Consider the following 52,305-nt stretch of genomic DNA (forward strand, 5'->3'; position numbering starts at 1 on the left):
CCGACCGCGTCGCGCAGTTGATGCGCGTCGTCGGCCTGCGGCCCGAGCATGCGCAGCGCTATCCGCACATGTTCTCGGGCGGCCAGCGCCAGCGCGTCGCGATCGCGCGCGCGATGATCCTCGACCCGCAGATCGTCGTGGCCGACGAGCCCGTGTCGGCGCTCGACGTCTCGATCCAGGCGCAGATCCTGAACCTCTTCATGGATCTGCAGGCGCAGTTCCGCACGAGCTACGTGTTCGTCTCGCACAACCTCGCGGTGGTCCGGCACGTCGCCGACGACGTGATGGTGATGTACCTCGGCGGCGTCGCCGAACTCGGCAGGAAGGAAGCCGTCTGCGAGCGGCCGCTGCATCCGTACACGCGCTCGCTGCTCTCGGCGACGCCGGCGCTCTTCGAGGCCGACCGGCACGTGAAGATCCGGCTCGAGGGCGAACTGCCGTCGCCGCTCGATCCGCCTTCGGGCTGTACGTTCCACCAGCGCTGTCCGTACGCCGTCGAACGCTGCCGCAACGAGGCGCCGATACTTCGCGAAGTTCACGGGCGTCAGGTATCCTGCCATCGTGCAGAGGAGGTGGGGGAATCGGATGCCTGAAGCGACGGCGGCGCGTCGTTTTACGCGCCGCCAGCTTAACGGCGGCCGCCATGCCGCCGCATCCGCGTGGCGCGCGTGGATGCGCGCCGGCATCGGCGCCGCGCTCGCGCTCGCCGTCGCGCTCGGCGGGTTGACGATGCCGGTTGCCGAGGCGGCCGGCGCGGCGGCCAACACCGAGAACGCCGCCTTCCCGCCGGGCAGTCTTGCGTCGTCGGACGGCGGCGGGCTGCCCGGCTTCCACTCGCCGCCGCCCACGTCGAGCTACGCGTCGGGCACCACCGCGGGCGGCCCGGTCCGCACGCGTCCGGCCCAGATGCCGTTCTACGTCGCCACGCGCGGCACCACGACCATCTACGTGCTCGGCACGCTGCACGTCGGCGATCCGGCCGACTATCCGCCGGGCCAGCCGTTCCGGCGGCCCATTCTCGCCGCGCTCGACGCCTCGCCGATTCTCGCGCTGGAACTCTCGCCCGACGATCTGCTCGTTTCGCAGGACGACGTGTCGAAGTACGGCGTATGCCGCCGCCCGTGCCTGCAGCAGGCGCTGCCCGGCCCGCTCTGGCAGCGCCTCGTCGCGCGGATGCGCGGCAACCCCGAGGCGCTGGCCGAAATCCGCCAGATGCGGCCGTGGCTCGCTTCGCTGATGGTGGAAACCTACGATTCGCTGAGCGCCGGCTTGCAGACGGAATACGGCACCGAGGCGCAGCTTCAAAACGTTTTCCTGAAGCTCAAGGGGCGGCGCATCGTCGGGCTCGAAACGCTCGCGGAGCAGATGCGCGCGTTCACGAACCTCACGCTCGCGCAGCAGCGCGAGATGCTGGCTCAGGACCTCGCGCAGACGCCCGCGCAGAACGTGGCCGACGTCGAGGCGCTGCTGCGGCTCTGGCGGCTCGGCGACGCCGACGCGATCGCGGCGTGGGAGGCCGCGCGCTCCGAGCGGCTTGCGCAGAACCTGCGGGTCTCCGAATCGATCGACGACCGGATTCTCTACCGCCGCAACCGCCGCTTCGTCTCTCGCATGGTGGCGATCGCCGCGCCGAACCGGCCCGTCTTCGTCGCGATCGGCGCGCTGCACCTGGGTGGCCGGCGGGGTGTGCTGGCGCTGCTCGGCGAGCGCGGCTTCGTCGTCGTGCCGGGGTGAGGGCGGGGAAAACGACCGTCGGGTTGGGGTGAGGGCGAGGGAAAGCCGTCGGAACGGGACGGTCTGGTTGGGGCAAATCGGTCGGGGCGGTTCAGATGGCTCAGACGGCTCGGGTCCCGGCGGCCCGCACCTCGATGCCGGCCTCGTCGAGCGCCGCGCGGATGCGGCGCGCGAACGCGAGCGCGTGCGGTCCGTCGCCGTGCAGGCAGACCGTCTGCGCGTTGATCGACACCCACCGGCCGTCGATGGCCTCGACGCGCCGCTCGCGGATCATCGCGAGCGTGCGCGCGAGCACGAGATCCTCGTCGTCGACGAGCGCGCCGGACTCGCTGCGCGGCACGAGCGAGCCGTCCGCGCGATAGCCGCGATCCGCGAACACCTCCTCGACGGCGGCGAGCCCGGCTTCGCGCGCCGCCTCGACGAGCAGGCTGCCCGCGAGCGCGAACACGGCCACCGAAGGATCGAAGTCGTGCACGGCCGCGACGATCGCGCGGGCGATCGTCGCGTCGCGCGCCGCCTGGTTGTAGAGCGCCCCGTGCGGCTTCACGTGTGCGATGCGCCCGCCTTCGGCCAGCGCGATCGCCGAGAGCGCGCCGAGCTGGTAGAGCACGCCCGCGTAGATCTCGTCCGCCGGCAGGTGCATTTCCCTGCGGCCGAAGTGTTCCGGATCGTTGAAGCTCGGGTGCGCGCCGATCGAGACGCCTTTTTCCACGGCCCAGCGCACGCATTCGCGCATCGCGTTCGCGCCGCCGGCGTGCCAGCCGCAGGCGACGTTCGCGGAGCTGACGAGGTCGAGCAGGGCCTCGTCGGCGCCGCAGCCTTCGCCGAGATCGGCGTTCAGGTCGATGGTCATGATGTTCGTCCTCTCCTTCGCGCGGACCGCGCGATCACGCTCACGCAGGGTCGCGCGCGGTTACACGCCATCACGAACCGGCCGACGCCGCGCGGCGGCGCGCCTCGTGTTCGTCGCGCATCGCGATGGCGACGTCGATCTGCCGAAGATACGCCCGTTCTTCCTCGCGCGCGTGGCGCGCCTCGGCCGGCGTGGTCCGCACGAAACGCAGGCCGCCGTTCAGGCGCGCCTGGGCCAGCTTCCAGAGGTCGGCCTCGACGACCACGCCGATTTTCGGGTAGCCGCCCGTCGTCTGCGCATCGCGCATCAGCACGATGGGCTGGCCCTCGGGCGGCACCTGGATCGTGCCGGGCAGCACCGCGTGCGAGAGGAGTTCGACCGGGCGCGCGCGTTCGAGCGCCGTGCCGGAGAGGCGGTAGCCCATGCGATTGCTGTTCGGGGTGACGAGCCATTCGTCGGACCAGAGCGCCCGTTGCGCCTCCGGCGTGAAGCTCGCGTATTCCGGGCCGGGCAGCACGCGCACCGGCATCGCCCACGGCATGCCGCCCGGATGCCGGCCGCGCCGGTGATGCGGTTCGTCGATCTGCGCGAACGCGCACCAGGCCGGCGCCTTCACGCCGAAGGCCGGCGCGTCGGGCGCGAGGCACGCGCGCGCGCGTGCCGGCACGCCGGTCGGCAGGTGATCGCCGTCTTTCAGCGCGCGGCCGTCGAGGCCGCCGAAGCCCGCCGAAAGATCGGTGCTGCGCGAGCCGAGCACGGCCGGCACGTCGATGCCGCCCGCCACGCAGACGTAGCCGCGCATGCCGTATCTGGCCGGCTGCAACGTCAGTTCGTCGCCGGCCCGCACCGGCAGGCTCCACCACGACCAGACCGGCTCGGCGTAGCCCGGTGCGCCGAGCATGGCGCCGAAGTCGGTGCCCGCGATCGCGATGCGCGTCGGCTTCGAAAAGCGCAGCGCGAGCGGGCCGAGCGTCACTTCTAGCGCCGCCGCGCCGGGCGCGTTGCCGACGAGCCGGTTGCCGGCTTCGAGCGCGAGCGCGTCGAGCGCGCCGCCCAGCGCGACGCCGAGATGCCGGTAGCCCGGCCGGCCGGCGTCCTGCACCGTCGTCAGAAGACCCGCGCGGACGATCTCGATCATGCGTGGACACCCGCAATCGTGAAGCGCACGCGGTCGCCCGGCTGCAGCAGCGTGGGCGGATTATCCGACGGATCGAACAGCGCGCGCTGCGCGCGGCCGATCAATTGCCAGCCGCCGGGCGAAGCGGCCGGATAGATGCCGGTCTGCGCGCCGCCGATGCCGACCGAACCGGCCGGCACCGCAAGCCGCGGCTCGGCCCGGCGCGGCGTGTGCAGCGCTGCGTCGAGTCCGCCCAGATAGGCGAAGCCCGGCTGGAAGCCGAGGAAGAACACGACGTAGGCACCGGCCGCGTGACGCGCGATCACCTCGTTGGGACGCAGGCCAGTGTGCTTCGCGACCGTCTCGAGGTCCGGGCCGAACGCGCCGCCGTAGTCGACGGGAATCTCGACGTCGCGGCCGGCCGGCGGCGCGTCGGCCGCGTCCTGCCACGCGCCGGCGAGTTGGACCGCGAGCGCGTCGGCGTCGGTCGCGAGCGGGTCGAACGTGATCGTCAGGTTGTTCATGCCGGGCACGACTTCGTCGATGCGCGGCCAGGTCCGCGCCGCCGCGGCGACGGCCCAGACGCGGCGCTGGACGTCGAGCGTCGCGGGCGGCGGCACTTCGCAGACGAGGGCGCTTTCGCCCAGCGGGTAGATGCGCGGTGAGTTCATGGACGGACCGGAGGAGGGAGACGGGCGCCTTCGATGGAATCGGTTTGCGGGGTGGACCGATGCAACGACGATGGCAGCGATGGCGGTGGTTGCAGCGGGTGCGCGCGGGCGCACGATCCTGATGCCCGGACGACGGCCGTCATGCCTTCGGCGCGAGCATGGCCGACAGCCTCGCGCCGGACCGGCAGGCCGCTTCGGTCACGATGGCATCGAGCGGCAGGTCGTGGGCCTCGCGCGGCAGCGCGTCGAGCCGGCAGGCCTCGCAGGCGATGCCCACGGTCACGGGCGGCGCGTCGACTTCCGGCCAGGCCGCGAGCGTGCGGTCGTAATAGCCGCCGCCGTAGCCGAGCCGGTAGCACGCGTCGTCGAAGCCGACGCAGGGCACGAGCAGCAACCCGGGCGTGAGTGGTTGCGCGTCGGCCGGTTCGGGAATCCGGTGATGGCCTTCGCGCATCGCGGCGCCCGGCGTCCACGCATGAAATTCGAGCGGCGCATGGCGCGCCCGGATGACGGGCAGGGCGGCGCGCCGGGCCGCGTCGCCGGCGAGCCACGCGGCCACCCAGGCACGCGCGTCGAACTCGCCCGAAAGCGGCCAGTAAAAGCCGATGGAGCGCGGCGCAAGGCGCGCGATCAGCGCGTCGAGATGCGCCTCGATCGCCGCGCCGGTCGTGGCTTTCGCCATGGCCGCGAGACGCGTTTCGAGGAGCGTCGAACGCCCTGCTTTTTTGGATTCCGCAAGAGGGTTGCATGCTATGCTTGGGTCCACCTCGTGCTCCAGAAACAACGATGTTCACACGCCTTGTTCGAGTATATCGCGCGGCCGGTCTTGCGCTGGCTGCCGCGGCACTCGTCGCCTGCAGCACGGCGGACGCCGTGCGTCCCACGGACTACTCTCAAGCCGCCACCCTCACGCCCGACGACCAGACTTTCATCCAGCTTCGCGAGGCGGCGCGCGACAACGACGCGGCCCGCGCCGCGCAGCTCGCCGCGACGATCCCGGACTATCCGGCGCGCGCCTACGTCGAGTACTTCCAGATCAAGCCGCAGCTCTTCGATTCGCAGGGTCACGCGCGCGTCGACGCGCCCGACGCGCCCGTACTCGCGTTCCTGCGCGAGCACGACGGCGAGGCGATCGCGGACCGTCTGCGCAACGATTATCTGCTCGTGCTCGGCGCGCGCCACGACTGGGCCGACTTCGACCAGCAGTACGCGCGCTTCGTGCTGAACGACGATACCCAGGTGAAGTGCTACGCGCTCGAATCGCGCGCCTCGCACGGCGAGAACGTGGCCGACGCGGCACGCGCGCTGCTCGTCAATCCGCGCTATTACGGCGACGGCTGCGTCGACCTCGTCACGTCGCTCGGCCTGTCGGGCCAGTTCAGCGCCGACGACGTCTGGCAGCAGATCCGTCTCGCCTACGAGCAGGGCCAGGGCTCGACGGGCGGCAAGCTGCTCGACGCGCTCGGCCAGCAGCAGCCCGACCCCGGGCTCGTCAGCCTCGCCGTCGACACGCCGGCGCTCATGCTCGCGCACGGCGTCGGCGCCGACGCGCAGTCGCATCAGCTCGCGCTGCTCGCCATCACGAACATGGCGCGCAACGACCCGGCCATGGCGGCCGCGACGTTCGCGGCCGTGGCGCCGTCGCTGAGTTCGCCCGAGCGCGCCATCGGCTGGGGCACCATCGGCTACGAGGGCGCGCAGAAGCAGGTGCCGGGCGCGATCGACTGGTATCGGCTTTCGGCCGGCGCGCCGCTCTCGTACCCGGCCTACGAATGGCGCACGCGCGCGGCGCTGCTGGCCGGCGACTGGACGATGGTGCGCTGGTCGATCGAGCAGATGCCTTCCGGGCTGCGCGCGAAGCCGGCCTGGGTCTACTGGCACGCGCGCGCGCTCAAGGAGGCCGGCGACACGGCCGGGGCGAACCAGGAATTCGAACAGATCGCGCAGAACTTCGACTTCTACGGCCAGCTCGCCACCGAGGAGCTGGGCCGCAAGATCACCGTGCCGCCGACGACCGAGGTGAGCGACGCCGAGGTCGCCGCGGTCAGCGACACGCCCGGCTTCGCGCTGGCGCGCAAGTTCTACGCGATGAACCTGCGGCTCGAAGGCAACCGCGAATGGAACTGGCCGCTGCGCAACATGACCGACCGGCAACTGCTCGCGGTCGCCGAATACGCGCGGCGCATCCAGCTTTACGACCGCGTGGTCAACACGGCCGACCGCACGCAGACCGAGCACGACTTCTCGCTGCGCTACTTCGCGCCGTTCCGCGACATCGTGGAGCGCGACGCGCAGTCGACGGGGCTCGACGTCGAATGGGCCTACGGGCTGATGCGCCAGGAGTCGCGCTTCATCCTCAACGCGCGTTCGGGCGTCGGCGCGAGCGGCCTGATGCAGTTGATGCCGGGCACCGCACAGATGGTCGCGAGAAAGATCGGCCTCGGCCGGCTTTCGATCGATCAGATGAACAACATCGACACGAACATCCTGCTCGGCACCAACTATCTGTCGATGATCTACAATCAATTCGACGGTTCGGCCGTGCTCGCCACGGCGGGCTACAACGCCGGCCCGGGGCGTCCCCGCCAATGGCGCGCGGCGCTGCCGCGTCCGGTCGAAGGCGCGATATTCGCCGAGACCATTCCGTTCCAGGAAACCCGCGACTACGTGAAGAACGTGCTGTCGAACACGGTCTACTACGCGGCGCTGTTCGAGGGCCGTCCGCAGTCGCTGAAGGAACGGCTCGGCTACATCGAGCCGTAGGCGTCGCCGGCGGCTCCTGACCGGCGACGTTCGCGCCCGGCCCCGGGTTGCGGGCCGCGGCGCCCGGGTGCGCCTGCCTGTGCGCGCCGCCTGCACGAGGGAGTTGGAACATGCGCCATCAAACCATCGCGGTCGTCGGCGGCTCGGGATTCGTCGGCGGCCATCTCGTCAACGCGCTCGTCGAGGCCGGCAAGACCGTGCGCCTCGCCACCCGCCGCCGCAACCACGCGAGCCATCTCACGCTCCTGCCCATCGACGTGATCGAGGCCGACGTGTTCGACCCGGTCGCGCTCGCGGGCCTCGTCGAGGGCGCCGACGCCGTGATCAATCTCGTCGGCACGCTCGACGGCGGCCGCGGCACGCCCTACGGTCCGGGTTTCGCGAAGCTGCACGTCGAGCTGCCGACGAAGATCGTCGCCGCCTGCGAGGGCAAGGGCGTGCACCGGCTGATCCACGTGAGCGCGCTCGGCGCCGATTCGGGCGGCCCCAGCATGTACCTGCGCTCGAAGGGCGACGGCGAGAAGGCCGTGCATGCGTCGCCGTCGCTCGCGACGACGATCTTCCGCCCGTCGGTCGTGTTCGGTCCCGAGGACACGTTCCTCAACCGCTTCGCGCTGCTGCAGAAGGTCTTTCCGGTGATTCCGCTCGCCATGCCCGGCGCGAAGTTCCAGCCCGTCTACGTCGGCGACGTGGCGCGGGCGATCGTCAACGTGCTCGATCTCGACGCCGCGAGCGGCCGCACCTACGAGCTCGGCGGGCCGGGCGTCTACACGCTCGAGCAGCTCGTCGCCTGGTGCGGCGTCGCGATCGGCCGGCATGCCCGCATCGTGCACCTGCCCGACGCGCTCGCGCGGCTCCAGGCGCTCTCGTTCGAGCTGGCGCCCGGCGTGCCCGTGCTCACGCGCGACAATCTCGATTCGATGAAAGCCGACAGCGTGCTGAGCGGCCCGCTCGCGCCCGAACTGGACATCGAGCCCGCCAGCATCGAGACTATCGCGCCGGTGTATCTGGGCAACGTGTCGCTGCGCTCGCGGCTGAACGCCTTTCGCGCGAGCGCGGGCCGGTAGCGTTCGTCGCTCGGCCGGCGCGGCGCCGTCCTTTGTTTTCCATTCTCGCGGCCCGGCCGCGCCAGGCACAGATGAAACTCGTTATCGGAGACAAGAATTATTCGTCGTGGTCGATGCGCCCCTGGGTGCTGCTCGCGCATTTCGGCATCGCGTTCGAGGAAGCGGGGGTGGAGCTCGGTGAACCCGGCACGCGCGAGGCGATCCTCGCGCATTCGCCCTCGGGCACCGTGCCCTGCCTCGTGACCGACGAGGGGCAGGCCGTTTGGGATTCGCTCGCGATCGCCGAGACGCTGGCCGAGCGCTATCCGCAGCATGCGCTGTGGCCGCGCGAGGCGTCGGCCCGCGCCCACGCGCGCAGCGTGAGCGCCGAGATGCACGCGGGCTTTGCCGAGCTGCGCCGCCAGATGCCGATGAACCTGCGTACGTCCCAGCCGGGCCGGAGCGTGACGCCCGCCGCGCTGGCCGACCTCGCGCGCATCGACGCGATCTGGCGGGATTGTCTCGAGGCGAGCGGCGGGCCGTTCCTGTTCGGCGCGTTCGGCATTGCCGACGCGATGTACGCGCCCGTCGTGATGCGCGTGAACAGCTACCGGCCGGCGCTGTCGGCGGCGGCGCTTGCCTACGGCGCGCGCATCACCGCGCTGCCGGCCGTGGCCGCCTGGATCGACGGCGCGCGGCGCGAAACCCACCGCGCGCAACGTTACGAGGACGCATGAGAATCTATGTCGTAGGCGGCGCGATCCGCGACGAACTGCTCGGCCTGCCCGTGCGCGATCGCGACTACGTGGTGGTCGGCGCGACGCCGGAGCAGATGGTCGCGCAGGGCTATCGTCCCGTGGGCAAGGATTTCCCCGTGTTTCTGCATCCGCAGACGCACGAGGAGTACGCGCTCGCGCGCACCGAGCGCAAGGTGGCTGCCGGCTACCACGGCTTCCAGTTTTTCTACGCGCCCGACGTGACGCTCGAGGAGGACCTGGCGCGCCGCGACCTGACCGTCAACGCGATGGCGCGCGAGGCGTTGCCGGGCGGCGAGCCGGCCGGTCCCGTGATCGATCCGTTCGGCGGCGAGGCGGACCTGCGCGCGCGCGTGTTCCGCCACGTGGGCGACGCGTTCCTCGAAGACCCGGTGCGGATTCTGCGGCTCGCGCGCTTCGCCGCGCGCTTCGCCGATTTCACGGTCGCGCCCGAAACGCTCGCGCTGATGACGACGATGGTCGCCTCGGGCGAGGTCGACGCGCTCGTGCCCGAGCGCGTCTGGCAGGAGGTGTCGCGCGGCCTGATGGAGGCGAAGCCCTCGCGCATGGTCGAGGTGCTGCGCTCGTGCGGCGCGCTCGCGCGCGTGCTGCCCGAAGTCGACGAGCTCTTCGGCGTGCCGCAGCGCGCGGACTATCACCCGGAAATCGACACGGGCCGGCACGTGATGATGGCCGTCGATTACGCGGCGGCCCAGGGCTATGCGCTGCCGGTGCGCTTCGCGGCGCTCACCCACGACCTCGGCAAGGCGGATACGCCGCCCGACGTGCTGCCGCGCCACATCGGCCACGAGGGGCGCGGCGTGACGCGCCTCGGTCCGCTCTGCGAGCGGCTGCGCGTGCCGAACGACTGCCGCGATCTCGCGCTGCTCGTCGCGCGCGAGCACGGCAACGTGCATCACGTGATGGAGATGGGCGCGGCGGCGCTCGTGCGCATGCTCGAGCGTTGCGACGCGCTGCGCAAGCCCGCGCGCTTCGCCGAGGCCCTGCAGGCTTGCGAGGCCGATCTGCGCGGACGGCTCGGCTGGTCGCGCGAGCCGTATCCGCAGGCCGAACGGCTGCGCGTGGCGCTCGCGGCCGCGCGCGGTGTCGATGCCGGCGCGGTGGCGCGTGCGTGCGGCGGCGGGGCGGAGCGGATTCACGACGCGGTGCACGGCGCGCGCGTGGCGGCCGTCGAAGAGGCGCTGCGGGCGCAGGGTTAGGGCCTCTCTGCTCACGCTAAGGACGGGCTGGCTTGCGAACGGGCCCTTGCGGCCGGACGCGCGATGCCCCCCGACGGGCATCGGCGCGAACGAACCGCTAGAGCCAGCGCACGAGCAGCGACAGCAGCATCGAGAGCACGATCGTGGACATGAACGGCAGCGGATACGCGCGGCCGAACAGCCGCAGCGTGACGTCGCCGGGCAGCCGGCCGATGCCGACCTTGCGCAGCCACGGGGATGACCCCGAGAGGATCGCCACGGCGATGAAGGTGGCCAGGACCCAGCGGATCATGAGCGCTCGCGCCGGCTCATAGCGTGTGGGAGCGGTCGCCGCGCGCGAACGCGTCGAGCGTCGCGTCGATGCCGCGCGAGAACGCGATCACCTTGAAGAGCTCGCCCATCTCGGCCTCGGAGACGAGCTTCTGCACCGCGTTCGCGGCAGGCAGGAAGCGCAGCGGGTCGCTCGGGTCGAGGCCGGCGAGCGTCTCGGCGATGCCGGCGTTCATCAGGAAGCGGGCCTGCGACGTGTAGCCGAGCAGGTCCGCGCCCGTTTCGACGGCGGCCTCGGCGAGGCCGCTGAACTCGACGTGCGAGGTGATGTCCTGCAAGCCGGGGTAGAGGAACGGGTCGCCGTGCGCGCGGTGGCGGTAGTGGCACATCAGCGTGCCCTCGCTGCGCTGCGCGTGGTAGTACTCGCGGCGCGGAAAGCCGTAGTCGACGAAGAACGCCGCGCCGCGCCCGAGCATCGTGCAGACGGTGCGCACGAACGCGAGCGCCGCGTCGTGGGTTTCGGTCGCGTAGTCGTGGGGGCCCTCGATGCCGGCGAGCAGGCGGGCCGCGACGCCGCCGTCGCGCCCGGCGTCGAGCGGCTTGTCCGAGAACGCGAAGGGCGCATGCCCGTTCTCCGCCGCCGCGACGCCGCGCTCGTGCCAGAGCCCGTCGAGACGCGCGAACAGGCGCACGGGCATGGCGTCGAGCACTTCGTTGCCGAGCACCACGCCGTCGAACTTTTCGGGCAGCGCGTCGAGCCACTGCACGCGAGCGGCGAGGGCCGGCGCCTGCGCTTCGAGCGTCGCGCGCTGGCGCTCGCGCAACTCGCCCGACAGCTCGACGATCGCGTAGGACTCGGGCGCCGCGCCGGCCGCGTCGAGCGCCGCGAGCAGCCCCGCCGCGAGCTTGCCGGTCCCCGCCCCGAATTCCATGAGCCGGCGCGTGCCGCTTGCCGCGAGCGCCTGCGCCACGGGCCGCGCGAGCGTGGCGGCGAAGAACGGCGAGAGCTCCGGCGCGGTCACGAAGTCGCTGCCGTCGCCTTCGTGCCAGCCGAACTTGCGCGCGCCGCCGCTGTAATAGCCGAGTCCCGGCGCATAGAGCGCGCGCTCCATGTAGCGGTCGAACGGCAGCCAGCCGCCCGCCGCCGCGATTTCGGCGCGCAGCGTGGCGACGAGCGCCGCGGACTGCGCGAGCGCGGCCGGGCCCGGAACGGGTAAACTAGCGGGCTCGTGAGCTTTCGGATTCATCCCGGCATTGTAAATGAGCGCTCTCTCCGGCATCCAGCCTGTTCCCGGAGCCGATCCGGCCGGATCGGCGGGGGCCGCCGCGCGCGTGGCGCTGGTGACGGGCGGCGCGCGCCGGATCGGCCGCGCGCTCGCGCTGGGCTTTGCCGCGCGCGGCTGGGACGTGGCCGTGCATTTCGGCACGTCGCGCGACGAGGCGCACGAGGTGGTCGCGCGGATCACCGCGCTGGGCCGCCGCGCCTGCGCGCTGCACGCGGACCTAGCCGACGAGCGCGAGGCGGCGCGGCTCGTGCCGGACTGCATCGCCGCGCTCGGCCGGCCGGCGTGCGTGGTGAACAACGCCTCGCGCTTCGACGCGGACACGGCGCTCGACGTCGGCTACGAGCAACTGCTCGCGCTCATGGCCGTCAACGTGGGCGCACCGCTCGTGCTGGCGCGCGCGCTTTACGAGGCGACGCCCGAGGCCGCGCGCGAGAACGAGTCGCTGCGCGCCGTCGTCATCAACGTGCTGGACCAGAAGCTGTACAACATGAATCCGGACTATCTGTCGTACACGCTGACGAAGGCCGCGCTGCAGAACGCCACGGTCGCGCTCGCCCAGGCGCTCGCGCCGAAGGTGCGCGTGGTGGGGCTCGCGCCCGGCCTCACGCTGCAGTCGGGCGAGCAGACGCCCGAGGGCTTCGTCGCCGCGCATCGCGTTACGCCGCTGGGCCGCGCCTCGCGGCCCGGCGACATCGTGGACGCCGCGCTGTACCTGGCCGACGCGGCCGGCGTGACCGGCACGACGCTCGTCGTCGACGGCGGCCAGCACCTCGTGCCGCTCTCGCGCGACGTGATGTTTTTGACCGGCGCCTGAGCGTTGGCGCGCCGGACCGGGTCCGGACGACGCCCGCTTCCGGTCTGCTTGCGGATTGCGTCCGGGCTGCCTGCGGGCGGCTTCCGGACGCGCCGCACTTGAGACGAAACCTGATGAACCCCCGCGGCGTGCCCCCATGTGAGCGCACCCGCACGCCCGACACGCTTTTTTCGACTGGAACGAACATGCTCGCCGCCTTATCGCACCCCCGGCTCGCCGACTGCCGCCGGCTCTTCCTGCGCAACTACGAAGTGCGCATCAACATCGGCGTACACGACTTCGAGAAGCGCGGCGAGCAGCGGGTCGTCATCAACATCGACCTGTTCGTGCCGCTTTCGCTGTCGACGCCGCACGAGGACAAGCTGCGCGAGGTCGTCGACTACGACTTCATGCGCACGACCGTGGCCGAGCGCGTCGGGCAGGGCCACATTCACCTGCAGGAAACGCTCTGCGACGACCTCGTACGCGCGCTGCTCGCGCACGACCAGGTGCGCGCCGTGCGCGTTTCCACGGAGAAGCCCGACGTCTATCCGGACTGCGACGCCGTGGGCGTCGAGGTCTTTCGCATCAAGGAGGACTGAGTCATGAACGCCCCCGAACCGTTGCCGGCTCCGGCCGACGAAACCGGCCGCCACGCGCTCACGCGCCGCGAGCAGAAAGAAGCCTACGAGAACAACAAGCTCTTCAAGCGGCTCGCGCGCCAGGTCGGTCAGGCGATTGCCGACTACAACATGATCGAGGACGGCGACAAGGTGATGGTCTGCCTTTCGGGCGGCAAGGACAGCTACGCGATGCTCGACGTCCTGCTGCGCCTGCGCGAGCGCGCGCCGATCGACTTCGACATCGTCGCCGTCAATCTGGACCAGAAGCAGCCGGGCTTTCCGGAGCACGTGCTGCCCGAGTACCTGACGCAGCGCGGCGTGCCGTTCCACATCGAGAACCAGGACACCTACAGCATCGTCAAGCGCCTCGTGCCCGAGGGCAAGACCACCTGCTCGCTGTGCTCGCGGCTGCGGCGCGGCATCCTGTACCGCGTCGCCGGCGAACTCGGCGCGACGAAGATCGCGCTCGGCCACCATCGCGACGACATCCTGCAGACGCTGCTGCTGAACCTGTTCTACGGCGGCAAGCTGAAGGGCATGCCGCCGAAGCTGCAGTCCGACGACGGCCGCAACGTCGTGATCCGGCCGCTCGCCTACGTGAAGGAAACCGACCTCGAGAAATACGCCGAGCTGCGCGCGTTTCCGATCATTCCGTGCAACCTCTGCGGCAGCCAGCCGAACCTGAAGCGCGCCGAGATGAAGGCGCTGATCCGCGAGTGGGACAAGCGCTTTCCGGGACGCGTCGACAACATGTTCAACGCGCTGTCGAACGTCGTGCCGTCGCACCTGATGGACCCGGCGTTCTTTCCGTTCGCGGGGCTGCGCGCGAGCGGCGTCGCCGACCCGCAGGGCGACATCGCGTTCGACGAGGAGCCGTGCTCGAGCCCGGACCCGCTGGGCGATGCGGGCCGGCCGATCGCGTTCGTGCCGCTCGACGAGCGCGACTAGGCGAGCGGCGGGCGCCGCCCCTAGCCGATATCCCAGGCCGACCCCAGGCCGACCCCAGGCCGATCGGCATTCCGACTGCCGGCCGATCCCCGGCGCCGGCCGCCGATTTCGGAGTCCCCGGGGCGCGGTTTCCGTCGAACCGGGGACCGCGATGGGCGTACCCGAAAGCCGGGCGCAGCGCGCCGCGCCGCCGCCGCCCGAAAACCCCTCCGGACGCGGCCCGCAGCGGAATGCGGACGGGGCCGCATGCTAGAATTTGCGCTCTTTTCCACCGTTTTTCGCCGATGCCATGAACATCGTGATTTTGGCGGCGGGCGCCGGTACGCGGATGCACTCCGCATTGCCGAAGGTGCTCCATCCTCTGGCCGGCCGACCGCTCCTCTCGCATGTCATCGACACGGCCCGCAGCCTCGGGCCGACGCGGCTCGTCGTCGTGATCGGTCACGGCGGCGAGGCCGTGCGCGCTGCCCTCGCCGCGCCCGACGTGCAGTTCGCGGAGCAGCGCGAGCGGCTCGGCACCGGGCACGCGCTGCAGCAGGCGCTGCCGTTCATCGACCCGGGCGCGCCGACGCTCGTGCTTTACGGCGACGTGCCGCTCACGCGGGCCGGCACGCTGCGGCGGCTCGCCGACGCGGTGGCGGGCGGCGCGAAAGACGGCAAGGGCCGCTACGGCCTCCTGACCGTCACGCTCGACGACCCTACCGGTTACGGCCGCATCGTGCGCGACGCCGCGGGCAAGGTCGCGCGCATCGTCGAGCAGAAGGATGCGAGCGCCGCCGAGCGCGAAATCGCCGAGGTCAACACCGGCATCGTCATGGTGCCGGGCGCGCCGCTCGCGGGTTGGCTCGCGGCGCTCAAGAACGAGAACGCGCAGGGCGAGTTCTATCTGACCGACGTCGTCGCGCAGGCGAAGGCCGACGGGTTCGAGATCGTCACGGCGCAGCCCGACGCGGTCTGGGAGACGCTCGGCGTGAACAGCAAGCCCCAGCTCGCCGAACTCGAGCGCATTTATCAGCGCAACACGGCCGATGCGCTGCTCGCGGCCGGCGTCACGCTCGCGGACCCGGCGCGCCTCGACGTGCGCGGCACGCTCACGTGCGCGCGCGACGTGTCGATCGACGTGAACTGCGTGTTCGAGGGCGAGGTGACGCTCGGCGAGAACGTGTCGATCGGGCCGAACTGCGTGATCCGCCACGCGACGATCGGCGCCGGCACGCGCGTGGACGCCTATACGCACATCGAAGGCGCGACGGTCGGCGCGCACGCGGTGCTCGGCCCCTACGCGCGGCTGCGTCCCGGCGCGGCGCTGGCCGACGAGGTGCACGTGGGCAATTTCGTCGAGGTGAAGAATTCGGTCATCGGCCAGGGCTCGAAGGCGAACCATCTGACTTACGTCGGCGACGCCGACGTGGGCGCGCGCGTGAACCTCGGCGCGGGCACGATCACCTGCAATTACGACGGCGTCAACAAGCATCGCACCGTGATCGGCGACGACGTGTTCGTCGGCTCCGACACGCAGCTCGTCGCGCCGGTGCGCGTGGGGCGGGGCGCGACGATCGCGGCCGGCACGACGATCTGGAAGGACGTGAACGACGGCGTGCTCGTGCTCAACGACCGGAAGCAGACCGAGAAGCCCGGCTACGTCCGCCCGACGAAGAAAAAGCGCTGAAAAAAGGAACCGGGCGGGCGCGTTTCGCGTGGCGGCCCGCGCCCCCTCATTTGCAAAGGATCGATTTCCATGTGCGGCATTGTCGGCGCGGTTGCGCAACGTAACATCGTCCCCGTCCTGATCGAAGGGCTGCGGCGCCTCGAATATCGCGGCTACGACTCGTGCGGCGTGGCCGTGCTCGGCGCCGACGGGCCGCAGCGCGTGCGCAGCGTCGCGCGCGTCGCCGACCTCGACGGGCAGGTGCGCGAAGCCCATTTCGAAGGCGTGAGCGGCATCGCGCACACGCGCTGGGCGACGCACGGCGCGCCGACCGTCAACAACGCGCATCCGATCGCCTCGCGCGATGCGCTCGTGATCGTGCACAACGGCATCATCGAGAACTACGAGGTACTGCGCGAAGCGCTGCGCGCGAAGGGCTACGAATTCGTCTCGCAGACCGACACCGAGGTCGTCGCGCACCTGATCCACAGCCATTACGCGGGCGACCTGTTCGCGGCCGTCATCGCGGCCGTGCGGCAACTGCACGGCGCCTACGCGATCGCCGTCATGCACCGGGACCAGCCGCACACGGTGGTCGGCGCGCGCGCGGGCTCGCCGCTCGTCGTCGGCCTCGGCAACGGCGAGAACTTCCTCGCCTCCGACGCGCTGGCGCTCGCCGGCAGCACCGACCGCTTCATCTTTCTCGACGAAGGCGACGTCTGCGAACTCACGCTCGACGCGGTGCGCGTGGCGGACCGCCACGGCAACGCGGCGCGGCGCGAGGTGCGCGAGGTGCAGGCCTACGGCAGCGCCGTCGACCTCGGCCCGTATCGCCACTACATGCAGAAGGAAATCTTCGAGCAGCCGCGCGCGATCGGCGACACGATCCTCGCCACCGACGCGTTCGTGCCGGGCCTTTTCGGCGAGCGCGCCGAGGCGGTGTTCCGCGACATCGACAGCGTGCTGATTCTCGCGTGCGGCACGAGCTACTACTCGGGCCTGACGGCGAAATACTGGCTGGAGTCGGTCGCGAAGATCCGTACCGAGGTGGAGATCGCGAGCGAATACCGCTACCGCGAATCGGTGCCGAACCCGCGCACGCTCGTGATCGCCATTTCGCAGTCGGGCGAGACGGCCGATACGATCGCGGCGCTCAGGCACGCGCAGTCGCTCGGCCATACGCACACGCTCGCCGTGTGCAACGTCGCGACGAGCGCGATGGTGCGGCTCACCGAGCTTCGCTTCCTGACGCACGCGGGCACCGAGATCGGCGTCGCCTCGACGAAGGCCTTCACGACGCAGCTCGTGGCGCTGTTCACGCTGGCCGTGACGCTCGGCCGGCTGCGCGGGCACGTGAGCGCGGCCGACGAGGCCAGCTACCTGAAGCAGTTGCGGCACCTGCCGGCGGCGCTCAACGGCGTGCTGGCGCTGGAGCCGCAGATCATCGCGTGGTCGGCCGAGTTCGCGCGCCGCGAGCATGCGCTGTTCCTCGGCCGCGGCCTGCACTATCCGATCGCGCTCGAAGGGGCGCTCAAGCTCAAGGAAATCTCCTACATTCACGCGGAGGCCTACCCGGCCGGCGAACTCAAGCACGGGCCGCTCGCGCTCGTCACCGAGGCGATGCCGGTCGTGACGGTCGCGCCGAACGACGCGCTGCTCGAAAAGCTCAAGTCGAACATGCAGGAAGTGCGCGCGCGCGGCGGCAAGCTCTACGTGTTCGCCGACGCGGGCACGCACATCGTGAGCGAGGACGGCATTCAGGTGATCCGCATGCCGGAGCACTACGGCCTGCTCTCGCCGATCCTGCACGTCGTGCCGCTGCAACTGCTCGCTTACCATACGGCCTGCGAGCTCGGCACCGACGTCGACAAGCCGCGCAATCTCGCGAAGTCCGTGACGGTGGAGTGAGGGGATCCGCCCCGGATTTCAAAAAAGAAATCTTCCCGTCATGTCGCGCTAAGGCTCCCGATCCAACAATGGTCGCGTAGGGAGCCGGATCGACCGACTCCCGCTTTCCGTGACGCGAGCGCGCGCCCGCATCGTCGGGCGCCTCTTGCGGCGAGATTCGAGAGTCGTCGTGAACACATCAGACTGTAGTGCTTCCCGTTCTCCGGCCGACGAGGCGTGCGCCGCGAAGCGGCGGCGGTCCGCGAAACGGCTGATCGTCGTCGCGCTCTTCGGCGCGGCGCTTGCCGGGTGCAGCACTCTGAGCCCGGCGCAATCGGCGCAATCGGCGCAATCGGTGCGACCGGCACCCTCGGCCCAGGCGGCCGGGGGCGAGCGGACGACGGCGGCCGTGCGGCAGACGGATCAGCGGGTCGATTACGCGGGACAGCCGTGCGGAGACCCGAACCTGCACGTGCACATGCCGACCTGTCTTTTTCCGCGCTGACGCCGGCGTCCGTCTTCCCTTCTCCCTCTCTTCTGCCGCCCGCCGATCCGGCCCGCGGCGGTGCCGTTGCAGCCCGGCCTGCCAATCAAACCGTCATCTTCGGCCGGGAGAATGCTTGAGTAAGACCATCGACGTTCCATGCTCCGCTGTCCCGCCGCGCCGGCGCTTCAGCGCGGCGGCCGGAACGCGCGATCGGATTGCTTAAGGGTTTCTTCAGGTTCTGTCTGTACCATCGCCGCGATTTTCCGCCCCGCCGCTGGAAGGAAAGTGAAAGAAGCCGCGGATCTTCTGTCTTTCACCCGGTGTTGAACAGACTTATGAAAGCGTCCATGATAGACATGCTGCGCGCTTATCTTCTGGCAGCTTCGTTGACGGCGGCGTTCATCGATGCGCTCATGTCGTTGGCGCTCGCGATGGGCGTGTCCGACGGCATCTTCCAGTCCCTTACATTTCGCTTTGGAGTGTTGATCGCGGTAGCCTGCGCCGTGCTGATCGTCAGGCTGGCGGCGCGCAGCGCGTTTCGTTCGGCGCTGGCCGGCCGCCAGGTGACGATCGGCGGCTCGTCCGTCGAAACGGTCCTGATTCGGCCGGCCTGCCCGCGGCGGGAGCTGGTCATTCTTCACCTGCGCTTCAATCGTCGGCTCTTCGCGATGGCGAGCCGTTGACCGACGATCCTTGCCGCGCATGCCGCCCGGGCACGGGCGATGCGCGGGTCAGAACGTTGCATGCAGTTGCGTTGCGGATCGGCCGGCCGGGGGCGGCAGCCGGTCCGCCTTGACTTAACCGAAGGTTGTCGGAGCGATTCATGAAAGCAGGGTCCTGGCGGTTTTCCCGTGGCGGGTGGAACGCCGCATGAGCAGTGTCCATTCCACCGGCGCGGAGCCGGAAAAGCGCGCGGGTTATGCCGGCATCGCCCGGTTCGGCTGGCTGGTCCTGCTGGTCGTGCTGGTTTCGGCCGCGGCGCTCGTCGTTCGCGACGGCGCGTGGCCGGCGGTGCGCCTCCTGGCGCAGGGGCTCGCCATGCTCTGCGGGACGGCCGCGCTGCTGGGGTGCATCTATACCCTGCTGGCCGGCGTGCTGGTCCGCCGATTCTTCGCGCGCGAGCCCGTCGAGCCCGCGAACTGTCCGTCCGTCACGGTCGTGAGGCCGCTGCACGGCGACGAGTGGTCGTTGCAGCGCAATCTCGAGAGTTTCTTTCAGCAGGATTACGCAGGGCCCGTGCAGTTCCTGTTCGGGGTCCACGACTCGTCGGACCCCGCGTTGCGCGTCGTCGAGACGATCCGGCAGCTCTATCCGGACGCGCACATCGACGTCGTGGCCGACGCGCGCCTTTACGGGCCCAACCGGAAGATCAGCAACATCCTCAACATGCTGCCGCAGGCGCGGCACGACGTGTTCGTCTTCGCCGACAGCGACGTGAGCGTCGGCCCGTCCTGGCTGCGCCACGCCGTCGGCGCGCTCGAGCAGCCGGACGTCGGGCTCGTGACCTGTGCCTATCGCGGCGAGCCGGCGCCGGGCTGCTGGTCCCTCCTTTCGTCGGTTTCGGTCAACTACCAGTTCATTCCGGGCGTCGTGGCCGGCGTTTCGCTGAAGCTCGCGCATCCGTGCCTCGGGCCGACGATCGCCATGCGCCGCTCGACGCTCGACAGGATCGGCGGTTTCGAGCCGTTCGTCCATCACCTCGCCGAAGACTATGAAATCGGCCGGGCGGTGCGCAACGCCGGCGAGAAGATCGTCATTCCGCCGTTCGTCATCTCGCACGCCTGCGTCGAACGCGACGCGGCTTGCCTCGTCGGGCACAAACTGCGCTGGGGCCGCACGATCCGGGCCATCGATCCGCTCGGCCACCTCGGTTCGGCGCTGATGCATCCGGTCGCGCTCTCGGTGCTGGCCGTGCTGCTGTCCGGGGCGGCCGCGTGGAGCTGGCCCGCCGTTCCGCTTGCCGTGCTCGCACAGCTCGCGCTGAAGCGGCAGGCCGATCGCGCGCTGTCGACGCGCCGCAGCGCCTGGTGGCTGCCGGCGCTATGGGATATCGCGTCGTTCGGCGTTTTCGTGGCCAGCTTCTGCTCGCGGCGCGTGAGTTGGCGCGGTTTCAGTTTCAACGTGGATAGCGAGGGACGGCTGTCCCCGATCGAGGACCGTTAGCACGCGACGCCGATTGTTCGACCAGACGGGCCGGCCCGGCGTACGGGCCGAGCCGCGCGTTGCCGGAACGGCCGGCAGGCCACGACGGGCGCGAGGACAGGCGGGCGCGGTTCCGAAGACGGTGAAGGCGCGATGAAGCATATGGGACGCATGGCGGCGCTGGCGGGGCTCGCGGTTTCGCTCTGGCTCGTCTGCCGTGACAATCCGGGCACCGTGCTCGCGCTGATGCGCGCGGCCGGCGCGGGTCTCGTGCTCGCGGGTCTCGCGCACGTCCTGCCGATGCTCGCGAACGCGCGCGACTGGCAGACGCTGATTCGCGGCGCGGGCCGGCCCGGCCTCGGCGCGATGCTCAAGCTCGTGTGGATTCGCGAATCGGTGAACGGCATGCTGCCGGTGGCGCGCATCGGCGGCGAGATCGTTTCGTTCCGGCTCATGCGGCGTCAGGGCGTGCGCCCGTCCGTTGCGGCGGCCAGCCTCGTCGCCGACATCCAGCTCACGCTGGCGAGCCAACTACTGTTCACGATGGCCGGCATCGGCTATCTGCTGACGCAGTCGGCCTCGGGCGCCTGGCGGCTCGCGGGCGATCTGGCCTGGGGCGTCGCCGCGCTCACGCCCGTGCTCCTGCTGTTCGTGCTGCTCCAGCACGCGCGGCCGTTCGAGCGCCTCGCGCGGCTGCTCGACCGCGTGACGAGCGGCCAACTGGTCGCGCTGATCGGCCCGTCCGCGCAGATCGACCAGTCGATCCGGCTGATCTGGCGCCGGCACGGCGTCGTGCTGCGCTACCTGTTCATCTGGCAGCCGCTGCAATGCGTCGGCACCGCCCTCGAACTCTGGCTGGCCCTGTACTTTCTCGGCGCGCACGTGAGCCTCGTCGAGGCCGTCGTCATCGAATCGCTGATCCAGGCCGTCAGCAGCGCGGCCTTTTTCGTGCCGGGCGGCCTGGGCGTGCAGGAGGGCGGGTTCGTGGTTATCGGCGCGGCCTTCGGGTTGCCGCCGCCGACCTGTCTCGCGCTTGCGGGGGCGAGACGCATTCGCGATCTGCTGATCTTCGTGCCGGGGCTCGTGGCCTGGCAATTCGCCGAGTCGCCGCGCGACGCGCTGTTCAGGCGCGTCGGCCGCTGGTTGCCCGTGCGCGTGGCGGGCGGGCGCACGGGCCGGCGTTCCTGAGTCCGCCCGGCGGATCACATAATCGTCGCCGCTTTCGTCGCTGCTTGTTGGCCGCCTTAGGCCATCTTCGCGGGATCGGCGCGTCCGCCGCGGCCGAACACCAGAAAGAGCAGGGCGAAAAGCACGAGCACGATCGTCGAGGCCGAGAACATCAGCGTGGCCCAGCGGATGCCGGCCATCTGCACCGCGACGCCGAGCCCGATGACGGGCAGCGAGATCGCGACGTAGAGCACCACGAAGAACAGCGACGTGACTTCGGCGCGCCGCTGCACGGGGCTGGCGGCGACGATGTCGCCGAGGCCGGCGCGGAAGCTGATGCCCTGGCCGATGCCGGCCAGCACGGTGCCGACGAGCAGCGCGCCGAGCGAGCGCTCGGGCACGCACAGCGCGACGCCGACGAGTCCGGCGATGAGCCCGATGCAGCCCGCCGGCTGGCGCCACCGGTCCGCAAGGTTGGCCTGCACGCGCTGGCCCAGCGCCGAGCAGGCGAACAGCAGGAACACGATGGCGCCGATGAGCAGGCCGTTGTGATAGCCGAACACGACTCGCACGAGTTGCGGCACGACGGCGGCGAAGAAGCCCACGACGACGAAGCCCGCGAACCCCGCGATCGCCGCCGGGATGAATGCGCCGCGCACTTCGTGCGGCAGCGACAGACGCTGCACCTGGAAGCGGATGCGTCCGCCGCGCGGCGCGATCTGCGGGATGCCCCACACGCCGATCAGCGCCGCGGCCACGAGCAGCAGATGCGCGACGTAGGGAATGCGCATCGGCAAGGGCAGCGCCTGTACGAGCACGCCGCTCAGCAGCGGGCCGAGGCCCAGGCCGAGCATGTTCGACGCGGTCGCGGCAAACGGCGCGTGAGGTTGCCACTTCAGTGGCACGAGCTCCATCACGGCCACCGACGCGGTGCCCGTGAAAATGCCCGCCGAGATGCCGGAGAGCAGACGTCCGAGCATGAGCGCGTAGAGCCCGTTGCTGAGCAGGAACGTGATGCCCGACGCGGCGGAGACGACGAGCCCCGCGATCAGCATGCGCCGGCGCCCGACCTGGTCGGACCAGTTGCCCGCGAGCAGCAGCGCGCCGAGCACGCCGATCGCGTAGGACGCGTAGATCACGGTGATGATCGGCGTCGTGAAGCCGTACCGTTGCTGATAAAAGGCGTAAATCGACGTCGGCAGCGTCGTGCCCATCATGTTGATCAGAAACGCCAGTGTGACGGCGATGAAAGCGCCGGCTGAACGCGGCGCGACTTCCGAATCTTGCATCGATCTGTTCCCGAGCGGTGAGGCCGGACGAAGGCGGAACACCATGCGGCACGGCGTGTCGGCGGCGATCGCCGCGGGGGAGAAGCGCGGCCGACGGACGCGAACGGCAGGCGCGTGGTGTGCTGTCAGGCGGCGCGAAGGTTCGCGCCTGTCGGCATTGTAGAGCGCGTGGCGAATCGTTGCCCGCGGGCGGGACGGGTGCGCGGCGCAGGGCGATTCGCCGATGCGCGGCGCGTGGCGTATGCGGATTCGGGCGATCGATTAAATGAAAAGGAGAAGCATTTTTACTTCTCCTTTTCCATTCGCTTCTTCATCGGTTTGCGGTTGCGCTAGTGCACGGTCGTCGTCGACGTGCTGGGCAGCGGCGGCAGGTTTTCGCGCGCGCGCACGAACGGGTCGGTGGGCTCCATGCTGTGGTCGACGACCGCCGTCTGCAGCGGCTGGCCCGTCGTCGAGGCCGTCGGCGGGGACGACGGCTTCTGCCCGCAGGGATGGTCGGTGAGCGCGGCCGCGTCGCGGAAATCGTCCTCCTGACACATGATGTTGAACGCGATGTCCTTGCGGTCCATCCGCCAGGCCACGGCCGCGTTCAGGCGCTTGTTGCAGTCGAGGTCCTTGACCGTCGCGCCGCCCGTCACGCCGACGCCGACCACGGACACGCCCGCGGAAATCGAGCCCCAGCAGGTTTCGGTCACGGACGCGACGAGCCCCGGCGCGTAGAGCGTCGGCGGGGTCCGCACGTCGTAGCCGCCGCTGTAGTTGATGGGTCCCCCCGAGGGGAAGTTCACCGTGTTGGCCACGTTCGAGGATTGCGACGAAGTCGAGGCGGTGCCGGTGGTGACGCTCTGCGCGTGTGCGGCGCTCGCCAGGAAGATGGCCCCCGCGGCGACCGCAAGCTTCAGTTTGTTCATTTGTGTTCTCTCCGGATTGCGGAGCGTGGAGGGAGGGGTCCAGCGCTCCCTCCACGCTTTCTGCTTTGGCTTTTCGAGCCCTGGTGCTTACCAGTGGAAGCCGCCCGTGATGGTGCCGTCGACACCGACGCCGGCCAGTACCGCGCCGCCGTCGGCCGTGGCGGTCCCGTTGCCCGAGCCCGTCGTGTAGTCGCTGAACGAGCCGCCGTAGTTCTGCGCGCCGCCGCCACTGAAGAAGCCGCCGCCTTCTGACACCGGCGTGAACGCCGTGTTGATCACGCTGTCCGAGAAGTTCTCGGAGCCCGTCTGGGTCGCGGTCGTGAAGCCGGCCGTGGTGGTCCAGGTATTCGTGGTCGTGCTGCCGGTCTGGTAGGGCTGGCCGTTCGGGTCGTTGGCGTAGGTGTTGGCGTAGCCGACGCTATTTTCCTGCGACGCGCCGAACGTGAGGCTCGCGTTCGAGAACGACTGGTTGCCTTGCGTCACGCTCGCATCGATGTGGCCGGGCGCCGTCAGGCTGGCCGAGAAGCCGCCCGAGGCGTTCGAGATCGACGACGAGTTGAGGGCGGATGCGCTGATGCCGGCGGCGGCGAGGCCCGAGTTAGGCGAGCTGACGCTGCCGAATCCGCCGCTGCCGCCGCCCGCGAAGGCGGCGGCGGACGCGAACGAAAGGACGACTGCGGCCGAGAGTGCATGGATCTTTTTCATGATGGTCCGATTCCTGATAAATAGGGGAACTAAATGGTCGGCCGAGGTCTCCCCTTGAAACCGGGCCGAGTGCCACGTAGAACTCCGACTGGGAGTTGCAGGAACTGCCACTTCGGAAACACCAACTGCAAACAGCGGGCGAGCAATGCTCGTTACTACATCGGAGCCGTCGCGGCGCAGGCGCGGGTGCGCGGGTCCGGACGGCTCCGTTTCCGCCGCCATGGCCTGACATGGCGGTAGAACGCGGTGGGGCGAAGGGCCGGGACGTTTCGGCGCGCATGATTCGTCGCGTCGAAGCGGGCGGCCCGCGCCCCGCTCCACACGAGAGGGCGAATCGGTTCGGCCTGAGCGGGACGGGGCGTTCGCAGGCGATGCGGCGAGCAGAGGGCGCGCCGATTTCGCTTCGGCGCTTTCGCGCCCGTCGAAGGCGCGCTGCGGCGAATGCCGCGCATCGGTGGATGTCCCCGTCGTTTCTTCAGGGCAGCGCGATCGCGAGCGGCTGCCTCGTCGGCTCCTCTCCCGTGGTGCAATTCATGTCGGTTACTTTCCCCTATGGATGCCTGCCCGAACCGGTCGGGCAGGATGGCGCCTGTCGAGCGGCGCGCTCTGCGCCACGGCCTCGTGCCGTGTCATTTGTCATCGGAATTGAAGGCACTTGCATTTAATACCGGGCTCAACGGGGCGTGTGTGTCCGAGGACACACGAGCCGGCATCGCGTGGCGTCGTCAATGGGCGCTTTCGCACACTGCCGCGGCGCAAGCGCAGCGTACCGATGCCGCCCGGCCGCGATACCATGTGACAGTCGCGGTTGCGCTCGGGAGAGAAGGCATGTCGGCAGGATCGTCGGGTGCTCGTCTGCCCCGCCTCTACGTTTTTTCGGGCGCGGGTCTGTCCGCGGAAAGCGGCATCTCGACGTTTCGCACCGGCGACGGCCTCTGGTCGAACGCGAGCATCGACGAGGTCTGCAACTTCATGACCTGGCGTCGCAACCGCGAGGCGGTCTTTCGCTTCTACAACGAGCGAATCGCCGAGATCGGGCGTGCCGGACCCAATGCGGCGCACCGGCTGCTCGCGCAGTGGCAGGAAACCTGGGGACGCGAGCGCGTCAGGCTCGTTACGCAGAACATCGACGATCTGCTGGAGCGGGCCGGCGCGCGCGGGGTCGTCCATCTGCACGGCGACACTGTCTCGCTGCTCTGCACGGCCTGCGACTTGCGCTTCCCGAGGAGCGGCGCGACGCTGAGCCCGAGCGCGCCGTGTCCCGAATGCGGGCAGGTCGAGACGGTCAAGCCCGGCGTCGTGTTCTTCAACGAGGCTGCGCCCGAATACGCGAAGCTCTACCGGATGCAGATGGAGATGACGATGGACGACGTCTTCATCGCCGTGGGCACCGCGTTCGAGGTGGTCGGCCCCGACCGGCTGCTGCCTGTCGAGCGCTGCGATCGCTACGCGCGCAATTTGCTCGTCGATCCTGCGCCTCGCCGCGCGGAATGTTTCGGCGTCGTCGAGCGCGAGCCGGCGACGGCGGGGCTGCGCAATCTCGCCGGCATCGTGCATGAGATGATGGGCGGATAGCACGCGCGTCCCCGCATTTGCCGGGGCGCCCTGCATTTGTTTTCCGGCTGTGCTTTACTGCCGGTTCTCTCAGTCAAGGAGTGTGCGATGGACATTGGTTTTATCGGTCTCGGCGAAATGGGCACCGCGATGGTTGAAAACATGCTGAAAGCGGGGCACCGCGTGCGCGTGTGGAACCGTTCGCCGCAGCGTGCCCAGCCGCTCGTCGCGGCGGGCGCGGAGATTGTCGCGACGCCGCTCGAAGCCTTCGCAGGCGATGCCGTTTTCTCGATGCTGGCCGACGACGCCGCGCTGCACGAAGTGATCGACGCGCGCCTGCTCGAGCAGGCGCCGCGCGGCATCGTGCACGTCAACATGGCGACGATCTCGGTCGCGCTCGCGAGCGAGCTGGCGCGCGTGCACGCCGAACGCGGACTGCATTACGTCGCCGCGCCGGTGCTCGGCCGGCCGGACGTGGCGAGGGCGGCGAAGCTGACCATCGTCGCGGCGGGGGCGGCCGAGGCCATCGACCGCGTGCAGCCGGTGCTCGACGCGATCGGTCACAAGACCTGGCGCATCGGCTCGCTGCCGCAGCAGGCGAACGTGATGAAGCTCGCGTCGAATTTCATGCTGGCCTCGGCCGTCGAGACGCTCAGCGAGGCGTCGGCGTTTCTGTCCGGACACGGCGTGGCGATGCGCGATTTCCTCGACGTCGTGACGAGCGGGCCGTTTCCGGGGCCGGTCTATTCGGGCTACGGCGGGATGATTGCCGAGCAGCGCTACGAGCCCGCGCTTTTCAAGGCGCGCCTGGGTCTCAAGGACGTGCGGCTGGCGTTGGCGGCGGCCGACGCCGTATCCACGCCGATGCCGGTGGCGAGCGCGGTGCACGACAGCCTGCTCGAAGCCGTGGCGCAGGGCGACGGGGACCTCGATTTCGCCGTGCTCGGCAAGGTCGCGGCCCGGCGCGCGGGACGCTGATCCGGCCCGAAGACTTGATGGCGCCGGCTGTGTACCGGCGTAACGAGGGACAGGAGGGAGGTCGGTTTTCGGTACGACCTCGTATCGCGTGTTGTATCGAGACAACATTCAGGGTGCGCACTACTTTACATATTGCAATACACCAGGGTTTTCGATATAGTGATTCCTGTCTCCTCCATGTCTCCTCTGATATGGATTCAGCCCGCCAACTTAGGCGGGCTTTTTTTCGTCCGTGCCCGGCGTACGCGGCGCGGACGCATAAAAAATGTCCGTCGTCAAGTCATTTGTGTCGATTTCCGGCGGGGTGAAAGGCCTTATAGGGTGATGTTTAGGCTGAATTTCAGTCGCTGCGTCTTCCCGTTGCTTGACGCGCCAGGTGTCGCATAGGTGCTTCGCGGTGGTACGGCCGCAGCACCAGGTCCTTGTTCACCATCACGTTGACCTGGAACCCCGGCCGTACCGTCAGCGTCGGCTGGATGCTCAGGTGGCGGCGTGCGATTTCCTGGCCGACCTGATTGGCCGTGTCCTGCGAGCTGTCGCGCAGCGCGATCACGGTATTGCCGTTGACGTTACCTGACTCGGTGACTGATGCACTTGGCCGCTCGTGATCAGACGGACCGCTTCACCGCTGAAAGATACTCACAAGATTCCTGTCCGGGTCCCTGAACATGGTATTGAGTGTGCCGTTTTCGTCCATGACCCGCTCGCGCCAGACGATCGTCACGCCGCGATCCTCGAGATCCTGCGAAGCCCGCTTGATGTCATCGACCTGCATCACCAGCGCCTTGTTGCCGATTGGCTTCAAATGATCGGGCGGCTCTGCAAAAAGTGCATCGATCCAGATGCTCTCCGCTCCCTTGATAAGTTCCAGATGGATGCCCTTGCATTCGAGAAATGCGAGGTCAGAGTTGACGGACTCGAAGCGAGTCCTTCTGACAAGCGTAAATCCCAGCACTTCTGTGTACCATTCGACCGAACGGTCGAGGTCGAAGACCGACAGGGCCATTCCATAAACCGAATAATCAGGTTTCATCGCTTACTTCCAGAGACTGTGCTGCACTCTCAAAGATCCGCCGCTCCATCACGCGACATCGATTGGGCTTGCCATACAAATACGTCGTCAGAGGGCTCTCGGATAGTCCGTATAACCGCGGAGGCCACCCTGGTAATACGTGTCGGGATCGGCCGGTGCCAGCGGGATGCCGTGCTGCAGACGCTCGACAAGATCAGGATTGGAGACGAAAGGGGCACCAAACGACGCCAGATTCGCGGCGCCCGACTGGATGAGCGTCTCCGCAGACGCCTTCGTCAAACTGCCATTGGCCATGATCAGGCCATCGTAGAACTTGCGGAAATGCTGGACTGTCCCGTCCTTCAGCGCTTCGACGGGCGTACCGGTCGGATCACCGACGGGGTGATAAAGCTGCAGGTATGCGATTTTCAGCTTTGAAAGCTGAGAAATCAGATACTCATAGGTCGCCAGTGTCTGCCCGGTCGGCTGAAACTTGTCCTGGCGATAGGCGGGACTGAGCTTGAGGCCGATCCGGCCCGGCCGCCATTCGGAAATCATCGCTTCGAGAATTTCGAGCACGAACCGGGCGCGATTCTCGATGCTACCGCCGTAGCGATCTTCCCGAAGATTGAACCGGTCGTTCAGAAACTCCGGAAGCAGATAGCTGACGATGCCGTGCAACTCGACACCATCGAAGCCCGCCTTCTGCGCGAGCCGCGTGGCATGGGCATAGTCGCCGATCGTGCGCGCGATGTCGCCGAGCGTCATCGCTTTCGGTATGGGCGACGTCTTGAAGCCTCCTGGGGTGAACACCGGCTGTTCCAGCGCAACGGCTGACGGCGCGAGCGGCAGTGCACCGCCGAGCAGGTCCGGATGCGAGGCCGCGCCGCAGTGACCGAGTTGTACGAAGATCCGGCCGCCTGCATCATGCACGGCATCGGTCACCTGCTTCCAGCCTTCGGCCTGCTTCTCGTTGAACAACCCGGGCACGTGGATCGCACCCATCGCGTCGGTGTTCGGCCAGGTGCCTTCGCTCATGATTAGCCCCGCCGACGCGCGCTGGCGGTAATACTCAGCCTGTAGCGGAATCGGGATCAGCCCCGGGTTTTCCGTCCGGGCCCTCGACATCGACGCCATGACAATGCGGTTCGGCAGTTCGACCTCGCCGAGCTTGATCGGTTGAAACAGGATATCGTTCGATGAACTCATCAGTACCTCGGTCAGAATTTTAGAATGACGTTTCCGGTCTTGCCCGGCGCCGAAACGGCATCGATCGCGGTATCGAGATCGGCCAGATCGAACTCCCGATAGCCGGCATAAATTCGCGGGACCGCGCGAGCAATGCGGATCGCCTCGGCCATGTCCTCGCCGTGCTCCTCCGGCGTCGTATCGTTACGCCAGGTGCCGAGCGTCACACTGCGCAACGTCAGCGCCCTCGGCACGAACAGGTTCAGGTCAGCCATCCGCCCGGCAAGCGCTCCGTAAGAGACAACCGTTCCGCCCATATTCAGCAACGCGGCAATATCCCCGATCAACGAACCACCCAGGCCGTCGAAGACGACTGGAATGTCACCGCCCGCCGCCTTGCGGACGGCGTCCTGCCAGCCACCGGACGACGTATCGACAATGTCCCCGCCGGGCAGCACCGCGGCCAGATGCCTGGCACTTTCTGGCGAGCGGACCAGCCGGATCGGCGCAAGCCCATCCTTCAGCGCGAACGCGGTGATGAGCTTGCCGACTGCGGACGCCGCGCCGGTTTGCACGATTCGGCGCGGTGTCGCTGAAAGCGCTCGCTGGCCGGCCCTGAGAACGTGCCGGGCCGTGATCGTGTTGATCAGTATTTGCGTCGCCACGCTGTCGGGCAGGTCGTCGGGCACGGCGACAAGACTGCCCGCCGGCACAACCGCCCGGCTCTGCCAGGCTCCCGGCGCAAAGAAGGCGACTCGCGAACCAACCGTGATCCCGGTGCCGTCGAGCGCGTGAGGCGCTGCGTCCTCGACTACGCCCGCGGCCTCCAGGCCCGGTACGCGGCCAAAAGGAATCGGGGACGCAGATTGTGAATACCGGGCTTCCACCAGTTGCAGGTCGCCGGGATGAATGATGCTGCGTGTCACGCGCACCCGAACTTCGCCGTCGGAAAGGGGAGGTTCGGAGATATCGTCCTCAACTTGAAGTACCGCGCGCGGGTCGCCGAAACGGTACTGGACGATGCGCCGCAAGAGATTCGTCGAACCGCTCATCGCGTAGCCCCCTGCCGCTCGCCGTTGAATGCAGGAAACGAACGTGGCGCCGGCCACGGCAGAAAGAAATCGTGGCCAGCGATCGGTGCACCAACACCCTGAATACGGCCGCCGACTTGCAGCAAACCGAGATCTACAGGGGCAAAGCCGAAGCTCTGCAAGAGACCCGCTACAGTTTCCCTGGCCTCCTGATCGTCGCCGGACAGGAAAGCGACGCGCCGCAACCCTCCGGAGACGGGTGCCTTTGCGAAGTTCGTCATGAATATCGTGTTGAGTGCCTTGACCACACGCGCTCCGGGCGCGAGCGCGGCGACACGTTCGCTCGAACTGCTACCGTGAAAATCGACCAGGCCGCCTGAAGGATTGCCGCCGTGGAAAGCGTTCGTCGGGTCGATCAGGATCTGGCCGTGCCACGCCGGAAGCGCCTGAAGGATCGCCTCGACTTTCGGCCAGGGCACGGCGAGCAGGACCACAGGACTATTCAATGCATCCTGAATCGTGCCGGCCATCGCCAACGGCCCAAACTCCGCAACCATGGACACCAGGCTGTCTGGACCCTGACTGTTGCTGAATACGATGTTGTGGCCCGCATCAACTGCTTTGCGGGCAAATGACTGGGCAATCTGCCCAGCGCCAATAGTCCCTATCCGCATGCTTGCATCTCCTGGGATCGTGTCTTCCGAAGATGGTAACGGCATGATAGACTAATTTCTAGTACATACTATTTAGTAAGTATAAAATGGAGTAAATTCAAATGACCGAAAGCCCGTTCACCTGTGGCATGGAGGCGGTACTCGACTTGGTCGGTGGGAAGTGGAAACTTCTGATCCTTTTTCATCTGATGAGTGGCAAGCGCCTCCGCTTTAGCGAACTGAGGCGGCTAGTAGGTGATGTGAGCGAGAAAATGCTGAGCCAGCAACTCAAGGAAATGACTGGCGATGGTCTTGTGCGGCGCATCGACTTCCATACCATTCCACCGCATGTCGAGTACGAACTGGAAGAATTTGGGAGAGGACTCGGTCGCGCCATTCGTCCAGTTTGTCAATGGGGAACGCAGAATATGGACCATATCGCGGCGATTTCTACGGCTCGGGCAAGCCGGATCGCAGCAGTGGGTCGCCGCTCAAAATAATTCTGCTTCGAGTCGAAGACGGATGCGCTATCTCATGCGAAGCGCTCTTCGCCAAATGGGAAACACTATCCCATCCGTCGCGAAAATCGACTAATGCCGAGTGGATCGGCCGATCTTCACTCGCCCCAAGGCAGCGCTTCTGGGGCGTCTTCCATGCGCCTTACCCGTCCAGCCTCAACGAGGTCGGCTTTGGCCTGTCCAGGTACACCCATCAGTTTCTCGTCTCACATTCATACTTACCAGGCAGTGCGTACTGGTCACAGAATAATTGCGGGCGGAGAATAGCAGTTGGCGATTGAAGAGCAGCGCTCTATAGCGGAGCCGTGGCAGCCGCCTACATACGGAGAGTAAAGAGAATGAGTTCATCCAGCGAAACTGAAAAGCGCATTGCCCTTGTGAAGGAATACTTCCGCAAGGGCGACACAGGCGACACGACGATCATCAACATGTTCGCCGACGACGTCGAACTGTATTTCCCCAAGTTCGGCACTCGCTCGGGCAAGGCGGCAGTAGGCGCTTTCGTGCAGGGTCTACTGGGACAGGTTCAGAGCCTCCAGCATTACCAGGAGGAGTACACCTACATCCCATTTGGCGACTACGTCGTCGTTGAAGGGTGGGAAAGTGGCGTGGCGAAGGACGGTACGCCATGGCCGGTCAAGGGCCGCTCCGACGGTCGCTTCTGCAACGTCTTCCGCTTCCGTGACGACTTGATCTCGCATCTGCATATCTACGTCGATCCGGATTTCGCGGGACGCGACACGGAACGTTTCTATTGGGGACTGGAACCGGTGTCCTCGTAATCATGAAAAGCGCGACAGGAAACTGACATGGCAGAGTTCAATACCCTGCCGTCCGCACACAAGGTAGCCCTGGTAACCGGTGGCAACCGTGGCATCGGACGGGAAACAGTATGGCAACTGGCACGGCTCGGCGTGCATGTGATCATCGGTGCACGAGATCTGGCAAAAGCCAACTCAGTAGCAGCCGATGTCCAGAGTCAGGGATATTCCGCAGAGGGAGTCGCGCTGGATGTGTCGGCTGGAGACAGCCGACACACCGCGGCCTCGATGATCGAGGCGCGTCATGGCAAGCTCGACATCCTGATCAACAATGCCGGCACCTGGCTGGAAAGCGAAGATGCGTCCCATCCTGTCGCCAACAACACGTCAACCCTTGCTGAAGACGTGTTGCGCTCGATCTTCGACGTTAACTTCTTCGGGACGGTCGCACTGACCCAGACGCTTCTTCCGCTGATCAGGAAAAGCGCCGCTGGCCGGATCGTCAACGTGTCGAGCGTACTCGGCTCGCTCACTTTGCACTCGGACTACGGGTCGGTCGTTGGCGGTAGCAAGGCTTTTGGTTACGACGCATCAAAGACTGCCCTCAATGCGTTCACCGTGCACCTGGCGCACGAGCTGCGCGACACCCCGATCAAGGTGAATTCCATCCATCCAGGATGGGTGCGAAGCGAGATGGGCGGAACTGCGGCCGATATGAGCCTGGAGGAAGGCGCGAGGTTGAGCGTGCGGTTCGCCACGCTTGCCGACGACGGGCCCTCCGGCCAATACCATTTCGACAGCGTGCTCCCCTGGTAGGCGACGCGCTGAATTCCCAGACGATGCCGTCCACCAATCATCACCTATCCGGGTCAAATCAACCCACGCATGTCCGTCGCGGATCGGTGCTGATGGCACTTTGCCTCGCCGGATTCGGCGTGACGCTCACCTACACTGGAATTGGGGTCGCCGTTCCAACGATCCAGAACGATTTTCACGCCAGCAGTATCACGGCAAATTGGATCATCAATGCTTTCGTGCTCGCTTTCGGCGCATTCGTGATGGCGGCCGGTGCCCTCGCTGACTGCTATGGCCGGCGGCGAGTCATGGCGTTTGGCGTTGTCATTTTCACCGCATCATCGTTCGCGGGTGCACTTGCATCCGGCGTCGTGTTTCTCGACCTCATGAGAGCCGTCCAAGGCATCGGCGCAGCCCTCACTATGGCCGCCGCCGCCGCCGCCGCCGCCGCCGCCGCCGCCGCCGCTGTGGCGAGCGTGTTCCGGGGACGCGACCAGGTGCGCGCGTTTTCGTTGCTGGGAACATGCTTCGGCATAGGCTTCGCCGTAGGACCGATCCTGATTGGCCTGTCCGTCGAGCACTTCGGCTGGCGTGCCGTCTTTGCCATGAGCGCCGTGCTCGGTGGGCTCGTCATGCTCTCCATGCGCCTCTCGAATATGCCCGAATCCAGAGATCCGGATGCGACGAGGTTCGACTGGGCCGGAACGCTGGCCTTCAGCCTGATGCTCGTGTTCTTCACAGATGGGCTCATGGAGGCTTCCACGCTCAGCTGGAGCGACTTGCTGCCCGTGTTCCTTCTGGTCAGCGCGGGCGGGATGCTCATCGTGTTCATCGCCGTCGAAAGGCGACAGAAGCGGCCGATGCTTGACCTTTCGCTGTTTGCCTATCCGCGCTTTGTCGGCGTGCAGTCGCTGCCTGTTGCGGCGGGATTTGGCTTTATCGCGCCGCTCGCCATTCTGCCGATCCGGTTCGTCGGCGTCGAGGGCATGAACGAGGCACAAGCCGGGCTGGCCCTGCTTCCACTCTGCCTTCCCATGACTATCGTTCCTCTTCTCGCTGGCTACTTGACCCGATGGGTAGGTTCCGGCGTGCTTTGCGCAGCCGGCCTCATGCTGTCGGCGTCCGGGTTGCTCGCCCTTGCCGGTGTCTCTGCCGGAAGTGCGTCCTCAGCATTTTCCATCCCCCTGCTGGGGATAGGCATCGGCGTGTCGCTGCCTTGGGGATTGATGGACGCACTCGCGGTCTCGGTGGTACCGAAAGAGAGAGCCGGAATGGCAGTCGGCATCTTCGGCACCATGCGCCTCGTCAGTGAGGGAAGTGCCATCGCCATCACCCTTGCCGTCCTTACCAGCTCGATCAGGATGGATTTGCCACACCTCGCCGGCGCGGGGGAAGCCACAAACAGGCTCGCAGCCGGGAGATTCCACGAGGCCATGCAACTCATGCCCACGCTCAGGATTGAGCAACTGGAGGCCAGCTACGACCATGCTTTCCACGTGACATTCCTCGCGCTGGCCGTGATCACCGGCGTGGCCGCAGTTATCGCGTTCGTGACCGTGCGGCATCCCAGCCAGCAGGAGAGCGAGGCACCAGCGGCTGAAAGCCCTTGCGAGGCGTTACCGGGCTGTGAAGGCGAATCCTGACTTCTGCTACTGAGCCCAGATATGGAAACCATCTCTTCGATTCTCGGCGCGGATCAAGACAGCCTCACGCTTTTGCAACTTACCCTTGAAAAGGACTGAATCATGACCCAACAACTGAGCGGCAAGGTCGCACTGGTAACCGGCGGAAACTCAGGCATTGGATTGGCAATCGCAAACCGGTTTATCGCCGAGGGTGCCTCGGTCATCATTACCGGTCGTCGCCAGCCGGAACTGGATGCGGCCGTGGAACAGCTTGGCCCAAATGCTTCGGCGATTCGGGCCGATGTCTCGCAATTGACTGACATCGATACCCTGTATGCCGAGATCAAAGCAAAATACGGGCATCTCGACATATTGATCGCCAATGCAGGCGGCGGCGAAATGGCTCCGCTGGGTGCCATCACCGAAGAACACTTCGATCGGGCGTTCAACGTCAACGTCAAGGGAACGGTCTTCACTGTGCAAAAGGCACTGCCGCTGCTGGCGGAAGGCGCCTCGGTGATTCTGGTGGCTTCAACGGTATCCGTGCTGGGAGGGCCTGGACTCAGTATCTACAGCGCGACCAAGGCGGCCGTGCGTAACTTGGCTCGTAGCTGGATTCAAGACCTAAAAGGCAAGAACATCCGGATCAACGTTGTGAGTCCCGGCCCAATCAAAACTCCGGGGCTTGTCGGCCTCGTTCCGCCAGAGCATGAACAGGCGCTTCTCGACACACTGGCTGCACAGATCCCGATGGGCCGCGTGGGCGAGCCTGACGAGATCGCCAAGGTCACCGTATTCCTCGCTTCGGATGCCGCCAGCTTCGTTAACGGCGTCGAGCTGTTTGCCGACGGCGGACAGGCACAGGTCTGAACGCAACATTCAATCGACACAGGTGAACTGACATGCTGATCCTCAAACCCTATGACGAGATCGGCGGGGGCGATCTGGGCTGGCTCAAGGCAAAACACCATTTCGCTATCGGCGGTTACGGCAATCCAGTCCACACCCCGATCGGCAATCTATACGTGCTAAACGATGACCAGATCGCACCGGGGGCGGGTTTCCCGATGCACCCACACGCCAACGTTGAGATCATCTCCTATGTACGTGAGGGCGTCGTTACCCACGAGGACAGTCTCGGCAACAAGGGTAAAACCCGAGCGGGCGATATACAGGTGATGAGCGCGGGCACCGGTATCCGTCACACCGAATATAACGAAGGCGACATACCGACCCGCCTGTTCCAGATCTGGCTACATCCACGAGCCACCGAGCGCGGCGGCACGCCGCGCTGGGATACGCGACAGTTTCCGCGCACCGACCGTTCGGGCAAATTCGTGCCACTGGCTAGCGGATACGACGTACCCGACGCACTGCCGATTCGCGCCGACGCCGAGATCCTTGGCGCCATGCTCAGGGCTGGCACATCTACCACCTATGACATCGCGCCAGGCCACAGCGCATATCTCGTACCGTCCACCGGTGCTATCACAGTGAACGGGCTCCGGGTGGAAACGCTCAATGGCTTGACGATCAGGGATGAACCGTCAATTGCGGTTGAAGCAATTACTGACGCCGAGTTGCTGCTTATCATCGCAGCCACCCCCTGACAGCGTGAAAAAAAGGAACCCGATATGGAAATCGGCATCGACAGTTTCGCAGTGGTACTTCCCGACCCGATGACAGGGACAATCCTCCCGCCGGAGGAACGGCTGGAGAATCTCCTCGACGAAGTCACAGCCGCCGACCAGGTCGGGCTCGACGTCTTCGGCATCGGCGAACATCATCGGCCCGAATTCGTGGATTCTGCGCCGGTCGTTATCCTTGCCGCCGCGGCTGCCCGCACCACGCGCATACGCCTTGCCAGTGCTGTTACCGTACTGAGCACCGCCGATCCGGTCCGTGTATTCCAGGAATTTGCCACGCTTGATCTGCTCACCAGAGGCCGGGCAGAAATCACGGTTGGACGCGGATCATTCGGCGAAGCCTACCCGCTCTTTGGTTACCAACCGGACGACTACGATGCCCTGTTTGTCGAGAAGCTCGATCTTCTTCTGAGGCTCCGAGAAACGCCCCATATCCGCTGGTCGGGCCGCTACCGGCCAGCGCTGACTGGACAAAGCGTCTATCCAAGACCTTATCAGGACACGCTCCCCATCTGGATCGGTGTCGGCGGTACGCCACAATCTTTCGTGCGTGCAGGCACTTTGGGCCTGCCACTGATGGTGGCTATCATCGGCGGCGAGTTCCGACGCTTTCGACCTCTCGTTGATCTCTATCGCGAGGCCGGACAGCGTGCCGGCTTCGCTCCCGAGCAGCTCCGTATCGGTGTGCACGCAATTGGTTTCGTGGGCGAAACGTCGGTTCAGGCAAGGGACACCTTCTTTCCCGGCTGGCAATACATGTTCACCGAACTTGGTCGCGAGCGAGGCTGGTCGCCGGCTACCCGCGATCAGTTCGATGCGATGTGTGAACCCGGTGGCGCATTCCTGATCGGTGACCCATCAACCGTGGCCGCGAAGATTCTCGCTGCCAGTGACGCACTCGGTGGCGTGTCACGCATCACATTTCAGATGAGTTCGACCTCGCTCGCACACGACGCCATGCTGCAATCCATCGAACTACTGGGCAGAGAAGTTGCCCCGGCTGTTCGGAGCGCTGCGGCCAGCAAACAGGCAGTCTTCAGGGAGATCTGATGGGAGCCACCAGCAAGGAAATCGGGTCAAATTTCGGAAAGCACCGGCATATGTTGAACTCGCCTAAGTTCTTGATAAACCTGCTGTATCGATCTGTGGCGTAGTCCAGCGAATTTCAGTGCTGGAGTCATCGTGAAATTAAAAAAAACGGCTTCATCGCTATTGATGAAGCCGTTTTTCGTTGAACGGGTCGGATCAGGCGCGCTTGCGCCGCCGCGCAGGCTAGTGCTTGAGTCCGCTGTCTTCCGCCGTGCCGATGGCGAGGTTCATGCACTGGATCGCCGCGCCCGACGCGCCCTTGCCGAGATTGTCGAGTCGCGCGACCGTCACGAAACGTTCTTCGTTGCCGAACACGAACAGGTCGACGCGGTTCGTGTCGTTGTTCGCCTGCACGTCGAAGGCGCCGTTGTCGAGATTCTCGTCGGCATTGAACGGCGCGACGCGCACGAACCCTTCGCCCGCGTAGTACTCGGCGAAGAGCGCCTGCACGTCCTGCGGCTTCGCGCTTCGCGCGAGTTGCTGCGGCGAGAAATAGGTCGTGACGGCGAGGCCCTTGTAGAACGGGCCGACGATCGGCGTGAACACGGGCGCCGACTGCAGCCCGCCGTGCGCGATCATTTCGGGCAGATGCTTGTGCGCGAGGCCGAGCGCGTAGGGGCGCGGGCTCGCGAGCTTCGCGTTGTCGAGCGCCTCGTACTCCGCGATCATCTTTTTGCCGCCGCCGCTGTAGCCGGTCAGCGAGTAGCTATGCGCGGCGAACCCGGGCGCGACGAGACCGGCTTCGACGAGCGGGCGCATGGCGAGCACGAACGCGGACGCGTGGCAGCCCGGCACGGCGATGCGCTTCGCCTTGCGGATGCGCTCGCGTTGCGCTCGCGTGAGTTCGGGCAGTCCGTATGCCCAGTCGGGGCTCGTGCGAAACGCCGTGCTCGCGTCGATCACTACCGTGCGGTCGTTCTCGACGAGCGAGGCCGACTCGCGCGAGGCGACGTCCGGCAGACACAGGAACGTCACGTCCGAGGCATTGATGAGACGGCGCCGCTCGTCGACATCTTTGCGCTTCGATTCGTCGATGCGCAGCACTTCCACGTCGTTACGCTGCGACAGGTACTCGAAAATCTTCAGGCCGGTCGTGCCTTCCTGTCCGTCGACAAAAACTTTCGTGCTCATCTCGGTCTCTCTGAAACGCGGGGAACCCGGACGCGCCGCCGCGCCGGAACGTCATTTTAAGGCGCACCGACGCCGCGTGCGCGGCCGGGCCGGCGAAAAATGCGGGTCGGGTCGGGCCGCGCGCGTGAATCTTTTGTGAACGGCCCGCGCGCATCGTTCACGACGCCCTGGCTTCGCCCGTCCAGCGGGCCGTCACGGCGGCGATACGCGCGCCGAACGCCTTCGCGGTCTCGAGGTCGCCGGCGGGCGGGGCTTCGTCCGGCGAGGCGTCGGCGGGCGACTGCGCGAGCAGGCCTGTGAACCCGCCCACGTAGTTCAGGTCGTTGCGCGTGGCGGCTTTCGTGTTCGACGGCATCATGCCGGTGCCCGCCCAGATCATGCTGTGCTGCATGGCGAGCGTGACGAAGTACTGGATCGTCGAGAACTTGTCTCCGTTCATCGTCGCCGAGTTCGTGAAGCCGGCCGCGATCTTGTCCTTCCATTTCTGCGTGAACCAGGCCTTGGAAGTCGCGTCCGCGAATTTCTTGAAGTCGGCCGATGGGCCGCCCATGTAGGTCGGCGCGCCGAACACGATCGCGTCGGCGGCGTCGAGTTCGGCCCACTGCGCGTCGCCGACGTCGCCGGCCGCGATCAGCGCCGCGTCGGCGCCCGCGCCCTGCGCGCCGGCGTGTACTGCCTCGGCGAGTTTCTTCGTATGGCCGTAGCCGCTGTGATAAACGATGACAATCCTGGACATGGGAGACTCCGCTGGAGAAGGAAGATGGGACTCGGGACAGGGACGCGCATGGCGTCGTCCCATCTTAGTCACTTCCGCGAAGCGGGCGCGCGAGCCTGTTCCGGCCCGTTCGAGCCACCGGACGGACCCGCGGGTGGCCCCTGCCGGGGCAGGATTCTCCGTCCGGACGGGGGCGGCGGCGAGGGCCCGACATCGGAGCGCGCCGGCGGGCAGCGGTGAGCCCCCGCTGCCGGCGCTGGACGGACCGGGCCCGCCGCTCAGCGTCCGTAGGTGACGGTCAGCCGCGCGGCGCCGAGCGTGGCGGTGCCGATCTCGTGATCGAACATGGCCGGCGGACGGCCCTGCTCGAGCCGCAGATCCGCGGTGTCGAGCGCATAGACCGTGACGACGTAGCGGTGCGGCTTGCCGGGCGGCGGGCAGGGGCCGCCGTAGCCGTCGAGACCGAAGTCGTTGCGGGCTTCGACCGCGCCGAGCCGCTTCAGATAGCCCGATGCGCTGGCGTTCTCCGGCAGCGCGTCGATGCTGGCCGGGATGCCGGCGACGGCCCAGTGCCACCAGCCCCGTCCGGGCGCGTCGGGATCGAACACCGTGACGGCGAAGCTGCGCGTGCCGTCCGGCGGGTTGCGCCACGAGAGCTGCGGCGAGCGGTCGGCGCCGTGGCAGCCGCCCTCGTCGAACACCTGCCGGGCGCTGGCGGTGCCGCCGTCGCGGAGATCGGCGCTGCTGAGCGTGAACGTACCGGCCGCGCGGGCGGGCCGGGGGACGGCGAGCGGCAGCGACGCGAGACCGGCCAGCGCGAGCGCGGCCATCGAGCGGCGCGAGAAAGAAGCGGGCAGAGCGGACGGGCGACACATGAGCCGGTTCTCCAGGCCGATTTTTCGTGGGGGCCGATCAGATTATGGTGGAGATGCGGACTTCGTGGTCCGGAGAACCGTCGAAGCGGGGTTCGGATGCGGAGCGGTTCGTCGGGGCCCGAACGGAAAAAGGCCATTCGCCGAAACCGGCGAATGGCCTTTCGTCTGCGTCGGCCGCCCGGGAAGGAGGCGGTCGCGGCTTATTGCGGCGCCGCCGTGGCGCCGCCGTGCGCGGCCGACCACTCGGCCGGCGCGTGCAGGAATTTCTCCACTTCGTCGAGCGTCTTCGTCTCGAAGTAGCCGGACGCCTTCGCGACGCGCAGCACGTCCCACCAGGTGGCGAGCGCGTGCAGTTCGACGCCGATGTCCTTCAGCACCGACACGCTTTCCTTGAAGATGTTGTAGTGGAACAGCACGAAGCAATGGTTCACTTCGGCGCCGGCCGTGCGCAGCGCGTTGATGAAGTTGATCTTGCTGCGGCTGTCCGTGGTCAGGTCCTCGACGAGCAGCACGCGCTGGCCTTCGGTCAGGAGGCCCTCGATCTGCGCGTTGCGCCCGAAGCCCTTGGGCTTCTTGCGCACGTACTGCATCGGCACCATCAGCCGGTCGGACAGCCAGGCCGCGAATGGAATGCCGGCCGTTTCGCCGCCCGCCACGGCGTCGATCTGCTCGTAGCCGACGTCGCGCAGGATGGTCGCTTCGGCCATCTCCATCAGGCCGCGACGCAGGCGCGGATACGAAATCAGCTTGCGGCAGTCGATGTAGACCGGGCTCGCCCAGCCGGAGGTGAAGATGAACGGCTTGTCGGCGTTGAAGTGCACGGCTTGCACTTCGAGCAGCATTCTGGCGGTCGTCTCGGAGATCGTCTGGCGATCGAAGCCTGTCATGGGCGCAATCCTTGGGTGTGAGCGGGAGGGCGCGGGGCCCAGGCGCGTGCGGCTTCGCGCAAAGGCAGCGGCCGGTTGCGCGCCCGGCGCCCGTTCCGGCGGCCGGGCGGGTTCCCGACGAGCCGCGCGAGCCCGTCCCGCAGGACGGTAGCGGCCGCGGGCCTCGCGTGCGTAGCCCGGGATTTTACCCGACTTGCCGGGCGGCGACGAGTCGGACGCCGCCCCCGGCAAGGTCGGCGCGCGCCTCGCCGGAGGCGGCCGCCCTCGAATTTCTTCCCGGTTGTGACCGGTCTGCCGCGCCTTTACACTCTCGCCGGTTCGGCGCGGGCTTTGGGGCCGCGCGATCGTCCGGACTCGTCCATCGCGAAAGAAGGTTGTTCAAAAAGGGTATTTTCATGACCGTCGTTACCTCGCCGGCCGCCGCGCCAAACGCGCGTCCCGGCCACGCGGGCCGCGCGCTGATCGCATCGGTGCTCGGCTACGCCATGGACGGGTTCGACCTGCTGATGCTCGGCTTCATGCTGCCGGCCATCAGCGCGGATTTGCATCTGGGCGCGGCGCAGGCCGGCTCGCTCGTCACCTGGACGCTCGTCGGGGCCGTGGCGGGCGGCATCGTCTTCGGGATGCTGAGCGACCGCTTCGGGCGCGTTCGCGTGCTGACCTGGACCATTCTGCTGTTCGCCGTGTTCACCGGGTTGTGCGCGCTCGCGCGCGGCTATGCGGACCTGCTCGTCTACCGGACCGTGGCCGGCGTCGGACTCGGCGGGGAGTTCGGCATCGGCATGGCGCTCGTCGCCGAGGCGTGGCCGGCGGCGCAGCGCGCGCGGGCGTCCTCGTACGTGGGGCTCGGCTGGCAGGCCGGCGTACTCGCCGCCGCGCTGCTCACGCCCGCGCTCTTGCCCGTCGTCGGCTGGCGCGGCATGTTCGGGCTCGGCCTCTTGCCGGCGGTCGTGTCCTTCGCGGTGCGGCGGCGCGTCGAGGAGCCGGCGCTGTTCGTCGCGCACGCCGCGGCCCGCTCGTCCCGGTCGTCCGACGGGGCGAGCGCTGCCGCCGGACGGCGCGGACAGTCGCTGCGGCTTCTTGTCGCGGATCGGCGCACCGCGTGCGCCAGCGTGGGCGTGGCCGTGCTGTGCTCGGTGCAGAACTTCGGCTACTACGGCCTGATGATCTGGCTGCCGGCCTATCTGTCGAAGTCGTTCGGCTACTCGCTGACGCGCTCCGGGCTCTGGACGGCCGCGACGGTGGCCGGCATGGCGCTCGGCATCTGGCTTTTCGGCCTCGCGGCCGACCGGTTCGGCCGCAAGCCCGCGTTCCTGCTCTACCAGGTCGGCGCGGTCGCGATGGTGTTCGTCTACGCGCATCTCTCGACGCCGTTCGCGCTGCTGATCGGCGGCGCGGCGATGGGCGTTTTCGTCAACGGCATGCTCGGCGGCTACGGCGCGTTGATTTCCGAACTCTATCCGACCGCCGCGCGCGCGACGGCCCAGAACGTGCTGTTCAACATCGGGCGCGCGGTCGGCGGCTTCGGGCCGCTCGCGGTCGGCGCGCTGGCGGCGCGCTACTCGTTCGGCGCGGCACTCGGCATGCTCGCGTCGATCTACGTGCTCGACATCCTCGCGACGCTGTGGCTGATTCCGGAGCGGCGTGGGGCGGCGTTGACCTGATTTCGGCGCTGCCGATGGCGTTACCGCCAGCCGCATCAGCGCGGTTTCGCTGCCGGTTCCATTGTTGGTTCCGCCGCCAGCCGCCAGCCGCCAGCCGCCAGCCGCCGACCGCCGACCCGCCCCAGCCTGTTCGCGGCCTGATTCGCTGCTTGTTCCCGGCCTGATTCGCAGCCCGATCCCACGCCGGTCCGTCGCCCGTTTTTCGCCTCCGGTTTTTCCGTCCCCGTCTCTTTACGCACGCTCCGTGCCGGCCGTGTCGACCGGGCGAGCGGCCGCTTATTCCCCCAGCTTATTCCCGCGGCTTTCCGCCCTTCCCCGCCTCCTCCATTTGATGCGGGCTACCAGGCTTTGCGCCAGGGTGCAGCGCGCGAGGTGCGGTGTACACTCAATTCCCCGTCGATCCGCATGCGCCGACGCGTCTTCCGCACGGGTCCGGGGCCGCACACAGCAGGCCACTGGACCGCCGTCGCCGATTACCCGTTCGCGAGGCCCGAAGCCGTTCGCGCGCAGCCCGCAGGACCCGGTTCAGAACAATCAGATTCCGACTTTTCCCCTTACTTTTTCTCTTACCTCTCGCAGGCTCAGACATGGACGAACAACTGAAGCAAAGCGCGCTCGCGTATCACCAGAATCCGCGGCCCGGCAAGATTTCGGTCACGCCGACCAAGCCGCTCTCGAACCAGCTCGACCTTTCGCTCGCCTACTCGCCCGGCGTCGCCGCCGCGTGCATGGCGATTCACGCCGACCCGCTCGACGCGCAGAAGTACACCTCGCGCGGCAATCTCGTCGGCGTCGTGACCAACGGCACGGCCGTGCTCGGTCTCGGCAACATCGGCCCGCTCGCGGCGAAGCCCGTGATGGAGGGCAAGGGCTGCCTCTTCAAGAAGTTCGCGGGCATCGACGTGTTCGACATCGAACTGAACGAGTCGGATCCGGACAAGCTCGTCGAGGCCATCGCGATGCTCGAGCCGACGCTCGGCGGCATCAACCTCGAGGACATCAAGGCGCCGGAATGCTTCTACATCGAGAAGAAGCTGCGCGAGCGCATGAAGATTCCGGTTTTCCACGACGACCAGCACGGCACGGCGATCATCGCGTCGGCGGCCATCCTCAACGGCCTGAAGGTGGTCGGCAAGGATCTCGGCGGCGTGAAGCTCGTGTGCTCGGGCGCGGGCGCCGCGGCCATCGCGTGCCTCGACCTGCTTCGGGACCTCGGGCTGAAAAAGGAGAACATCCTCGTCGCCGATTCGAAGGGCGTGATCTACGAAGGGCGCGGCCAGCTCGATCCGACCAAGGCGCGCTATGCTGCGACGACCGACGCGCGCACGCTCGCCGACGCCGTCAAGGGCGCCGACGTGTTCCTCGGCTGCTCGAGCGCCGGCGTGCTCAAGCCCGAGATGGTCAAGGAGATGGCCGACCGGCCGCTCATCCTCGCGCTCGCGAATCCCGAGCCCGAAATTCGCCCGGAAGAGGCGAAGAAGGTGCGCCCGGACGCGATCATCGCGACGGGCCGCTCGGACTATCCGAACCAGGTCAACAACGTCCTGTGCTTTCCGTTCATCTTCCGCGGCGCGCTCGACGTCGGCGCGACGACGATCACCGAGGAGATGAAGCTCGCCGCCGTGCGCGCGATCGCCGAACTGGCGCAGGACGCCGACCAGGGCGACGAGGTCGCGAAGGCCTACGAGGGCCACTCGCTCGAATTCGGCCCCGAATACCTGATCCCGAAGCCGTTCGATCCGCGCCTCATCATCAAGATCGCGCCGGCCGTTGCCCAGGCCGCGATGGATTCGGGCGTCGCGACGCGCCCGATCGCCGACATGGACGCCTACCGCGAGCAGCTCGGCGCCACCGTCTACCGCACGGGCATGGTGATGCGGCCCGTGTTCGCGGCGGCGAAGGCGCGGCCCGCGCGCATCGTGTTCGCCGAGGGCGAGGACGAGCGCGTGCTGCGCGCCGCGCAGTTCGTGCTGACCGAGAAGATCGCGAAGCCGATCATCGTCGGCCGGCCCGCCGTCGTCGAGATGCGGCTGAAGAAGATCGGCTCGAAGCTGCGCGCGGGCGAGGACTTCGAGATCGTCGATCCCGAAGACGATCCGCGCTACCAGAAGTGCTGGCAGGCCTACCACGAGATCGGCGCGCGCGAGGGCGTGACGCCCGAGGGCGCGAAGGCGGCGCTGCGCAAGTTCAACACGCTGATCGGCGCGATCCTCGTGCACCTCGGCGACGCGGACGGCATGATCTGCGGGATGATCGACAGCTTCGACACGCACCTGAAGTTCGTCCGCCAGGTGTTCGGCCAGGCGCAGCAGGCCGAGAACTATGCGGCGATGAACCTGCTGATGCTGCCGGGCCGCAATCTGTTCATTTGCGATACCTACGTGAACGAAGTGCCGAGCGCGCAGTTGCTCGCCGACATGACGATCCTCGCCGCGCGCGAGATCGAGAAGTTCGGCATCGCGCCGAAGGTCGCGCTGCTGTCGAACTCGAACTTCGGCAGCATCGCGTCGGTGTCGGCGCAGCGCATGGCCGAAGCGCGCCGACTGCTGGCCGAGCGTGCGCCGCAGCTCGAGGTGGACGGCGAGATGCACGGCGACGCGGCGCTTTCCGAGGCGATCCGCAAGCAGGCGTTTCCGGGCACGGCGTTTTCCGGCGAGGCGAACCTGCTCGTCATGCCGAACGTCGAGGCGGCCAACATCACGTACAACCTGCTGAAGATGGTCAGCGGCGAAGGCGTGACGGTCGGTCCGTTCCTGCTCGGCACGACGCGACCCGTGCACATCCTGACGCCGGCCGCGACCGTGCGCCGGATCATCAACATGACTGCCGTGGCATCGGCCAACGCAGCGGCCAACGCAGCGGCCGGCGCGCGCTGAGCGGGCACAACGCCGGCTGCGGCCGGCGGCGGGTTCCGCCGCCGGTTTCGCCATCGGCATGGCACGAGAAAGGGCGTCCCCGCGCGAGCGGGACGCCCTTCGTTTTTCCTTCTGTCGCCAGGCGCCCGAACGTCGACATTCAGGCCAGGCGCATCGTCAGGTGTCAGGCCGCGTGCCGCGTCGAGCCGTCCCGCAGCGCGCGCCACTTCGCGAGCAGTGCCGTCTGTTTCGCGCGCACGGCCTCGAGGTTGCGCATCTTCACGTGGCCATAGCCGCGGATCGCGTCGGGCAGGCCGGCCAGTTCGACCGCGAGCGCGAGGTTGTCGGCGTCGAGCGAGTCCGTCAGCTCGCGCACCAGCGATTCGTACTCGCCGATCAGCGCCCGCTCGATGCGGCGCTCGGCCGTGTGACCGAACGGATCGAGCGGCGTGCCGCGCAGAAAGCGCAGTTTCGCGAGCACGCGCATGACGGTCAGCATCCGCCGGCCGTACCGCTTTTTCAGCGGATGCCCGTGCTCGTCCTTTTTCGCGAAGAGCGGCGGCGCGAGATAGAAATTGAGCGTCCAGTCGCCTTCGAAGTTCGCCTTGAGCTTCTCGACGAACGACGGGTCGGCATGGAGCCGCGCCACTTCGTACTCGTCCTTGTAAGCCATCAGCTTGTGCAGATTCTTCGCGACAGTCCCGGTGAGCGGAAACTGGCCGTCGGCGCGTTCCAGCCGCGCCTCGGCCGCCCGCACGGCCGCAACCGCGGCGCGATAGCGTGCCGCGTAGGCGTCGTTCTGCCAGACGCGCAGAAGGTCGGCACGGCGGTCGATCAGGGCGTCGAGCGCGTTGGGCGTGCGCAGCGTCACGATCTTGGCGTCCGGCGTTTCGTCGACCCGTTCTCCGGCTTCGACGCCCGCATGGGGCGCGACGAGGCGGTTCAGCGCGGCCGGATCGTGCGCGGCGCGGCGGCCCCATTCGAAGGCCGCGAGGTTATTCTCGACCTGCACGCCGTTCAGCTCGACGGCGCGCCGCAGCGACTCGCGCGCGAGCGGCAGCCAGCCGAACTGCCACGCGTAGCCGAGCACGAACGGGTTCGTGTAGATCGCGTCGCCGAGCAGCGCGACGGCGAGGCGGTTGGCGTCCACGGTCGCCACGTTGGCGTCGCCCGCGGCCGCGCGCACGTCGGCCTCGGTGTTCGAGCCGGGGAAGCGCCAGTCCGGGTTGCGGATGAAGTCGGCCGTCGGCGTCGGCGCGCTGTTCAGCACGACGCGCGTGCGGCCCGACTGCATTCTCGACACGCATTCGTCGCTCGCGCTCACGATGGCGTCGCCGCCGATCACGAGGTTCGCCTCGCCCATCGCGATGCGCGTGGCGTGGATGTCGTCGGGACGGTTCGCGATCTGCACGTGGCTCATCACCGCGCCGCCCTTTTGCGCGAGGCCCGTGACGTCGAGCACGGTGACGCCCTTGCTTTCGAGGTGCGCGGCCATGCCGAGCAGCGCGCCGATGGTCACGACGCCGGTGCCGCCCACGCCGGTCACGAGCACGCCGTAGGGGCGGCCGATCGCGGGCGGGGTGGGCGGCGGCACGGGCGGAAGCATGTCGTTAGCGATGTTTGCGGCCCGGGGCTTGCGCAACTGGCCGCCTTCGATGGACACGAAGCTCGGACAGAAGCCGTTCAGGCACGAGAAGTCCTTGTTGCAGCTCGACTGGTTGATCTGCCGCTTCGTGCCGAATTCGGTTTCGAGCGGCTCGACCGAGAGGCAGTTCGACTGCACGGAGCAGTCGCCGCAGCCTTCGCAGACGGCCTCGTTGATGACGACGCGCCGCGCCGGGTCGGGGAGCATGCCGCGCTTGCGGCGGCGGCGCTTCTCGGTCGCGCAGGTCTGGTCGTAGATCAGGATCGTCGTGCCGGGCACCTCGCGCAGTTCGCGCTGGATCGCGTCGAGCTGCTCGCGGGCATGCACCGTCACGCCCGGCGCGAGGTTCGACGCCGCTCCGGAGGCCGCCGCGTAGCGGGCCGGCTCGTCGGTCACGATGACGATCTTCGCCGCGCCCTCGGCGGCGAGCTGCCAGGTGATCTGCGGCACGGTCAGCATGCCGTCGACGGGCTGACCGCCCGTCATCGCCACGGCGTCGTTGTAAAGGAGCTTGTAGGTGATGTTCGCTTTCGCGGCGATGGCCGCCCGGACGGCGAGCAGGCCCGAGTGGAAGTAGGTGCCGTCGCCGAGGTTCGCGAATACGTGCGTTTCGCTTGTAAACGGTGCCTGGCCGATCCACGGAACGCCTTCGCCGCCCATCTGGCTGACCGTGCTGGTGCGGCGGTCCATCCAGACAGCCATGTAGTGACAGCCGATGCCGGCCATCGCGCGCGAGCCTTCGGGCACGCTGGTCGAGGTGTTGTGCGGGCAGCCGGGGCAGAACCACGGCTTGCGCTCGACTTGCACGCGCGGCAACGCGTGCGCCTTCTCCTTCGCCTCGATGACGGCCATGCGCGCCGCGATGCCCGCGCGCACGTCGGCGGGCAGATCGAACTTTTCGAGCCGCGTCGCGATCGCCTTCGCGATGAGGGCCGGCGACAGCTCGTAATGCGCGGGCAGCAGCCAGTTGCCCATCGGCACCGACCATTCGCCGCCCGCGCCGTCCTTCTCGTCGAACTTGCCGTAGACGCGCGGCCGCTCGCCGTCGGGCCAGTTGTAGAGTTCTTCCTTGATGGCGTACTCGAGAATCTGGCGCTTCTCCTCGACCACGAGGATTTCCTCGAGCCCGCGCGCGAACGTCTGCGCGCCCCGGGCTTCGAGCGGCCACACGCAGCCGACCTTATAGAGCCGCACGCCGATGCGCGCGCAGGTGGCGTCGTCGAGGCCGAGGTCGGTCAGCGCCTGGCGCACGTCGAGGTAGGCCTTGCCACCCGTGAGAATGCCGAAGCGCGCATGCGGCGAGTCGATCTCGATGCGGTCGAGCCGGTTCGCGCGCACGTAGGCGAGCGCCGCGTACCACTTGTAGTCGAGCAGACGCGCTTCCTGCGCGAGCGGCGGGTCGGGCCAGCGGATGTTGAGGCCGCCCTCGGGCATCGCGAAGTCGTCGGGCAGCACGATGCGGGTGCGGTGCGGGTCCAGTTCGACCGAGGCCGACGATTCCACGACGTCGGTCACGCATTTCATGGCGACCCAGAGGCCGGAGTAGCGGCTCATGGCCCAGCCGTGCAGACCGAAGTCGAGATATTCCTGAACGTTGGCGGGGAACAGCACCGGCAACCCGCACGCCTTGAAGAGATGTTCGGACTGGTGCGCGAGCGTCGACGACTTGGCCGCGTGGTCGTCGCCGGCCAGTACGAGCACGCCGCCGTGGCGCGACGAGCCGGCCGAGTTGCCGTGCTTGAGCACGTCGCCGGAGCGGTCGACGCCGGGCCCCTTGCCGTACCACATCGCGAAGACGCCGTCGTACTTCGCGCCGGGATAGAGATTGACCTGCTGCGAACCCCAGACGGCGGTGGCGGCGAGATCCTCGTTGACGCCGGGCTGGAACACGATCCGGTGGGCGGCGAGATGTCGTTTCGCTTTCCAGAGCGAGAGGTCGAGGCCGCCGAGCGGCGAGCCCCGATAGCCGGAGACGAATCCCGCGGTGTCGAGTCCCGCGGCCCGGTCGCGCTCCTGTTGCAGCATCGGCAGGCGCACGAGCGCCTGGACGCCGCTCATGTACGCGCGGCCGCGCGTCAGCGTGTATTTGTCGTCGAGCGTGACGGTCGATAGCGCTGCCTCGAGCGAGGCTCGCTGGCCTGCTTCCAGCGGGGCGTTCATGTTCTGTGCTCCTCCACCCGGTTTGGGATCGCCAAAACTTCGATGCCCTGCGCATCTTGTGAATGCTCGGGCCGGGAGCCCCCATATTGACGGCTTTTCAGCGGCGGCAGCACTGGGGCAAACCCGTCGCCAGGAGCGGGTCTGTCGGGACGGGGATGGATGGCATCGGCGGAGGCATGGTCGGACGAAGCGTGCCGCAGGCGGCGATGCGACCCGGACTTGTCCGTTCGTACCTGTATCGAAACGATGCTTCGGGTAACAGCCTGTAAAAGACCTTCTCCGACCGGAACCGGACTTGATATTTCTGTCTAATCCCCCACCTGTGCAAGCTGCGCGACGTTCCGCATTCCTCGCGGGATGCCGCCGCGACAGGCAAGTCTGAAAAAAGGAGTACGCATGAACCATCGACACATCCAGACCTTCCTGACGGTCTCGGCCGCTTTCTTTGCCCTGAGCGCGCCGCTGCGTTCGAACGCGGCCGGCAGCGAGGCCGTGAATGCGGTTTCCCGTTGTGCCCAGCACGCCGTGACGGCGCGCGCCGATGCGACGCGTTCGTCGACCGGCCGCGTGAGCGGGCAGTCCTGATACGGCGCTGACGCGTCGTTCCATTCGTGTCCGCTGCCGGCGGTGATGAGCCGGCAGCGGATTTCCCAAAAGGCAAGACCCAAAAGGCAAGGGCGAAGATCGTGGGATCTTCGCCCTTTTTGTTCGGCTGGACGTTCGGCGGGAAAGCGGGAAGAAGGCGGCCGTCGATTTGCCGGCGCCGTGCCGCCGATCAGGCGGCGACGGGCTGCGGCAGCATCGACTCGATCAGCCTCGAGGCCTCGCGGGCCTGGCGCTTGAGCGCGTAGTCGAACACGGCGGCCTGCTCCTGCAGCATCTCCGTGAGGATGGTGCTCTGGTCGGCCGGGGCCAGCGACAGATAGGCATCGGCCTCGCCGTAGGCATGCTCGATTTTCATGCCCGACTTCTTCGCGATGTGCATCATCGTCGAATTGCGCGAGAGGCAATGCATGTAGAGCGTCGTGACGTGCGTGTTGCGGCAGCGGATCGCCGCGCGTTCGAACAGCTTCGTGCCGATGCCGTGGCCGCGCGCGCATTCGAGCACCGAGACGCCGAGCTCGGCCGTGCGGCCGTTGCCGTTCGCCGGCAGATAGGCGAGGTGGCCGACGCCGACCAGTTGCAGATGCTTGTCGAATACGCCGAACACGGCGTCGTCGATGAAGTCCATGGTCCGGACGTAGCGCTCGATCACGTGGTCGGGCGCGGCCTGGCCGAAACGCAGCAGCCGGTCTTCTTCGTCGAGCGACAGGAAGTGGGCGAGCAGGCGCTCCCGGTCGGCGGACGTAAGCACACGCACCAGAGCGGGCGCGCGATCCGACGACGCATGGCGGCCGGACCGCGAGTCCGGCGCATGGGCGTGAGAGGCGAGCTTGTTCATGGGGCGGTTCTCCTTGTTCAGGGCCTGTGACGCAATGCAATGGTGCGCCGCAGAAATGAATTGTATACGAAACCCGATGGCTGAACTAGGGAAAACCCGTATTCCGGACTGGGGTGGGTTACCAGTTGGCCGGCCTTCCTTTTCTATCTATTTGATTTTTATTTTGAATTAAAAGGGGTGGATGCAGATTGCCGTCGTTGGCCGGCGGCAATGCTGGATGTTGCTGTGCAAAATGCGTCGGGGAGGATGGCCGCGGAGTGCGTCGGGCCGCTGTGTGCCTTGGGTCGGGCGCATCGGGCACAATGAACGTTTTGTCCTTTCCCCGATTCCGGCATGAAATTTCGTCAGTTCGTTCGCGTTGCGTGCGTGGGTTTGCCGTTGGCGCTCTCCGTGTGGACGTCGCCGTCCCGCGCCGCCGGGACCGGCGCGCCCTGGGTGACGGCATGGGCGACGGCCCTGCAGGCCATTCCCCAAAATCCGGCGTTGCCGCCGCTGTACCGGGCGCCCGACGTTGCCGGGCGGACTGTCCGGCAAATCGTTTATCCGACGCTTGGCGGCCATGTCGTGCGTATTCACGTGAGTAACGAGTACGGCAGCGAGCCGTTGGTGATTCGCGCGCTGAGTCTCGCGCCGTCGGCGGGGAGCGCTGGCATCGATGCGGGCCGCCTCGTTCAGGTGACGTTTGGCGGCAGGCCATCGTTGTCGCTGCCGCCCGGGGGCGAGATGGATAGCGATCCCGCGCGCATCGAGATCGCCCGGGGCCAGCCTTACGCGTTGAGCGCCTATATGGGCGAGGTTCAGCGCTTGACCGGCTGGCATCGCGTCGCGAGCCAGGTCAACTACGTGTCCCTGCCGGGCAATCACGTCGACGACGCATCGGGCGCCTCCTATGCGCAGCGGTTCACGCAGTATGCATGGGTGACGGGGTTCCAGATCGAGGCGCCGGGCGCCTCGACGGTTGCCGCGATCGGGGACTCGATCACCGACGGGATGCGCTCGAGCCTCGATCGGAACCGCCGCTGGCCGGACGGGCTGGCCCGGCGTCTTGCCGCGAGCGGGAATACGTCGACGGCGGTGATCGATCTGGGCATCAGCGGAAACCGGTTGCTCAACGACTCGGCCTGCTACGGCGATGCGTTGCAACGGCGCTTCGGACACGACGTCGTCCAGCATCCGGGCGTGCGAACGGCGATCCTGCTGATCGGTATTAACGACATCAACTTCCAGGCGACGACGCCTCGTAGCGGACTCGATTGCGATTCTCCCCATGCCGGGGTCGATGCCGACGACCTGATCGCCGGGTATCGACGCGTGATTGCCGAGGCGCACGCGCATGGCATCCGGATATTGGGTGCAACGCTGACGCCGGCGTCGCTGCCGGCAGGGCGCGAGGCGATTCGGCTGGCCGCGAATCGATGGATCAGAACGGGCGGCGCCTTTGATGGCGTGGTGGATTTCGACGCTGCGCTGCGGGACGCGGCGCATCCGGCGCAACTACGCAGCGAATACGATAGCGGGGACCACATACATCCCAACGATGCGGGCTATGCGGTGATGGCCGATGCCGTGCCGCTGGAAGCGCTGGCGGGGCGGTGAAACGGGGCCTTATAAGCTTCCTCGCCGAAAGTAGTTGACGGGTTCTGGTTTGGTGCGCATAATCTCGCTTCTCTGCTGCAGACGCGGCGGCGGACCCGGAGGAAAGAGGCCGGGTCTGGTGGGCTCTTTAAAAATTTACAGCCGATAAGTGTGGGTACCTGATGCGGGCGG

Annotated in this window: 47 protein-coding genes and 1 pseudogene (1 of these 48 only partly in view); 28 read left to right on the forward strand and 20 right to left on the reverse strand. The window is 67.5% G+C overall.

Annotation, left to right across the window (positions count from 1 at the left end):
• Window positions 1-593, forward strand: the 3' portion of a protein-coding gene (locus tag CY652_RS19735; protein ID WP_102132406.1) for a peptide ABC transporter ATP-binding protein. It extends 403 nt beyond the left edge of the window; only the last 593 of its 996 coding nucleotides appear in the window; its start codon lies off the left edge, out of view; the stop codon is at window positions 591-593.
• The gene (locus CY652_RS19740) at window positions 586-1,734 is read left to right on the forward strand and encodes a TraB/GumN family protein (protein ID WP_102132407.1); all 1,149 of its coding nucleotides are present in this window, start codon (window positions 586-588) and stop codon (window positions 1,732-1,734) included. The genes CY652_RS19735 and CY652_RS19740 overlap by 8 nt, the downstream gene beginning before the upstream one ends.
• Window positions 1,735-1,834: 100 nt before the next feature.
• Here CY652_RS19740 and pxpA read toward each other — a convergent pair whose 3' ends face one another.
• The 4 genes from pxpA to CY652_RS19760 form a co-directional block, all read right to left on the reverse strand.
• Complete coding sequence (gene pxpA / locus CY652_RS19745; protein WP_102132408.1) at window positions 1,835-2,587, reverse strand: 5-oxoprolinase subunit PxpA; 753 nt, start codon at window positions 2,585-2,587, stop codon at window positions 1,835-1,837.
• A gap of 70 nt (window positions 2,588-2,657) precedes the next feature.
• The gene (locus CY652_RS19750; RefSeq protein WP_102132409.1) at window positions 2,658-3,725 is read right to left on the reverse strand and encodes a biotin-dependent carboxyltransferase family protein; all 1,068 of its coding nucleotides are present in this window, start codon (window positions 3,723-3,725) and stop codon (window positions 2,658-2,660) included.
• Entirely contained in the window at window positions 3,722-4,375 is a 654-nt protein-coding gene (gene pxpB, locus CY652_RS19755) for a 5-oxoprolinase subunit PxpB (protein ID WP_102132410.1), read from the reverse strand. The genes CY652_RS19750 and pxpB overlap by 4 nt, the downstream gene beginning before the upstream one ends.
• A gap of 139 nt (window positions 4,376-4,514) precedes the next feature.
• The gene (locus CY652_RS19760) at window positions 4,515-5,141 is read right to left on the reverse strand and encodes a 5-formyltetrahydrofolate cyclo-ligase (protein ID WP_374703680.1); all 627 of its coding nucleotides are present in this window, start codon (window positions 5,139-5,141) and stop codon (window positions 4,515-4,517) included.
• A 20-nt stretch (window positions 5,142-5,161) separates the two neighbouring features.
• Between CY652_RS19760 and CY652_RS19765 the strand changes: the two genes are divergently transcribed.
• The 4 genes from CY652_RS19765 to CY652_RS19780 all read left to right on the forward strand — a co-directional run bounded on the left by CY652_RS19765 (window position 5,162) and on the right by CY652_RS19780 (window position 10,159).
• Entirely contained in the window at window positions 5,162-7,138 is a 1,977-nt protein-coding gene (locus CY652_RS19765) for a lytic transglycosylase domain-containing protein (protein WP_102132411.1), read from the forward strand.
• 110 nt (window positions 7,139-7,248) lie between these two features.
• Complete coding sequence (locus CY652_RS19770; protein WP_102132412.1) at window positions 7,249-8,205, forward strand: complex I NDUFA9 subunit family protein; 957 nt, start codon at window positions 7,249-7,251, stop codon at window positions 8,203-8,205.
• Between the two features lie 71 nt (window positions 8,206-8,276).
• Window positions 8,277-8,921, forward strand: a complete 645-nt coding sequence (locus CY652_RS19775) for a glutathione S-transferase family protein (RefSeq protein ID WP_102132413.1) — start codon at window positions 8,277-8,279, stop codon at window positions 8,919-8,921.
• Window positions 8,918-10,159, forward strand: a complete 1,242-nt coding sequence (locus tag CY652_RS19780; protein ID WP_102132414.1) for a multifunctional CCA addition/repair protein — start codon at window positions 8,918-8,920, stop codon at window positions 10,157-10,159. Before CY652_RS19775 ends, CY652_RS19780 begins: the two co-directional genes overlap by 4 nt.
• A gap of 97 nt (window positions 10,160-10,256) precedes the next feature.
• On the opposite strand, the gene CY652_RS19785 is transcribed toward CY652_RS19780, so the two are convergent.
• Window positions 10,257-10,451 carry a DUF2905 domain-containing protein gene (locus CY652_RS19785; RefSeq protein ID WP_102132415.1) on the reverse strand — a complete coding sequence of 65 codons (195 nt, stop codon included), beginning with the start codon at window positions 10,449-10,451 and terminating at the stop codon, window positions 10,257-10,259.
• A 16-nt stretch (window positions 10,452-10,467) separates the two neighbouring features.
• Window positions 10,468-11,676 carry a class I SAM-dependent methyltransferase gene (locus CY652_RS19790; protein WP_102132457.1) on the reverse strand — a complete coding sequence of 403 codons (1,209 nt, stop codon included), beginning with the start codon at window positions 11,674-11,676 and terminating at the stop codon, window positions 10,468-10,470.
• Window positions 11,677-11,689: 13 nt separating this feature from the next.
• On the opposite strand from CY652_RS19790, the gene CY652_RS19795 reads away from it, so the two are divergent.
• The 9 genes from CY652_RS19795 to CY652_RS19830 all read left to right on the forward strand — a co-directional run bounded on the left by CY652_RS19795 (window position 11,690) and on the right by CY652_RS19830 (window position 21,431).
• Entirely contained in the window at window positions 11,690-12,529 is an 840-nt protein-coding gene (locus tag CY652_RS19795) for an SDR family oxidoreductase (RefSeq protein WP_102132416.1), read from the forward strand.
• Window positions 12,530-12,714: 185 nt separating this feature from the next.
• Window positions 12,715-13,110 (forward strand): dihydroneopterin aldolase, encoded by a 396-nt coding sequence (locus CY652_RS19800; RefSeq protein WP_102132417.1) that lies wholly within the window; start codon window positions 12,715-12,717, stop codon window positions 13,108-13,110.
• Window positions 13,111-13,113: 3 nt separating this feature from the next.
• Window positions 13,114-14,079 (forward strand): tRNA 2-thiocytidine(32) synthetase TtcA, encoded by a 966-nt coding sequence (ttcA, locus tag CY652_RS19805; RefSeq protein WP_102132418.1) that lies wholly within the window; start codon window positions 13,114-13,116, stop codon window positions 14,077-14,079.
• A gap of 289 nt (window positions 14,080-14,368) precedes the next feature.
• A complete protein-coding gene (gene glmU, locus CY652_RS19810; protein ID WP_102132419.1) occupies window positions 14,369-15,748 on the forward strand; it encodes a bifunctional UDP-N-acetylglucosamine diphosphorylase/glucosamine-1-phosphate N-acetyltransferase GlmU in 1,380 nt (459 codons plus the stop codon).
• A 69-nt stretch (window positions 15,749-15,817) separates the two neighbouring features.
• On the forward strand, window positions 15,818-17,635 hold the full coding sequence (glmS, locus tag CY652_RS19815; RefSeq protein WP_102132420.1) for a glutamine--fructose-6-phosphate transaminase (isomerizing): 1,818 nt from the start codon (window positions 15,818-15,820) through the stop codon (window positions 17,633-17,635).
• A 169-nt stretch (window positions 17,636-17,804) separates the two neighbouring features.
• A complete protein-coding gene (locus tag CY652_RS24190) occupies window positions 17,805-18,119 on the forward strand; it encodes a hypothetical protein (RefSeq protein WP_146010155.1) in 315 nt (104 codons plus the stop codon).
• Between the two features lie 329 nt (window positions 18,120-18,448).
• Window positions 18,449-18,784 carry a hypothetical protein gene (locus CY652_RS19820; protein WP_146010156.1) on the forward strand — a complete coding sequence of 112 codons (336 nt, stop codon included), beginning with the start codon at window positions 18,449-18,451 and terminating at the stop codon, window positions 18,782-18,784.
• Between the two features lie 244 nt (window positions 18,785-19,028).
• A complete protein-coding gene (hpnI, locus tag CY652_RS19825; RefSeq protein ID WP_374703682.1) occupies window positions 19,029-20,264 on the forward strand; it encodes a bacteriohopanetetrol glucosamine biosynthesis glycosyltransferase HpnI in 1,236 nt (411 codons plus the stop codon).
• A 132-nt stretch (window positions 20,265-20,396) separates the two neighbouring features.
• Window positions 20,397-21,431 carry a lysylphosphatidylglycerol synthase domain-containing protein gene (locus CY652_RS19830; RefSeq protein ID WP_102132422.1) on the forward strand — a complete coding sequence of 345 codons (1,035 nt, stop codon included), beginning with the start codon at window positions 20,397-20,399 and terminating at the stop codon, window positions 21,429-21,431.
• Between the two features lie 56 nt (window positions 21,432-21,487).
• Here CY652_RS19830 and CY652_RS19835 read toward each other — a convergent pair whose 3' ends face one another.
• From CY652_RS19835 to CY652_RS19845, 3 genes are all read right to left on the reverse strand, one after another.
• Window positions 21,488-22,699: an MFS transporter gene (locus tag CY652_RS19835; protein ID WP_102132423.1), complete on the reverse strand. Its 1,212-nt coding sequence runs from the start codon at window positions 22,697-22,699 to the stop codon at window positions 21,488-21,490.
• Between the two features lie 329 nt (window positions 22,700-23,028).
• A complete protein-coding gene (locus CY652_RS19840) occupies window positions 23,029-23,610 on the reverse strand; it encodes a hypothetical protein (protein ID WP_102132424.1) in 582 nt (193 codons plus the stop codon).
• Window positions 23,611-23,697: 87 nt separating this feature from the next.
• Complete coding sequence (locus CY652_RS19845; RefSeq protein ID WP_102132425.1) at window positions 23,698-24,315, reverse strand: hypothetical protein; 618 nt, start codon at window positions 24,313-24,315, stop codon at window positions 23,698-23,700.
• 828 nt (window positions 24,316-25,143) lie between these two features.
• Between CY652_RS19845 and CY652_RS19850 the strand changes: the two genes are divergently transcribed.
• The gene (locus tag CY652_RS19850) at window positions 25,144-25,890 is read left to right on the forward strand and encodes an SIR2 family NAD-dependent protein deacylase (protein ID WP_102132426.1); all 747 of its coding nucleotides are present in this window, start codon (window positions 25,144-25,146) and stop codon (window positions 25,888-25,890) included.
• A gap of 87 nt (window positions 25,891-25,977) precedes the next feature.
• On the forward strand, window positions 25,978-26,847 hold the full coding sequence (locus tag CY652_RS19855; protein WP_102132427.1) for an NAD(P)-dependent oxidoreductase: 870 nt from the start codon (window positions 25,978-25,980) through the stop codon (window positions 26,845-26,847).
• 340 nt (window positions 26,848-27,187) lie between these two features.
• On the opposite strand, the pseudogene CY652_RS19860 reads toward CY652_RS19855, so the two are convergent.
• The 5 genes and pseudogenes from CY652_RS19860 to CY652_RS19880 form a co-directional block, all read right to left on the reverse strand.
• A pseudogene (locus tag CY652_RS19860) lies at window positions 27,188-27,436 on the reverse strand (TrbI/VirB10 family protein); the annotation flags it as partial.
• Between the two features lie 33 nt (window positions 27,437-27,469).
• Window positions 27,470-27,880 carry a VOC family protein gene (locus CY652_RS19865; protein WP_102132428.1) on the reverse strand — a complete coding sequence of 137 codons (411 nt, stop codon included), beginning with the start codon at window positions 27,878-27,880 and terminating at the stop codon, window positions 27,470-27,472.
• A gap of 87 nt (window positions 27,881-27,967) precedes the next feature.
• Window positions 27,968-29,068 (reverse strand): alkene reductase, encoded by a 1,101-nt coding sequence (locus CY652_RS19870; RefSeq protein ID WP_102132429.1) that lies wholly within the window; start codon window positions 29,066-29,068, stop codon window positions 27,968-27,970.
• Between the two features lie 11 nt (window positions 29,069-29,079).
• On the reverse strand, window positions 29,080-30,099 hold the full coding sequence (locus CY652_RS19875) for an alcohol dehydrogenase catalytic domain-containing protein (RefSeq protein WP_102132430.1): 1,020 nt from the start codon (window positions 30,097-30,099) through the stop codon (window positions 29,080-29,082).
• Window positions 30,096-30,752, reverse strand: coding sequence for an NADPH-dependent F420 reductase (locus CY652_RS19880; RefSeq protein ID WP_102132431.1), 657 nt, complete (start codon window positions 30,750-30,752; stop codon window positions 30,096-30,098). The genes CY652_RS19875 and CY652_RS19880 overlap by 4 nt, the downstream gene beginning before the upstream one ends.
• Window positions 30,753-30,853: 101 nt before the next feature.
• Between CY652_RS19880 and CY652_RS19885 the strand changes: the two genes are divergently transcribed.
• The 7 genes from CY652_RS19885 to CY652_RS19915 all read left to right on the forward strand — a co-directional run bounded on the left by CY652_RS19885 (window position 30,854) and on the right by CY652_RS19915 (window position 37,126).
• On the forward strand, window positions 30,854-31,231 hold the full coding sequence (locus tag CY652_RS19885) for a winged helix-turn-helix transcriptional regulator (protein WP_102132432.1): 378 nt from the start codon (window positions 30,854-30,856) through the stop codon (window positions 31,229-31,231).
• 356 nt (window positions 31,232-31,587) lie between these two features.
• The gene (locus tag CY652_RS19890; protein ID WP_102132433.1) at window positions 31,588-32,031 is read left to right on the forward strand and encodes a nuclear transport factor 2 family protein; all 444 of its coding nucleotides are present in this window, start codon (window positions 31,588-31,590) and stop codon (window positions 32,029-32,031) included.
• Between the two features lie 27 nt (window positions 32,032-32,058).
• Complete coding sequence (locus CY652_RS19895) at window positions 32,059-32,826, forward strand: SDR family oxidoreductase (protein ID WP_102132434.1); 768 nt, start codon at window positions 32,059-32,061, stop codon at window positions 32,824-32,826.
• Window positions 32,827-32,918: 92 nt separating this feature from the next.
• Window positions 32,919-34,448 (forward strand): MFS transporter, encoded by a 1,530-nt coding sequence (locus tag CY652_RS19900; RefSeq protein ID WP_258002379.1) that lies wholly within the window; start codon window positions 32,919-32,921, stop codon window positions 34,446-34,448.
• A gap of 102 nt (window positions 34,449-34,550) precedes the next feature.
• On the forward strand, window positions 34,551-35,300 hold the full coding sequence (locus CY652_RS19905; protein ID WP_102132436.1) for an SDR family NAD(P)-dependent oxidoreductase: 750 nt from the start codon (window positions 34,551-34,553) through the stop codon (window positions 35,298-35,300).
• A gap of 32 nt (window positions 35,301-35,332) precedes the next feature.
• Window positions 35,333-36,040, forward strand: a complete 708-nt coding sequence (locus CY652_RS19910) for a pirin family protein (RefSeq protein WP_102132437.1) — start codon at window positions 35,333-35,335, stop codon at window positions 36,038-36,040.
• 24 nt (window positions 36,041-36,064) lie between these two features.
• On the forward strand, window positions 36,065-37,126 hold the full coding sequence (locus CY652_RS19915; protein ID WP_102132438.1) for an LLM class flavin-dependent oxidoreductase: 1,062 nt from the start codon (window positions 36,065-36,067) through the stop codon (window positions 37,124-37,126).
• A 222-nt stretch (window positions 37,127-37,348) separates the two neighbouring features.
• On the opposite strand, the gene argC is transcribed toward CY652_RS19915, so the two are convergent.
• The 4 genes from argC to CY652_RS19935 all read right to left on the reverse strand — a co-directional run bounded on the left by argC (window position 37,349) and on the right by CY652_RS19935 (window position 40,773).
• Window positions 37,349-38,296: an N-acetyl-gamma-glutamyl-phosphate reductase gene (argC, locus tag CY652_RS19920; RefSeq protein WP_102132439.1), complete on the reverse strand. Its 948-nt coding sequence runs from the start codon at window positions 38,294-38,296 to the stop codon at window positions 37,349-37,351.
• A gap of 157 nt (window positions 38,297-38,453) precedes the next feature.
• Entirely contained in the window at window positions 38,454-39,032 is a 579-nt protein-coding gene (locus CY652_RS19925) for a flavodoxin family protein (protein ID WP_102132440.1), read from the reverse strand.
• Window positions 39,033-39,289: 257 nt separating this feature from the next.
• Complete coding sequence (locus CY652_RS19930) at window positions 39,290-39,868, reverse strand: YbhB/YbcL family Raf kinase inhibitor-like protein (RefSeq protein WP_374703683.1); 579 nt, start codon at window positions 39,866-39,868, stop codon at window positions 39,290-39,292.
• A gap of 218 nt (window positions 39,869-40,086) precedes the next feature.
• Complete coding sequence (locus CY652_RS19935; RefSeq protein WP_102132442.1) at window positions 40,087-40,773, reverse strand: orotate phosphoribosyltransferase; 687 nt, start codon at window positions 40,771-40,773, stop codon at window positions 40,087-40,089.
• A 395-nt stretch (window positions 40,774-41,168) separates the two neighbouring features.
• Here CY652_RS19935 and CY652_RS19940 point away from each other — a divergent pair, with 395 nt between their 5' ends.
• On the forward strand, window positions 41,169-42,437 hold the full coding sequence (locus CY652_RS19940) for an MFS transporter (protein WP_102132443.1): 1,269 nt from the start codon (window positions 41,169-41,171) through the stop codon (window positions 42,435-42,437).
• 587 nt (window positions 42,438-43,024) lie between these two features.
• Window positions 43,025-45,313, forward strand: a complete 2,289-nt coding sequence (locus CY652_RS19945) for an NADP-dependent malic enzyme (protein ID WP_102132444.1) — start codon at window positions 43,025-43,027, stop codon at window positions 45,311-45,313.
• A gap of 163 nt (window positions 45,314-45,476) precedes the next feature.
• Here CY652_RS19945 and CY652_RS19950 read toward each other — a convergent pair whose 3' ends face one another.
• Window positions 45,477-49,097 (reverse strand): indolepyruvate ferredoxin oxidoreductase family protein, encoded by a 3,621-nt coding sequence (locus CY652_RS19950; RefSeq protein ID WP_102132445.1) that lies wholly within the window; start codon window positions 49,095-49,097, stop codon window positions 45,477-45,479.
• Window positions 49,098-49,493: 396 nt separating this feature from the next.
• Here CY652_RS19950 and CY652_RS19955 point away from each other — a divergent pair, with 396 nt between their 5' ends.
• Window positions 49,494-49,682, forward strand: coding sequence for a hypothetical protein (locus tag CY652_RS19955; protein ID WP_102132446.1), 189 nt, complete (start codon window positions 49,494-49,496; stop codon window positions 49,680-49,682).
• 190 nt (window positions 49,683-49,872) lie between these two features.
• Here CY652_RS19955 and CY652_RS19960 read toward each other — a convergent pair whose 3' ends face one another.
• Entirely contained in the window at window positions 49,873-50,538 is a 666-nt protein-coding gene (locus CY652_RS19960; protein WP_102132447.1) for a GNAT family N-acetyltransferase, read from the reverse strand.
• Window positions 50,539-50,871: 333 nt separating this feature from the next.
• On the opposite strand from CY652_RS19960, the gene CY652_RS19965 reads away from it, so the two are divergent.
• Complete coding sequence (locus CY652_RS19965) at window positions 50,872-52,134, forward strand: SGNH/GDSL hydrolase family protein (protein WP_102132448.1); 1,263 nt, start codon at window positions 50,872-50,874, stop codon at window positions 52,132-52,134.
• The last annotated feature ends 171 nt before the right edge of the window (window positions 52,135-52,305 follow it).

Source organism: Burkholderia sp. WAC0059 (assembly GCF_002870125.1).
GTDB lineage: Bacteria > Pseudomonadota > Gammaproteobacteria > Burkholderiales > Burkholderiaceae > Paraburkholderia.

Bases quoted from the DNA above. Each gene is read 5' to 3' on its own strand.
- CY652_RS19950 (WP_102132445.1), bottom strand. From the start codon at position 49,097: ATGAACGCCCCGCTGGAAGCAGGCCAGCGAGCCTCGCTCGAGGCAGCG.
- CY652_RS19955 (WP_102132446.1), top strand. From the start codon at position 49,494: ATGAACCATCGACACATCCAGACCTTCCTGACGGTCTCGGCCGCTTTC.
- CY652_RS19740 (WP_102132407.1), top strand. From the start codon at position 586: ATGCCTGAAGCGACGGCGGCGCGTCGTTTTACGCGCCGCCAGCTTAAC.
- CY652_RS19885 (WP_102132432.1), top strand. From the start codon at position 30,854: ATGACCGAAAGCCCGTTCACCTGTGGCATGGAGGCGGTACTCGACTTG.
- CY652_RS19765 (WP_102132411.1), top strand. From the start codon at position 5,162: ATGTTCACACGCCTTGTTCGAGTATATCGCGCGGCCGGTCTTGCGCTG.
- CY652_RS19845 (WP_102132425.1), bottom strand. From the start codon at position 24,315: ATGAAAAAGATCCATGCACTCTCGGCCGCAGTCGTCCTTTCGTTCGCG.
- CY652_RS19935 (WP_102132442.1), bottom strand. From the start codon at position 40,773: ATGACAGGCTTCGATCGCCAGACGATCTCCGAGACGACCGCCAGAATG.
- argC (WP_102132439.1), bottom strand. From the start codon at position 38,296: ATGAGCACGAAAGTTTTTGTCGACGGACAGGAAGGCACGACCGGCCTG.
- CY652_RS19855 (WP_102132427.1), top strand. From the start codon at position 25,978: ATGGACATTGGTTTTATCGGTCTCGGCGAAATGGGCACCGCGATGGTT.
- pxpA (WP_102132408.1), bottom strand. From the start codon at position 2,587: ATGACCATCGACCTGAACGCCGATCTCGGCGAAGGCTGCGGCGCCGAC.
- pxpB (WP_102132410.1), bottom strand. From the start codon at position 4,375: ATGAACTCACCGCGCATCTACCCGCTGGGCGAAAGCGCCCTCGTCTGC.
- glmS (WP_102132420.1), top strand. From the start codon at position 15,818: ATGTGCGGCATTGTCGGCGCGGTTGCGCAACGTAACATCGTCCCCGTC.
- CY652_RS19910 (WP_102132437.1), top strand. From the start codon at position 35,333: ATGCTGATCCTCAAACCCTATGACGAGATCGGCGGGGGCGATCTGGGC.
- CY652_RS19785 (WP_102132415.1), bottom strand. From the start codon at position 10,451: ATGATCCGCTGGGTCCTGGCCACCTTCATCGCCGTGGCGATCCTCTCG.
- ttcA (WP_102132418.1), top strand. From the start codon at position 13,114: ATGAACGCCCCCGAACCGTTGCCGGCTCCGGCCGACGAAACCGGCCGC.
- CY652_RS19905 (WP_102132436.1), top strand. From the start codon at position 34,551: ATGACCCAACAACTGAGCGGCAAGGTCGCACTGGTAACCGGCGGAAAC.
- CY652_RS19780 (WP_102132414.1), top strand. From the start codon at position 8,918: ATGAGAATCTATGTCGTAGGCGGCGCGATCCGCGACGAACTGCTCGGC.
- CY652_RS19795 (WP_102132416.1), top strand. From the start codon at position 11,690: ATGAGCGCTCTCTCCGGCATCCAGCCTGTTCCCGGAGCCGATCCGGCC.
- glmU (WP_102132419.1), top strand. From the start codon at position 14,369: ATGAACATCGTGATTTTGGCGGCGGGCGCCGGTACGCGGATGCACTCC.
- CY652_RS19865 (WP_102132428.1), bottom strand. From the start codon at position 27,880: ATGAAACCTGATTATTCGGTTTATGGAATGGCCCTGTCGGTCTTCGAC.
- CY652_RS19790 (WP_102132457.1), bottom strand. From the start codon at position 11,676: ATGAATCCGAAAGCTCACGAGCCCGCTAGTTTACCCGTTCCGGGCCCG.
- CY652_RS19915 (WP_102132438.1), top strand. From the start codon at position 36,065: ATGGAAATCGGCATCGACAGTTTCGCAGTGGTACTTCCCGACCCGATG.
- CY652_RS19800 (WP_102132417.1), top strand. From the start codon at position 12,715: ATGCTCGCCGCCTTATCGCACCCCCGGCTCGCCGACTGCCGCCGGCTC.
- CY652_RS19965 (WP_102132448.1), top strand. From the start codon at position 50,872: ATGAAATTTCGTCAGTTCGTTCGCGTTGCGTGCGTGGGTTTGCCGTTG.
- CY652_RS19890 (WP_102132433.1), top strand. From the start codon at position 31,588: ATGAGTTCATCCAGCGAAACTGAAAAGCGCATTGCCCTTGTGAAGGAA.
- CY652_RS19870 (WP_102132429.1), bottom strand. From the start codon at position 29,068: ATGAGTTCATCGAACGATATCCTGTTTCAACCGATCAAGCTCGGCGAG.
- CY652_RS19875 (WP_102132430.1), bottom strand. From the start codon at position 30,099: ATGAGCGGTTCGACGAATCTCTTGCGGCGCATCGTCCAGTACCGTTTC.
- CY652_RS19750 (WP_102132409.1), bottom strand. From the start codon at position 3,725: ATGATCGAGATCGTCCGCGCGGGTCTTCTGACGACGGTGCAGGACGCC.
- CY652_RS19895 (WP_102132434.1), top strand. From the start codon at position 32,059: ATGGCAGAGTTCAATACCCTGCCGTCCGCACACAAGGTAGCCCTGGTA.
- CY652_RS19840 (WP_102132424.1), bottom strand. From the start codon at position 23,610: ATGAACAAACTGAAGCTTGCGGTCGCCGCGGGGGCCATCTTCCTGGCG.
- CY652_RS19945 (WP_102132444.1), top strand. From the start codon at position 43,025: ATGGACGAACAACTGAAGCAAAGCGCGCTCGCGTATCACCAGAATCCG.
- CY652_RS19850 (WP_102132426.1), top strand. From the start codon at position 25,144: ATGTCGGCAGGATCGTCGGGTGCTCGTCTGCCCCGCCTCTACGTTTTT.
- CY652_RS19880 (WP_102132431.1), bottom strand. From the start codon at position 30,752: ATGCGGATAGGGACTATTGGCGCTGGGCAGATTGCCCAGTCATTTGCC.
- CY652_RS19900 (WP_258002379.1), top strand. From the start codon at position 32,919: ATGGCACTTTGCCTCGCCGGATTCGGCGTGACGCTCACCTACACTGGA.
- CY652_RS19770 (WP_102132412.1), top strand. From the start codon at position 7,249: ATGCGCCATCAAACCATCGCGGTCGTCGGCGGCTCGGGATTCGTCGGC.
- CY652_RS19830 (WP_102132422.1), top strand. From the start codon at position 20,397: ATGAAGCATATGGGACGCATGGCGGCGCTGGCGGGGCTCGCGGTTTCG.
- CY652_RS19925 (WP_102132440.1), bottom strand. From the start codon at position 39,032: ATGTCCAGGATTGTCATCGTTTATCACAGCGGCTACGGCCATACGAAG.
- CY652_RS19960 (WP_102132447.1), bottom strand. From the start codon at position 50,538: ATGAACAAGCTCGCCTCTCACGCCCATGCGCCGGACTCGCGGTCCGGC.
- CY652_RS19835 (WP_102132423.1), bottom strand. From the start codon at position 22,699: ATGCAAGATTCGGAAGTCGCGCCGCGTTCAGCCGGCGCTTTCATCGCC.
- CY652_RS19820 (WP_146010156.1), top strand. From the start codon at position 18,449: ATGATAGACATGCTGCGCGCTTATCTTCTGGCAGCTTCGTTGACGGCG.
- CY652_RS19940 (WP_102132443.1), top strand. From the start codon at position 41,169: ATGACCGTCGTTACCTCGCCGGCCGCCGCGCCAAACGCGCGTCCCGGC.
- CY652_RS19775 (WP_102132413.1), top strand. From the start codon at position 8,277: ATGAAACTCGTTATCGGAGACAAGAATTATTCGTCGTGGTCGATGCGC.